Source organism: Streptomyces sp. NPDC005004, from assembly GCF_053600675.1.
Genome location: NZ_JBSGAH010000019.1, coordinates 55,618 through 111,992 on the forward strand (window position 1 = coordinate 55,618; position 56,375 = coordinate 111,992).

The 56,375-nt window shown below is 71.5% G+C and carries 51 protein-coding genes and 5 tRNA genes (2 of these 56 only partly in view); 21 read left to right on the forward strand and 35 right to left on the reverse strand.

The window, feature by feature from the left end:
- From smc to ACWEEU_RS24665, 3 genes are all read right to left on the reverse strand, one after another.
- A protein-coding gene (smc, locus tag ACWEEU_RS24655) for a chromosome segregation protein SMC (protein ID WP_451734989.1) crosses the window boundary here: on the reverse strand, positions 1-2,337 show its 5' portion. The gene continues 1,221 nt to the left of window position 1, outside the view; the window shows 2,337 of its 3,558 coding nt (coding positions 1-2,337); it begins with the start codon at positions 2,335-2,337; its stop codon lies off the left edge, out of view.
- 249 nt (positions 2,338-2,586) lie between these two features.
- Positions 2,587-2,790, reverse strand: coding sequence for a hypothetical protein (locus tag ACWEEU_RS24660; protein ID WP_018544743.1), 204 nt, complete (start codon positions 2,788-2,790; stop codon positions 2,587-2,589).
- A gap of 377 nt (positions 2,791-3,167) precedes the next feature.
- Complete coding sequence (locus ACWEEU_RS24665; protein WP_385749709.1) at positions 3,168-3,449, reverse strand: acylphosphatase; 282 nt, start codon at positions 3,447-3,449, stop codon at positions 3,168-3,170.
- Between the two features lie 205 nt (positions 3,450-3,654).
- On the opposite strand from ACWEEU_RS24665, the gene ACWEEU_RS24670 reads away from it, so the two are divergent.
- The 3 genes from ACWEEU_RS24670 (at position 3,655) to ACWEEU_RS24680 (ending at position 5,791) form a co-directional block, all read left to right on the forward strand.
- Positions 3,655-4,674 carry a CAP domain-containing protein gene (locus ACWEEU_RS24670; RefSeq protein WP_451734991.1) on the forward strand — a complete coding sequence of 340 codons (1,020 nt, stop codon included), beginning with the start codon at positions 3,655-3,657 and terminating at the stop codon, positions 4,672-4,674.
- Between the two features lie 195 nt (positions 4,675-4,869).
- Entirely contained in the window at positions 4,870-5,265 is a 396-nt protein-coding gene (locus ACWEEU_RS24675) for a hypothetical protein (protein ID WP_451734993.1), read from the forward strand.
- Positions 5,266-5,383: 118 nt separating this feature from the next.
- Positions 5,384-5,791 carry a winged helix-turn-helix transcriptional regulator gene (locus ACWEEU_RS24680; protein ID WP_451734995.1) on the forward strand — a complete coding sequence of 136 codons (408 nt, stop codon included), beginning with the start codon at positions 5,384-5,386 and terminating at the stop codon, positions 5,789-5,791.
- Here the strand turns inward: ACWEEU_RS24680 and mutM are convergent.
- The 8 genes from mutM to recG form a co-directional block, all read right to left on the reverse strand.
- A complete protein-coding gene (gene mutM, locus ACWEEU_RS24685; protein ID WP_385749353.1) occupies positions 5,764-6,624 on the reverse strand; it encodes a bifunctional DNA-formamidopyrimidine glycosylase/DNA-(apurinic or apyrimidinic site) lyase in 861 nt (286 codons plus the stop codon). The genes ACWEEU_RS24680 and mutM overlap by 28 nt on opposite strands.
- A gap of 100 nt (positions 6,625-6,724) precedes the next feature.
- Positions 6,725-7,609: a ribonuclease III gene (rnc, locus tag ACWEEU_RS24690; RefSeq protein ID WP_356095355.1), complete on the reverse strand. Its 885-nt coding sequence runs from the start codon at positions 7,607-7,609 to the stop codon at positions 6,725-6,727.
- Between the two features lie 7 nt (positions 7,610-7,616).
- A complete protein-coding gene (gene rpmF / locus ACWEEU_RS24695; protein ID WP_003951102.1) occupies positions 7,617-7,790 on the reverse strand; it encodes a 50S ribosomal protein L32 in 174 nt (57 codons plus the stop codon).
- Positions 7,791-7,792: 2 nt separating this feature from the next.
- Positions 7,793-8,437 carry a YceD family protein gene (locus ACWEEU_RS24700; RefSeq protein ID WP_385749356.1) on the reverse strand — a complete coding sequence of 215 codons (645 nt, stop codon included), beginning with the start codon at positions 8,435-8,437 and terminating at the stop codon, positions 7,793-7,795.
- 144 nt (positions 8,438-8,581) lie between these two features.
- On the reverse strand, positions 8,582-9,691 hold the full coding sequence (locus tag ACWEEU_RS24705) for a cell division initiation protein (protein WP_451734997.1): 1,110 nt from the start codon (positions 9,689-9,691) through the stop codon (positions 8,582-8,584).
- Positions 9,692-9,843: 152 nt separating this feature from the next.
- Positions 9,844-10,323, reverse strand: coding sequence for a pantetheine-phosphate adenylyltransferase (gene coaD, locus ACWEEU_RS24710; protein WP_307814938.1), 480 nt, complete (start codon positions 10,321-10,323; stop codon positions 9,844-9,846).
- 26 nt (positions 10,324-10,349) lie between these two features.
- Positions 10,350-10,937, reverse strand: a complete 588-nt coding sequence (rsmD, locus tag ACWEEU_RS24715; protein WP_385749362.1) for a 16S rRNA (guanine(966)-N(2))-methyltransferase RsmD — start codon at positions 10,935-10,937, stop codon at positions 10,350-10,352.
- Between the two features lie 155 nt (positions 10,938-11,092).
- Positions 11,093-13,291, reverse strand: a complete 2,199-nt coding sequence (gene recG / locus ACWEEU_RS24720) for an ATP-dependent DNA helicase RecG (protein ID WP_451735000.1) — start codon at positions 13,289-13,291, stop codon at positions 11,093-11,095.
- 235 nt (positions 13,292-13,526) lie between these two features.
- Here recG and ACWEEU_RS24725 point away from each other — a divergent pair, with 235 nt between their 5' ends.
- Positions 13,527-15,356 carry an HSP90 family protein gene (locus ACWEEU_RS24725; RefSeq protein WP_451735035.1) on the forward strand — a complete coding sequence of 610 codons (1,830 nt, stop codon included), beginning with the start codon at positions 13,527-13,529 and terminating at the stop codon, positions 15,354-15,356.
- Positions 15,357-15,394: 38 nt separating this feature from the next.
- Entirely contained in the window at positions 15,395-18,322 is a 2,928-nt protein-coding gene (locus ACWEEU_RS24730; RefSeq protein WP_451735037.1) for a tetratricopeptide repeat protein, read from the forward strand.
- 30 nt (positions 18,323-18,352) lie between these two features.
- Here ACWEEU_RS24730 and ACWEEU_RS24735 read toward each other — a convergent pair whose 3' ends face one another.
- Positions 18,353-20,041: a DAK2 domain-containing protein gene (locus ACWEEU_RS24735; protein ID WP_451735002.1), complete on the reverse strand. Its 1,689-nt coding sequence runs from the start codon at positions 20,039-20,041 to the stop codon at positions 18,353-18,355.
- A 260-nt stretch (positions 20,042-20,301) separates the two neighbouring features.
- On the opposite strand from ACWEEU_RS24735, the gene rpmB reads away from it, so the two are divergent.
- Entirely contained in the window at positions 20,302-20,487 is a 186-nt protein-coding gene (gene rpmB, locus ACWEEU_RS24740; protein ID WP_004924906.1) for a 50S ribosomal protein L28, read from the forward strand.
- A 146-nt stretch (positions 20,488-20,633) separates the two neighbouring features.
- Here the strand turns inward: rpmB and thiD are convergent, their stop codons facing one another.
- Complete coding sequence (thiD, locus tag ACWEEU_RS24745) at positions 20,634-21,419, reverse strand: bifunctional hydroxymethylpyrimidine kinase/phosphomethylpyrimidine kinase (RefSeq protein WP_385749377.1); 786 nt, start codon at positions 21,417-21,419, stop codon at positions 20,634-20,636.
- Positions 21,420-21,430: 11 nt separating this feature from the next.
- Positions 21,431-22,396 carry a thiamine-phosphate kinase gene (locus ACWEEU_RS24750; protein ID WP_385749370.1) on the reverse strand — a complete coding sequence of 322 codons (966 nt, stop codon included), beginning with the start codon at positions 22,394-22,396 and terminating at the stop codon, positions 21,431-21,433.
- A 221-nt stretch (positions 22,397-22,617) separates the two neighbouring features.
- On the opposite strand from ACWEEU_RS24750, the gene ACWEEU_RS24755 reads away from it, so the two are divergent.
- Together ACWEEU_RS24755 and ACWEEU_RS24760 are read left to right on the forward strand one after the other, a co-directional pair.
- Positions 22,618-22,851 carry an Lrp/AsnC ligand binding domain-containing protein gene (locus ACWEEU_RS24755; protein ID WP_161181519.1) on the forward strand — a complete coding sequence of 78 codons (234 nt, stop codon included), beginning with the start codon at positions 22,618-22,620 and terminating at the stop codon, positions 22,849-22,851.
- Positions 22,852-22,871: 20 nt separating this feature from the next.
- On the forward strand, positions 22,872-23,390 hold the full coding sequence (locus ACWEEU_RS24760; RefSeq protein ID WP_451735004.1) for a DUF3515 domain-containing protein: 519 nt from the start codon (positions 22,872-22,874) through the stop codon (positions 23,388-23,390).
- 67 nt (positions 23,391-23,457) lie between these two features.
- Here ACWEEU_RS24760 and ACWEEU_RS24765 read toward each other — a convergent pair whose 3' ends face one another.
- The 3 genes from ACWEEU_RS24765 to ACWEEU_RS24775 form a co-directional block, all read right to left on the reverse strand.
- On the reverse strand, positions 23,458-24,618 hold the full coding sequence (locus ACWEEU_RS24765) for a D-alanine--D-alanine ligase family protein (RefSeq protein WP_385750937.1): 1,161 nt from the start codon (positions 24,616-24,618) through the stop codon (positions 23,458-23,460).
- A 72-nt stretch (positions 24,619-24,690) separates the two neighbouring features.
- Positions 24,691-25,701, reverse strand: coding sequence for an NAD(P)H-dependent glycerol-3-phosphate dehydrogenase (locus tag ACWEEU_RS24770; RefSeq protein WP_451735006.1), 1,011 nt, complete (start codon positions 25,699-25,701; stop codon positions 24,691-24,693).
- Entirely contained in the window at positions 25,698-26,510 is an 813-nt protein-coding gene (locus ACWEEU_RS24775; RefSeq protein ID WP_385750932.1) for a lysophospholipid acyltransferase family protein, read from the reverse strand. The genes ACWEEU_RS24770 and ACWEEU_RS24775 overlap by 4 nt, the downstream gene beginning before the upstream one ends.
- Before the next feature lie 220 nt (positions 26,511-26,730).
- Between ACWEEU_RS24775 and cofC the strand changes: the two genes are divergently transcribed.
- On the forward strand, positions 26,731-27,381 hold the full coding sequence (gene cofC, locus ACWEEU_RS24780; protein WP_451735008.1) for a 2-phospho-L-lactate guanylyltransferase: 651 nt from the start codon (positions 26,731-26,733) through the stop codon (positions 27,379-27,381).
- A 9-nt stretch (positions 27,382-27,390) separates the two neighbouring features.
- Positions 27,391-27,609 carry a hypothetical protein gene (locus ACWEEU_RS24785; protein WP_451735010.1) on the forward strand — a complete coding sequence of 73 codons (219 nt, stop codon included), beginning with the start codon at positions 27,391-27,393 and terminating at the stop codon, positions 27,607-27,609.
- 117 nt (positions 27,610-27,726) lie between these two features.
- Here ACWEEU_RS24785 and ACWEEU_RS24790 read toward each other — a convergent pair whose 3' ends face one another.
- From ACWEEU_RS24790 to leuC, 4 genes are all read right to left on the reverse strand, one after another.
- The gene (locus ACWEEU_RS24790) at positions 27,727-28,350 is read right to left on the reverse strand and encodes an HU family DNA-binding protein (RefSeq protein WP_451735012.1); all 624 of its coding nucleotides are present in this window, start codon (positions 28,348-28,350) and stop codon (positions 27,727-27,729) included.
- A 139-nt stretch (positions 28,351-28,489) separates the two neighbouring features.
- Complete coding sequence (locus tag ACWEEU_RS24795) at positions 28,490-28,720, reverse strand: SCO5555 family protein (RefSeq protein ID WP_199585371.1); 231 nt, start codon at positions 28,718-28,720, stop codon at positions 28,490-28,492.
- 264 nt (positions 28,721-28,984) lie between these two features.
- Positions 28,985-29,578, reverse strand: a complete 594-nt coding sequence (gene leuD / locus ACWEEU_RS24800; protein ID WP_451735014.1) for a 3-isopropylmalate dehydratase small subunit — start codon at positions 29,576-29,578, stop codon at positions 28,985-28,987.
- A 19-nt stretch (positions 29,579-29,597) separates the two neighbouring features.
- Complete coding sequence (leuC, locus tag ACWEEU_RS24805; RefSeq protein ID WP_385750921.1) at positions 29,598-31,028, reverse strand: 3-isopropylmalate dehydratase large subunit; 1,431 nt, start codon at positions 31,026-31,028, stop codon at positions 29,598-29,600.
- 197 nt (positions 31,029-31,225) lie between these two features.
- Here leuC and ndgR point away from each other — a divergent pair, with 197 nt between their 5' ends.
- Complete coding sequence (gene ndgR, locus ACWEEU_RS24810; RefSeq protein ID WP_161181508.1) at positions 31,226-31,942, forward strand: IclR family transcriptional regulator NdgR; 717 nt, start codon at positions 31,226-31,228, stop codon at positions 31,940-31,942.
- A gap of 178 nt (positions 31,943-32,120) precedes the next feature.
- Here the strand turns inward: ndgR and ACWEEU_RS24815 are convergent.
- The 9 genes from ACWEEU_RS24815 to ACWEEU_RS24855 all read right to left on the reverse strand — a co-directional run bounded on the left by ACWEEU_RS24815 (position 32,121) and on the right by ACWEEU_RS24855 (position 36,382).
- Positions 32,121-32,193 (reverse strand) — tRNA-Glu (locus ACWEEU_RS24815).
- Positions 32,194-32,221: 28 nt separating this feature from the next.
- Positions 32,222-32,293, reverse strand: a tRNA-Gln gene (locus ACWEEU_RS24820).
- 20 nt (positions 32,294-32,313) lie between these two features.
- Positions 32,314-32,386: transfer RNA gene (locus tag ACWEEU_RS24825), tRNA-Glu, on the reverse strand.
- A gap of 28 nt (positions 32,387-32,414) precedes the next feature.
- A tRNA-Glu gene (locus tag ACWEEU_RS24830) sits at positions 32,415-32,487 on the reverse strand.
- Between the two features lie 39 nt (positions 32,488-32,526).
- Positions 32,527-32,598 (reverse strand) — tRNA-Gln (locus ACWEEU_RS24835).
- A gap of 145 nt (positions 32,599-32,743) precedes the next feature.
- Complete coding sequence (locus ACWEEU_RS24840; protein ID WP_451735017.1) at positions 32,744-33,415, reverse strand: DUF4241 domain-containing protein; 672 nt, start codon at positions 33,413-33,415, stop codon at positions 32,744-32,746.
- A gap of 107 nt (positions 33,416-33,522) precedes the next feature.
- Complete coding sequence (gene gltX, locus ACWEEU_RS24845; RefSeq protein ID WP_385751457.1) at positions 33,523-35,007, reverse strand: glutamate--tRNA ligase; 1,485 nt, start codon at positions 35,005-35,007, stop codon at positions 33,523-33,525.
- Entirely contained in the window at positions 34,991-35,776 is a 786-nt protein-coding gene (locus tag ACWEEU_RS24850; RefSeq protein ID WP_385751455.1) for a fumarylacetoacetate hydrolase family protein, read from the reverse strand. Before ACWEEU_RS24850 ends, gltX begins: the two co-directional genes overlap by 17 nt.
- A gap of 423 nt (positions 35,777-36,199) precedes the next feature.
- Complete coding sequence (locus tag ACWEEU_RS24855) at positions 36,200-36,382, reverse strand: hypothetical protein (RefSeq protein ID WP_385746832.1); 183 nt, start codon at positions 36,380-36,382, stop codon at positions 36,200-36,202.
- Positions 36,383-36,967: 585 nt separating this feature from the next.
- On the opposite strand from ACWEEU_RS24855, the gene ACWEEU_RS24860 reads away from it, so the two are divergent.
- From ACWEEU_RS24860 to ACWEEU_RS24895, 8 genes are all read left to right on the forward strand, one after another.
- Positions 36,968-40,834 carry a nitrate- and nitrite sensing domain-containing protein gene (locus tag ACWEEU_RS24860; protein WP_451735020.1) on the forward strand — a complete coding sequence of 1,289 codons (3,867 nt, stop codon included), beginning with the start codon at positions 36,968-36,970 and terminating at the stop codon, positions 40,832-40,834.
- 9 nt (positions 40,835-40,843) lie between these two features.
- Complete coding sequence (locus ACWEEU_RS24865; RefSeq protein WP_018544706.1) at positions 40,844-41,257, forward strand: roadblock/LC7 domain-containing protein; 414 nt, start codon at positions 40,844-40,846, stop codon at positions 41,255-41,257.
- Positions 41,258-41,368: 111 nt separating this feature from the next.
- Positions 41,369-41,767 carry a DUF742 domain-containing protein gene (locus ACWEEU_RS24870; RefSeq protein WP_161183362.1) on the forward strand — a complete coding sequence of 133 codons (399 nt, stop codon included), beginning with the start codon at positions 41,369-41,371 and terminating at the stop codon, positions 41,765-41,767.
- Positions 41,748-42,323 carry a GTP-binding protein gene (locus ACWEEU_RS24875; protein ID WP_199585381.1) on the forward strand — a complete coding sequence of 192 codons (576 nt, stop codon included), beginning with the start codon at positions 41,748-41,750 and terminating at the stop codon, positions 42,321-42,323. Before ACWEEU_RS24870 ends, ACWEEU_RS24875 begins: the two co-directional genes overlap by 20 nt.
- 401 nt (positions 42,324-42,724) lie before the next feature.
- Positions 42,725-46,021: a nitrate- and nitrite sensing domain-containing protein gene (locus ACWEEU_RS24880; RefSeq protein ID WP_451735022.1), complete on the forward strand. Its 3,297-nt coding sequence runs from the start codon at positions 42,725-42,727 to the stop codon at positions 46,019-46,021.
- A gap of 10 nt (positions 46,022-46,031) precedes the next feature.
- Positions 46,032-46,445 (forward strand): roadblock/LC7 domain-containing protein, encoded by a 414-nt coding sequence (locus tag ACWEEU_RS24885; protein WP_004983065.1) that lies wholly within the window; start codon positions 46,032-46,034, stop codon positions 46,443-46,445.
- Between the two features lie 96 nt (positions 46,446-46,541).
- Positions 46,542-47,108, forward strand: coding sequence for a DUF742 domain-containing protein (locus tag ACWEEU_RS24890; protein WP_385746839.1), 567 nt, complete (start codon positions 46,542-46,544; stop codon positions 47,106-47,108).
- Positions 47,089-47,670, forward strand: coding sequence for a GTP-binding protein (locus tag ACWEEU_RS24895; protein WP_026248371.1), 582 nt, complete (start codon positions 47,089-47,091; stop codon positions 47,668-47,670). Before ACWEEU_RS24890 ends, ACWEEU_RS24895 begins: the two co-directional genes overlap by 20 nt.
- 181 nt (positions 47,671-47,851) lie before the next feature.
- On the opposite strand, the gene ACWEEU_RS24900 is transcribed toward ACWEEU_RS24895, so the two are convergent.
- The 3 genes from ACWEEU_RS24900 to ACWEEU_RS24910 all read right to left on the reverse strand — a co-directional run bounded on the left by ACWEEU_RS24900 (position 47,852) and on the right by ACWEEU_RS24910 (position 50,454).
- Positions 47,852-48,040 carry an acyl-CoA carboxylase subunit epsilon gene (locus ACWEEU_RS24900; RefSeq protein ID WP_385746841.1) on the reverse strand — a complete coding sequence of 63 codons (189 nt, stop codon included), beginning with the start codon at positions 48,038-48,040 and terminating at the stop codon, positions 47,852-47,854.
- A gap of 23 nt (positions 48,041-48,063) precedes the next feature.
- Positions 48,064-49,647, reverse strand: a complete 1,584-nt coding sequence (locus tag ACWEEU_RS24905; RefSeq protein WP_451735025.1) for an acyl-CoA carboxylase subunit beta — start codon at positions 49,645-49,647, stop codon at positions 48,064-48,066.
- Between the two features lie 309 nt (positions 49,648-49,956).
- Positions 49,957-50,454: a hypothetical protein gene (locus tag ACWEEU_RS24910; RefSeq protein WP_385746845.1), complete on the reverse strand. Its 498-nt coding sequence runs from the start codon at positions 50,452-50,454 to the stop codon at positions 49,957-49,959.
- A gap of 227 nt (positions 50,455-50,681) precedes the next feature.
- Between ACWEEU_RS24910 and ACWEEU_RS24915 the strand changes: the two genes are divergently transcribed.
- Positions 50,682-51,287: a YceI family protein gene (locus ACWEEU_RS24915; protein WP_385746847.1), complete on the forward strand. Its 606-nt coding sequence runs from the start codon at positions 50,682-50,684 to the stop codon at positions 51,285-51,287.
- A gap of 82 nt (positions 51,288-51,369) precedes the next feature.
- Here the strand turns inward: ACWEEU_RS24915 and ACWEEU_RS24920 are convergent, their stop codons facing one another.
- Positions 51,370-52,737, reverse strand: coding sequence for a hypothetical protein (locus tag ACWEEU_RS24920; protein ID WP_451735027.1), 1,368 nt, complete (start codon positions 52,735-52,737; stop codon positions 51,370-51,372).
- A gap of 63 nt (positions 52,738-52,800) precedes the next feature.
- Positions 52,801-55,821 carry a glycoside hydrolase family 3 protein gene (locus tag ACWEEU_RS24925; RefSeq protein ID WP_451735029.1) on the reverse strand — a complete coding sequence of 1,007 codons (3,021 nt, stop codon included), beginning with the start codon at positions 55,819-55,821 and terminating at the stop codon, positions 52,801-52,803.
- Between the two features lie 246 nt (positions 55,822-56,067).
- Between ACWEEU_RS24925 and ACWEEU_RS24930 the strand changes: the two genes are divergently transcribed.
- Positions 56,068-56,375 carry the 5' portion of a ricin-type beta-trefoil lectin domain protein gene (locus tag ACWEEU_RS24930; RefSeq protein WP_385746873.1) on the forward strand. It continues 1,558 nt past the right edge of the window, so only the first 308 of its 1,866 coding nucleotides appear in the window; the start codon lies at positions 56,068-56,070; its stop codon lies beyond the right edge, outside the window.

Genomic DNA, 56,375 nt, shown 5'->3' on the forward strand with positions numbered 1-56,375 from the left:
CCGGTCCCGCACGGAGGTGTCCGGCTCCTCCTCCCCGGGCATCTCCTCGGCCACCGCGAGCCGCTCGGCCAGTTCCTCGGCCTCCCGCACGGCCCGCTCCAGCGCCTCCTGGGCGCGGGCGGCCGCCGCGGCGGAGCGTTCCGCCTCGCCCACGGCCCCGCGCGCCTGTCCGGCGAGCCGGCCGAGCTGCTGGGCCACGGCCGACTTCTCCCGGTCGGCGGCCCGGCGCCGCTCCCCCAGCTCCTCCACGAGCGCGGCGCTGGCGGTCCGTTCCCCGGCGGCCGTCCGCCGGGCCCGCTCCAGTTCCTCGCAGCGCACGGCCAGCTCCGCCAGCTCGGCGGCGGCCTCGTCCACGGACGCCTGGACCTCGAGCAGGCTGGGCGCCCCGGCCGAACCACCCTGCGCGAAGTAAGCCCCGAGCAGATCGCCCTCCGCGGTGACGGCGGTGAGCGCGGGGCGCGCCCGCACCACCTCCTCCGCCTCCTCCAGCGTCCCGACGACGACGATGTCGCGCAGCAGCCGCCTCACGGCGGGCATCAGCTCGACGGGGCCGCGCACGAGGTCGGCGGCGAACGGGTGGCGGGTACGGGCGTTGCCGGACTCGTTCTCCTCCTCGGGCGTCCCCGCCAACAACAAGGCCGCGCGGCCGCTCTCCTGTTTGCGGAGGAGTTCGATCGCCTCGACGGCCGCGGTGGGGCCGGTGACGGCGATGGCGTCGGCGGCGGCACCGAAGGCGGTGGCCAGGGCGGTCTCGTGGCCGGGGGTGACGGTGAGGAGTCCGGCCGCCGGGCCGAGGACGCCGGTGATCCGGTCGCCGGCCGAGAGGAGGGCGCCGGTGCCGTCCTTCCGGCGCAGGCCCAGCGCCAGGGTCTCGTGGCGGGCGCGGGTCGCGGCGCGACGGCGCTCGGCGTCGGCGACGTCCTCGCGGGCCGCGCTCAGCGCGTCCTCCGCCGCCGCGAGCCGGACTCGGGCCTCCTCGTGCCGTACGGCGAGGTCGGCGTCGTTGGCGTCGAGTCCGTCCACCTCGGCCCGGAGGGTCTCGTACTCCTCCTGGGCGCGGGCGGCGCGCGCCGCCGCCTCGTCGCGGGCGGCGGCCAGACGGTCGATCTCGGCCTGGGCGGAGGCGGCGCGGGAGCGGGCGGCGCTCACCTGTCCGGAGAGCCGGGCCAGTCCCTCGCGGCGGTCGGCGATGGCGCGGGCGACGTCCTTGAGGCGGCGTTCCTCGACGGCGAGCGCGCGTTCCAGCTCGGCGCGGTGGGCGACCGTGTCGTCCAGGGCGTGCCGGGCGGCGTCGAGCGCGGCCTCCAGCTCGGCCTCCTGTTCGCGGACGCGGGTGGCCTCGCGCTCCAGGTCCTCGGGGTCGCGGCCGCGCCGTTCCTCGGGGGGTGCGGAGGTGGCGCTAATGACGCGGGCCTCGGCGAGGGAGACGGTGCCGCGGACACGCTCGGCGAGCTGGGAGAGTTCGTACCAGGTCTGCTGGGCGCGGGTCAGACGCGGGGCGAGCCGTCGTACCTCGTCCTCCAGGCGGGCCTCGCGCTGGAGGGCGTCGCGCAGTTCGCGCTCCGCGTTCTCCTTGCGTTCCTTGAGGGCCGCCTCGTCGGCGATCTCGGCGCCGAGGGCTTCGCGCAGGGTCACGAGGTCGTCGGCGAGCAGGCGCAGACGGGCGTCGCGGAGGTCGGCCTGGATGACGGCGGCGCGGCGGGCGACGGCGGCCTGGCGGCCGAGCGGCTTGAGCTGGCGGCGCAGTTCGTCGGTGAGGTCCTGCACACGGGCGAGGTTGGCCTTCATCGACTCCAGCTTGCGCAGCGCCTTCTCCTTGCGCTTGCGGTGCTTGAGGACTCCGGCCGCCTCCTCGATGAAGGCGCGGCGGCCCATGGGGTCGGCGTGCAGGACGGAGTCGAGCTGGCCCTGGCCGACGATGACGTGCATCTCGCGGCCGATGCCGGAGTCGGAGAGGAGTTCCTGGAAGTCGAGCAGACGGCAGGTCTCGCCGTTGATCTGGTACTCGCTGCCGCCGTTGCGGAACATGATGCGCGTGAGGGTGACCTCGGCGTACTCGATCGGCAGCGCGCCGTCGGAGTTGTCGATGGTCAGGGACACCTCGGCGCGGCCCAGCGGCGGGCGGCCCGTGGTGCCGGCGAAGATGACGTCCTCCATCTTGCCGCCGCGCAGCGACTTGGCGCCCTGCTCGCCCATGACCCAGGTCAGCGCGTCCACGACGTTGGACTTGCCGGAGCCGTTCGGGCCGACGACGCACGTGATCCCGGGTTCGAACCGGAGCGTGGTCGCCGAGGCGAACGACTTGAAGCCGCGCAGGGTCAATGCCTTGAGATGCACGCAATCGGACTTTACCGGCAGCGGCTATCTCACTCCACGGACACTCGCAACCCCACGGTTTCGCACATGAACGAGAAGGGCACACCAGATGGTGAAACGGTTGAAAGGATGCGGGGGAAAGTACGAAGGGACGCCGAAGCGTCCCTTGCGGCTCGGACAGCCGGGCCTTGGCCTGTGCCCGAACCTTCCTGAGCGGTTGTCACGGGCGGCCCGACCGCTGCGATTGCTTTCGTGGAGCTGATGCAGCGATCAGGTGAGCGCAGGCTCCGCCTGGTGTGCGTCGATGCTCTCCATGATCCTGTCCTGAGAGGCGGCAGCCGCCAGCGCGTCGTTCTCCGCCTGGATCCGTACGAGCTCGGACTCCAGGTCCTGGACGCGCTGCTGAAGCCGTCGCATCTCGGCGAGGAGTCGAGGGTCGGAGCCGCCGACGTAACCGAGAAGCGCCTTTGCCATGATGGATGGTCCTCCACACTGAGTGACCGACCGATGCGGTTTGGGTCGTGAGGGATTCGCACCCGCGGTGCTTGGCACACTCGAGTGTTGCTCTGCGTCGCCATGCCAAACAGCTAAGGTGCGCGGGGCTTTCAGCGTCTCACCAAAAAGTTTGACGGTCAACACGATCACACCCCGTATCGGCGGGCGAACCCGGGGAGCGCGGCCGGTGGCCGGCGGCGCTGCCTCTCTGCGGGGCCCTGGAGGTGTGTCGATCAGCGTTACACCGGGAGCCTTTCACGGAGCGCCCTTCTTGGCAACCACCAGGCCGTTTCCCCCGGGGCAGATGCCCCTGGCACGTACCGGGGGCCCTGCCGGCGAGGTCCGGGGCGGGTCGGTCAGCGGATGGCGAAGCCGTCGTAGCCGCCGCGGGGTGTGTCCCAGATCTCGGTGACTCCGTCCACCCGCCCGGGCGTGTCATCGCCCTGGAGCCAGTCGAGCAGCCCCTCGCAGTGGGTGCGGGCGCCCTCGGCGACGACCTGGACCCGGCCGTCGGCGAGATTGAGAGCAAAGCCACTCAGTCCGCCGATCTCCAGCGCCCGCGCCCGGGTGAACCAGCGGAAACCCACACCCTGGACCTGCCCGCGTACCCAGGCGACCAGCCTTGCATCCTCACTCATGGGTGCAACCTAACCGGACGCATGGGGGCAACCCAACCGGCCAATGTCGCTCGTGGCACACCCGTCCCCCACGCCATGCGGTACCGTCCCGACCCAATGAATCTCATATGAAACTCACTCGATCGAGTGAGTCGGGTTGGCCAGGGGGTGGCATCGGGCCCGTTCCGGCGCCCGGCCGACCGCGAGCACGAGAAGAGGGCAGGGGATGGGACGCCACCGACGCGCCGGGGCGGGGAGCGACACGCCGCACTCGTATGCGGGTGGGCACGAGCCCAGGGGGACCGCGCCGTATCTGAATCCCGAGGCCTACACGGTCGGCCCGCGCGGGCCCGTCTATCTGACCGGTGACGAGCCGATGGACGGCCGGGGCTCCCAGAAGGGCCGCCGCCGGGCCAAGAAGGCCGCGACGCCGGTACGCACGGGTCTGCTCGGCGTCTCCGCCGCGGTGGCCTTCGGCACCGCCGCGGTGGGCGCGGGTGTGGTGCCCGGACTCCAGAACTACCGCCTCGGCAGCGGCGCGAGCGCCGGCGAGGGCGAACAGGTGCAGGCGGCCGACCTGCCCGGCAACGCGGCCAGCGAGCAGGGCGGTGCGGCGGGCAGCGCGGACACGCAGCCCGGTGGCGGCGCGTCCACGGGCGGCCAGTCCACGCGGCCCGCCGCCCCGGCGCCCACCCCGTCCGACTCGGACGCCTCCCCCGCGCCCGCCCCGGCCAAGCCCAAGCCCGAGCCGTCGCGGACGGCCGACCAGCCGGCCCCGGCCAAGCCCAAGCCCTCGACGCCGTCGCAGAGTTCCTCCAAGCCCGCGACGAAGACCCCCTCGTCCTCCGCCTCCGCGGCCGTCTCGGCCCAGGCCGACGCCGAGGCCCAGGTCCTCGCGCTCGTGAACCAGGAGCGCGCGAAGGTCGGCTGCACCCCGGTGACGGCGAACACCGACCTCACCAAGCTCGCCGAGGCGTTCAGCGGCGACATGGCCGCGCGCGACTTCTTCGACCACACCGACCCGGACGGCGCCACCCCCTGGGACCGCGCCTCCAAGGCGGGCATCACCGGCCTCGGCGGCGAGAACATAGCCCGGGGCCAGGCCGACCCGGCCGCCGTCATGGAAGCCTGGATGAACAGCCCCGGCCACCGCGCCAACATCCTCAACTGCGACTTCAAGACCCTCGGCGTCGGCGTCCACTTCGGCGAGGGCGGCCCTTGGTGGACGCAGGACTTCGGCTACTGAGAAAGCCGCAGGTCGGCTGCCCGGGCAGCGTTCCGTGCGGGGACATGGCCAAGCGGTCTGCGGCGCTGACCGATGCAGGCCCAGGCGTCCACGGTGACGTGCGGCCCTGGGGGCGCCGACGGCCCGTGTGACTGTTGCCGATCATGCGCATGACCTGCGATGATCCGGACCACATCATGATCACGGGGGAGTTCCATGCGGTCTTCGCTGGTGGCCGCGCTGGCCGTCACCGCCCTCGCTGTCGCGGGGTGCGGCGGTTCCGACGACGAGGGACTGCCCGTGCGGCTGGTCAATCAGTCGGCCTGGGATGCCCGGGTGGCCGGCTGTCCGCCGTGCGGAGAGCGCGGTGCCGTGGTCACGGGGGATCCGGACCTGAAGCCGGGCGAGGGCGGTACGTACTTCGGGTGGACCGAAACACGCCCGTGGCCCGTGACGTACGAGGTCGTCGTCCGGGGAGTGGAGTCGGTCTGCCCCTTCATCGACCCCGCGGCGACCAGGGCGGAGGGTGAGGTGGGCACCCGGGACGTCGTCTACCTGGTGAACAAGAAGGGGAAATGCGTCGCGGGACCCGCGAGCATGGACGACCTCTGACCCCAGTGCGGCCTCGGCGGCGGAGGTACGCCCCTTTCGCGCCTGCCGTCCCGCGGCGGCGCTAACCAATACACAGCGCTGCCTGGTGGTCAGTGCTCCGTTCGCCTACGCTGGGCGTATGAGTGGGATCACCCAGGAGTCGGCGGAGCCGGAGGCACCGGACGCGTTCGACGTGTTCGCCAAGGCGTGTCCGTCGCGTGGGACGTTGGAGCATGTGACCGGGCGGTGGGGGTCGCTGGTGCTCGGGGCGCTGTACGAGGGGTCGCTGCGGTTCAACGAACTGCGGCGGCGCGTCGACGGGGTGAGCGAGAAGATGCTCTCCCAGACGCTGCACGCGCTGGAGCGCGACGGGCTCGTGCTCCGGGAGGCGCAGCCCGTGAACCCGCCGCGTGTGGACTACGAACTCACCCCGCTCGGCCGTCAGGTCGCCGAGCGGCTGCTCGCGCTCATCCACTGCGTGGAGGGCGCCATGGGCGACGTCCTCGCCGCGCGCGAGCGCTACGACGCGACGCGCGGCGCCCGCTGACACTTCGGGCAGAAGTAGCTGGAGCGGTTCATCCAGGGGCGGCGCAGCATCGGCGTACCGCAGCGGCGGCAGGGCAGGCCCTCGCGGCCGTAGGCGTCCAGGGAGCGGTCGAAGTAGCCGGACTCGCCGTTGACGTTGACGTACAGGCTGTCGAAGCTGGTGCCGCCGACTTCGAGGGCCGCGTTCATCACGTCCCGGACGTGACCGAGGAGTTCCGCCGTCACCGGGCGGGTGAAGCCCGCCGTGGGGCGCTCGTAGTGCAGACGGGAGCGCCAGAGCGCCTCGTCGGCGTAGATGTTGCCGACGCCGCTGATCAGTGACTGGTCGAGCAGGGCCCGCTTGATCGTGGTGCGCTTGCGGCGCAGCGCCTGGTGGAACGCCTCGTCGTCGAAGAGCGGATCGAGCGGGTCGCGGGCGATGTGCCCGATGACGTCGGGCAGACCGTCGGGGGTGTTGTCGTGCAGCGAGAGGCCGCCGAAGGTGCGCTGGTCGACGAAGCGCAGCTCGGTGCCGAGGGCGTCGGCGAAGCGCACACGGACCCGCAGGTGCTTCTCGTCCGGCGTGGTCTGCGGCTGGACCAGCAACTGCCCGCTCATGCCGAGGTGCGCCAGGACCGACTGCCCGGTGTCGGCGAGCGGCAGCCACAGGTACTTGCCCCGCCGGCTCGGCACCCCGAAGGTGTGCCCCTCGAGCCGGTGCGCGAAGTCGTCGGCGCCCGCGAGATGCCGGCGCACCGCGCGCGGATGCAGCACCTCCGCCTCGGCGACGGTCCGCGCGGCCACCCACCGCTCAAGACCCCGCCGAACGACCTCGACCTCGGGCAACTCGGGCATCGACAACCCCCTGTGGGAAACCTGGTGACCTGTGGACCTGGTGAAAGGACCGAGCGCCCGCCCCCGTCGTACGGGTGCGGGCGCTCGGGGAAACGCTCGGTCAGGCGGTGGCGGACGACGTGGCGTCGTCCTCCGCCGTCTCGGCGGGCGGCGGGGTGCCGTCCACGGCGGCCGGGGCCGCCTTCGCCGCGGCGGCTGCCTTGGCGCGCTCGTCCGCGGCGGCCTTGATGGCCCGCCAGGCGGACTCGGCGGCCTGCTGCTCCGCCTCCTTCTTGCTGCGGCCGGTGCCGGTGCCGTACGAGACGCCCCCGACGCGGGCAGCAGCAGTGAAGGTCTTCTCGTGGTCGGGGCCGGTCTCCGTGACCAGGTACTCGGGCACGCCGAGTCCTTCGGTCGCGGTCAGCTCCTGGAGACTGGTCTTCCAGTCCAGGCCGGCGCCGAGGTTCGAGGACTTCTCGATGAGCGGGTCGAACAGGCGGTGCACCAGTTCGGAGGCCGCGTCGAGGCCCTGATCGAGATAGACCGCGCCGATCACCGCTTCCAGGGTGTCGGCGAGAATGGAGGCCTTGTCCCGGCCGCCCGTACCCTCTTCACCACGGCCGAGCCGGATGAAGGAGCCCAGGTCGAGGCCGCGGCCCACCTCCGCAAGCGCACGCGAGTTGACCACCGCGGCCCGCAGCTTGGCCAGTTGGCCTTCAGGCAGGTCGGGGTGGATGCGGTACAGCGTGTCGGTGACGACGAGGCCGAGCACGGAGTCCCCGAGGAACTCCAGCCGCTCGTTCGTCGGCAGACCGCCGTTCTCGTAGGCGTAGGAGCGGTGGGTCAGCGCACGCACCAGAAGGGCGGACTCGACGTGGTAGCCGAGCCGCCCTTCCAGAAGCGTGTGGGACGAGGCCTTGTTGTCCGCCGAGCCGTTCCCGCGTCGGCGGGACGTACCTGCTTCGGCGTCTTCCACCTTCTTGGCAGTGGACACAGTGCCTCTCACCAGCCGCTCAGACCTCGAGGACCTGGCGCTTGTTGTAGGTGCCGCAAGACGGGCACGCGATGTGCTGCTGCTTGGGCTCGTGGCAGCGCTCGCACGCAACCAGGGTGGGGACCGCAGCCTTCCACTGCGACCGGCGGTGGCGCGTGTTGCTGCGCGACATCTTCCGCTTCGGAACAGCCACGGCTACTTCTCCTGCTTCTCGTCGACGCCCGCTTCGGCGCCGCTCATCTCGTCCTTCTCGCCGTCTTCGAGTGAACCGGCGAGTCCCTGCAAAGCCGCCCAACGGATGTCGACGGCGTCATGGTGGTGGTCCGGGTCGTCCGTGAGGCGCGCTCCGCACTCGGAGCACAGGCCCGCACAGTCGTCCTGGCACACCGGCTGCATCGGCAGTGCGAGCACCACCGCGTCCCGCAGCAGGGGTTCGAGGTCGATCAGACCGTCCTCGATGTAGAGCCTGTCCTCGTCGTCCTCGGCGTCGTCGCCCGGTTCCGCGATCACGCGGCCACGGTCGTCGGCGTCAGGGTACGAGAACATCTCCTGGAAGTCCGCTTCGAGCTCCAGCCCGACCGGCTCCAGACACCTTACGCACTCCCCCTTGGCCTGTGCACGGGCGGTGCCTGTGACAAGCACCCCTTCCATGACCGACTCCAGGCGGAGGTCGAGCTCCAGCGGGGCGCCTTCCGGCACTCCGATGACCCCCTCGATACCGAGGTCCCGGGGGGCGTCGACCTCGCGGGTCAGGCGCTGCATCGCACCAGGACGCCGGCCCAGCTCGTGCGTGTCGATCACGAGAGGGTTGCGGTGGTCGAGGCGTGCGTTGGAGGCCATGGCCGCTTTCGGTCTTCGAGCTCGGAGGACGCCGCCCGCAGGTGTTCCGGGCAGCGGTGATCGCGGACATACACGCGACCGAAGAGCCAGGATACTGGACCTTTCGCTCAGGGCCCAATCCGGTCTCCCGGCCCCCGCTACGTCCTACATGCCCCGGCCCTGCTCGTACGCCCGCAGCTGCTCCGCGCTGATCATGCTGGTGTCGAAGAGGCTGGCCTCGTCGAGCGCGTAGTCCTGCTGCCCCTGGTGCTGCGGGGCCTGCCCCTGGTTCGGGTCGTACGCCCCCTGCTGCGGTTCGTAGCCGTGGAAGGCGCCGTCGGTCTGCGGGGCGTAGCCGTTCGGCGCGTACGGGTCCTGCTGGTAGCCGTACGCCTCCTGCGGGGCGTAGCCGGGCTGCTGGGGGTAGCCGGGGTAGGCGTCGGGCTGCTGCTGGTAGCCGTACGCCTCCTGCGGCTCGTACGCCGGTTCCCGGGCGGCCGGGTCGTACGCCGGCTCCTGGGCGACGGGGGCCGCCGGGGTGCGCTGGGCCGGGGTGTCGGCCAGGGCCGCGAGGTCGGCGAGGTAGTCGGCGTCGCTGGAGTGCTGGAAGGTCGTGGTGTCGTCGGCGAGGGCGCCGAGGTCGTCCGTGGCGATCCGGCCGTGCAGCTTCTGGCGGCCGCGGTGGACGGCGTCCAGGGTCTTGGCGAGGACGGCCTCGAAGGCGCCGAGCTTGGCGTCGACGTAGGAGTCGGCGGTGTGGCGCAGGGTCTCGGGGTCCTGGCTGCGCTCGGGGGCGTCCTCGTCCTCGTAGCCGTTCTCGTCGAGGCCGGGTCCGGTGCCGAGCAGCTTCTCGCGGCCGCGGCCGACCGAGCCGAGGGTCTTGGTGAGGACCACCTCGAAGTTCGCGAGCTTGGAGTCCACGTAGTCGTCGGCGTCCGCGCGGACCTGCTCGGCCTCGGCGCGGGCCTCGGACAGGATGCGGTCGGCCTCGGCCTGCGACTGGCGGGCGACCTCGGTGCCCGCGATCAGCGAACCGCGCTCGGCGTGCGCGCTCTCGATGATCCGGTCGGCTTCCAGGCGGGCCTGCTCGACCATCTGCTCACGGTCCCCGATCACCTCCTGCGCCTGCGCGAGGGAGCCGGGCAGCGCCTGGCGGACCTCTTCGAGCAGCGCGAGCAGCTCGGCGCGGTTGACCACGCAGGAGGCCGACATCGGCATGGACCGGGCACTGGAGACCGTGGAGACGATCTCGTCGAGCTTGTTCTGGATGTCCACCTGTGCTCGCCACTCTCTACAGCTGTGTTGGAGACGGACGGCACGACTGTACGGCCCTGGGGCGGCCGTCCGACACGGGGTGACGTGTTGTCACCTGCCAAGGGGGCGCGGGCGCGTGCCGGCGGGGCGCGGACGCGGGCGCACCGGGACGGTCAGTCTCTTTTCAGGCGGTCGCGGAGCGCGGTGAGCACCGCCGGGGGCACCAGGTGGGAGACGTCGCCGCCCCAGGCGGCGACCTCCTTCACCAGCGAGGAGGAGAGGAAGCTGTAGGTGGGGTTGGTGGGCACGAACAGCGTTTCGACGCCGGTGAGGCCGTTGTTCATCTGGGCCATCTGGAGTTCGTAGTCGAAGTCGCTGACGGCGCGCAGACCCTTGACGATGGCGGGGATGTCGCGCTCTTTGCAGAAGTCGACGAGGAGGCCGTGGTGGGCCTCGACGCGGACGTTGGCGTACTCGGCGGTGACCTCGCGGATCAGCGCCATCCGCTCGTCGACGTCGAACAGGCCCTGCTTGGACTTGTTGATCATCACCGCGACGTAGACCTCGTCGTAGAGGCGGGACGCCCGGGCGATGATGTCGAGATGTCCGTTGGTGATCGGGTCGAACGACCCGGGACAGACGGCGCGGCGCACTTGAGATCCCTCGCTCTCCGGTCCGGTCATCGTGCGTCTTCGCACGTAGAGGCGGCGCGACCGTACCAAAACGTTCCCTCGCCGTAGCGACGGGACCGGATCGCCTCGAAGCCCTCCGGCCACCCGAATTCCCCGCCTCTGGTGCTGCGCTCCACGGTGACCAGGGCGTCTTCGGTCAGCCAGCCCCCGGACCGGAGTGTGAGGAGGATCTCGCGGAGGTCGTCGTCGGAGACCGCGTACGGGGGGTCCAGGAAGACCAGGTCGTACGGCTCGGCGGGAGGCGCGGTGCGAACGACTTGCTCGGCTTTGCCCGTTCTGACCTCGGCGCCGGGGAGGCCGATGTTCTTCACGTTCTCGCGGACGGTTTTCGCCGCGCGGGCGTCCGCTTCGACCAGGAGGGTGTGGCTCGCGCCCCGGGAGAGGGCCTCCAGGCCCACAGCTCCGGAGCCCGCGTAGAGGTCCAGGACCCGGGTGCCGTCCAGGGGGGTGGCGAGGAGGGACTGCCAGGTGGAGAAGAGGGCTTCGCGTGCGCGGTCCGATGTGGGGCGGGTTCCAGTGCCGGGCGGCACCGAGAGGCGCCGTCCGCCTGCCGTACCGGCGATCACGCGGGTCATGTGAGCGGTTCCTTCATGTGGTGGGGTGCGCTTTATTTTCGCAGGTGGTGGGGAGGGGATCGATGCGTTGGCGGGTGACGGTCGCGGCCGGCTGGTCGCGCCCACCCGGCGGAGCCGCAAATCGCCACGGTCCCGCGCCCCTTGGGAGCTGCGCCTCAGCCCTTTTCCAGGTACTGCTCTCTCTCCTCGTCCAGCAACGCGTCCAGGGCTGTGCGCAGGGCTGGGTATTTCTCCAGGTCGGGGTCGGACTCGACCACTGCCGTGGCTTCCTTCCTCGCCTCCGCGATGATCTCTTCGTCCTCGATGACCTCCAGGACGCGCAGGCTGGTGCGGGCGCCGGACTGGGCCTGGCCGAGGACGTCGCCCTCGCGGCGTTCCTCCAGGTCCAGGCGGGAGAGTTCGAAGCCGTCGAGGGTGGAGGCGACGGCGGCGAGGCGGCGGCGGGCGGGGCTGGCCTCGGGCATCTCGGAGACCAGGAGGCAGAGTCCGGGGGCGGAGCCCCGGCCCACGCGGCCGCGCAGCTGGTGGAGCTGGGAGACGCCGAAGCGGTCGGCGTCCATGATGACCATGGCGGTGGCGTTGGGGACGTTGACGCCGACCTCGATGACCGTGGTGGCGACCAGGACGTCCGTCTCCCCTGCCGCGAAGCGGCGCATCACCGCGTCCTTGTCGTCGGGGTGCATCCTGCCGTGCAGGACCTCGACGCTCAGTCCCTGGAGGGGGCCCTCGGCGAGCTGGTCGGCGATGTCGAGGACGGCGAGCGGGGGGCGCTTGTCGCCCTCGGTGGCCTTCTTCTCGGCGGCGGTGTCCTGCTCGTCCCCGATGCGGGGGCAGACGACGTACGCCTGATGGCCGCCCGCCACCTCCTCGCGGACGCGTTCCCAGGCGCGGGCCAGGAAGTGGGGCTTGTCGGCGGCCGGGACGACATGGGTGGCGATCGGGGAGCGGCCGGCCGGGAGCTGGTCCAGGACGGAGGTCTCCAGGTCCCCGAAGACGGTCATCGCGACGGTGCGCGGGATCGGGGTGGCCGTCATGACCAGCAGGTGCGGGGGCTGCTTGCCCTTGCCGCGCAGCGCGTCGCGCTGTTCGACGCCGAACCGGTGCTGTTCGTCCACGACCACCAGGCCGAGGTCGTGGAACTGGACCACGTCCTCGATCAGCGCGTGCGTGCCGATGACGATGCCCGCCTCCCCGGTGGCGATGTCGAGCAGCGCCTTGCGCCGGGCGGCCGCGCCCATCGATCCGGTCAGCAGCACCACCTTGGTCGCGTGCTCGGCCCCGCCCAGCATCCCGCCCTCGGCCAGCTCCCCCATCATCTCGGTGACCGACCGGTGGTGCTGCTGCGCGAGCACTTCGGTGGGCGCGAGCATGGCCGCCTGCCCGCCCGCGTCGACGGTGGCGAGCATGGCGCGCAGGGCCACCATGGTCTTTCCCGAACCCACCTCCCCCTGGAGCAGCCGGTGCATCGGGTGGGCCGTCGCGAGGTCGGTGAAGATCTCGGCGCAGACGCGTTGCTGGCCCTCGGTGAGGGTGAAGGGGAGACGGTCGTCGAAGGCGGTGAGCAGGCCGTCGGGCTTGGGTTCGCGGGGGACGGCGGGGAGTTGGGTGTCGGCGTGCCGGCGGCGGGCGAGGGCCACCTGGAGGACGAATGCCTCGTCCCACTTCAGGCGGGCGCGGGCGTCGGCGACGTCGGCTTTGGTCCGGGGGCGGTGGATCTTGAGGAGGGCTTCGGGGAGGGTGACGAGCCCGCGGCCCTCGCGCAGGGCCGGCGGGAGGGGGTCGAGGGCTTCCGCGGCGCTCGGGAGGACCGTCTGGACGGCCTTGCCGATCTTCCAGGACTCCAGTTTGGCGGTGGCCGGGTAGAGCGGGATCAGGGCGCCGGCCCAGTTCTCGGCCGCGTCCTCGCTGTCGTCGTCCTTGTCCAGCAGTTCGTAGGCGGGGTGGGCGAGTTGGAGGCGGCGGTTGAAGACGGAGACCTTGCCGGAGAACATCGCGCGGGTGCCGGGCAGAAGTTCCTTGTGCGGCTTGTGCACGCCGTTGCCGAAGAAGACCAGTTGGAGGCGTCCCATGCCGTCCGTGATGGTGACTTCGAGGCGCTGGCCCTTGCCGCGCGGGGCGCGGGCGGAGGCGAAGGTGTGCAGCCGGGCGTCCGCGACCTGGGCGACCACCGTGACGTGTTCGTCCATGGGGAGGTCGGCGAGGTGGGTGAGCTGGCCGCGCTCCTCGTATCTGCGCGGGTAGTGGTGCAGCAGATCGCCGACGGAGTGCAGGCCGAGGTGCTCGGCCATCACCTTCGCGGTGGCGGGGCCGAGCACTTTCTTCAGTGGTTCTCGCAGTGCGGGCACGAGATCCATTGCACACCACGCCACCGACAATGCCCCAGCCGCCGCCCCGCCCCCGCGAAACGGCCCCGCCGTCCGCCGCCGTATACGGCGGGCGGCGCGCTGGTCAGGGACATCGGGGAAACCCCTGGTCAGGTCATCGGCTCGGGCCTAGGATGACCCGCCCCAGCCATCCCCCGCGGTCACCGCCCCACCCGGACCGCCCGACCCCGCGCCGGACGCGTTTCCCCCCACCGGCGCCGTGACGATGGACTCCCAGACCTCACAGCCGTCCCAGGCTTCCCCGTCGCCCCATACGTTCCAGGTCGACCTGCGTGGTCTGGTGGACCTGCTCTCCCATCACCTCTACTCCAGTCCCAGGGTCTATCTGCGCGAGCTGCTGCAGAACGCCGTGGACGCCGTCACCGCCCGGCGGGAGCGGGACCCCGGCGCACCGGCGACCGTGCGGTTGTACGCCGATGGCGAGGGCGGTCTGCGGATCGAGGACAGCGGCGTCGGGCTCACCGAGCCGGACGTGCACAGTCTGCTCGCGACGATCGGGCGCAGCTCCAAGCGGGCCGAGGGGCTGCAGGAGGCCCGGTCCGGGTTCCTCGGGCAGTTCGGCATCGGGCTGCTGGCCTGCTTCGTGGTGGCCGAGCGGGTCCGCGTGGTCAGCCGCAGCGCCCTCGATCCGCGGGCGGCGCCGGTGGAGTGGACGGCGCGCGACGACGGGTCGTACACCGTGCGCGCGCTGCCCGGTTCCGCGCGGACCGAGCCGGGCACCACCGTGCACCTGGTGGCGCGGGCGGGGGCGGCGGAGTGGCTGTCGCCGGAGCGGGTGCGGGCGCTGGCCCGGGACTTCGGTTCGCTGCTGCCGTACGACGTGCGGGTCGGCGAGGAGGCGGTGACCGACCTCCCGGCGCCCTGGGACCGTGCCTGGCCGAGCCCGGCCGAGCGGCGGGCGGGGCTGGCCCGGCACTGCCACGAGCTGTTCGGTTTCACCCCGCTGGACTCGATCTCGCTGGACGTGCCGCTGGCCGGGGTGCGCGGGGTGGCGTACGTGCTGCCCTCGGCGGTGAGCCCCGCGCAGCGGGCCACGCACCGGGTGCACCTCAAGGGGATGCTGCTGACCGAGCGGGCCGAACAGCTCCTGCCGGACTGGGCGTTCTTCGTGCGCTGTGTGCTGGACACGGACAGTCTGCGGCCGACGGCCTCGCGCGAGGCGCTGTACGAGGACGAGACGCTGGCGGCGGTGCGGGAGGCGCTGGGCGAGCGCATCCGGGGCTGGCTGACCGGGCTCGCGGCGGGCGATCCGGAGCGGCTGAGCGCGTTCCTCGCGGTGCATCACCTGGGTGTGAAGTCGCTGGCGCGGCACGACGGCGAGATGCTCCGGATCATGCTGCCCTGGCTGCCGTTCGAGACGACGGACGGGCGGCTGTCCCTGGAGGAGTTCGCGCAGCGGCACCCGGTGGTGCACTTCACGCGGACGGTCGAGGAGTACCGGCAGGTCGCCGCGATCGCCTCGGCGCAGGGGATCGGGGTGATCAACGGCGGTTACACCTACGACAGCGAGCTGGTGGAGGCGCTGCCGTCGGTGCGGCCCGGGACGGTGGTCGCGGAGCTGGACCCGGACACCGTTACCGCGCATCTGGACACGGTGGACCCGGCGGAGGAGCTGGCGCTGTCGGGGTTCCTGGCGGCGGCGCGGGCGAAGCTGGACCCGCTGGGCTGTGACGTCGTGCTGCGCGCGTTCCATCCGCTGTCGGTGCCCGCGCTGCATCTGGACGACCGGGCGGCACGGCACGAACAGGCCCGCGCGGAGGCGGAGGAGCAGGCGAACGAGCTGTGGGCGGGCATCCTGGGTTCGCTGCGCGGGAGCGCGCCTCGCGCCCGGCTGGTGCTGAACCATCTCAACCCGCTGATCCGGCGCATCGGTTCGCTGGGGGACGCGGAGCTGATCGGCACGGCCACGGAGTCGTTGTACGGGCAGGCGCTGCTGATGGCGCGGCGGCCGCTGAGGCCCGCCGACACGGCGCTGCTGAACCGGGCGTTCATCGGGCTGCTGGAGTGGGCGACCCATGGGGAGGACCGCAAGTGACGGACGCGATCCGGGACTTCGACGCGCTGCGCCGGGCCATGGCGGAGAACGCCGAGCGGCCCGAGGGTCCGGCGCGCAACGCGCGTGCGGAGGAACTGCTCACCGAGGCCGAGAAGCTGGGCATTCCGCTCGCGGTGATCGAGGCGCTGGGGCACCAGTTGAACGTCTACAACTACAGCTCCGAGAAGGACCGCATGTTCGTGCCCTTCGCACGGCTGCTGCGGATGTGGGACGAACGCCCCGAGGACTTCGACGCGTACGAGGCGCACTCGCTGCACTGGGTGTTCAAGTGGATGTCGGCGGGGATGCTGGGCCAGCCGCACATCCCGCTGGCCTCGGTCGAGACGTGGCTGCGCGAGATGGAGGAGCGGTACCGGATCGCGGGTCATTCCGAACGGGCGGTGCGCAGCGCGGAGTTCAGCGTGGCCGCGCATGTCGGGGACCGGGCTCGGGCGGAGCGGGCGTACGCCGCGTGGCTGGCGGCGGACCGGGACTCGATGGCGGACTGCCATGCCTGCGAGCTGCACGGGCAGGGGGTGTGGCAGGCCGAACTGGGCCGGGACGCGGAGGCGTTGGAGCTGTGGGGTCCGGTCCTGGACGGCGAGTTCAGTTGTGCGCACGAGCCGCACCAGGTGCTGGGCTCCTCGCTGCTCCCGCTGCTGCGGCTGGGCCGCCTGGACGAGGCGCGCGCCCACCATCTGCGGGGTTTCCGGCTGGTGCGGCCGATGGAGAGTATGCGGAACGCCTACGCGGACCATGTGGAGTTCTGCGCGCTGACCGGCAACGAGGCGCGCGGTCTGGAGCTGCTCGCGCAGCGGCCCGCGTACTTCACGGACACCGGGCATCCGCGCAGCCTTCTGGACTTCCTGTCGGTGGTGGCGCTGCTGATGGACCGGCTGACCTGGCTCGGTCTCAGCGAGCGTCAGGTGCCGGGGCCGGCCGGGCGGGGCTGGACCGCGCGGGAGCTGGCCGGGTGGGCCCGGGCGGAGGCGCTGGAGCTGGCCGGGCGTTTCGACGCCCGCAACGGCACCTCGTACGTGGGCGACCGGGCGCGGGCGCGGATGGCGCAGGAGCCGCTGGTGGAGCGGCTGCCGCTGGGCGTGCGGACGGTACGGGCCGCCACGGCGCCGGTGGCCGCGCCGCTCGGGGTGTCCGCCGAGCCGGACCGGGCGGGGCTGCCCGCGCTGCTCGCGGAGGCGCGGCGCCTGTCGGACGGGCTGCGTCCGCACGCGACCGAGGCGTGGGCGGCGGTGGCACGGGCCGCCGAGGGCGTGGAGCTGGACGCCCGCGACCGGGCGGAGATCGCGGACCACGAGGCGATGGACCGGGGCCCGGAGGGCGTCGCGCTCTTCGAGCGGGCCGCCGAGCTGTACCTGGAGGCGGGCGACCCCGGCGAGGCACTGGCCGCCCGGGGCCGGGCCGCGTACATCCGTGCCCTCACCGGCGACATGGCGCCGGCCCTGGCCGCGACCGGGGAGCTGTACGACCGGGCGCTGGCGCTGTACGCCGAGGACGCCACCGGGCTCCGGCAGACGGCGGCGGTGCTGATGAGCCGGGCCCGGGTGCTGATGCGCGCGGTGCACGGCGGAGCGGCCGTGCTCGGGGACGTCCCCGGGGACGGGCGGGCGGCGGAGCCCGATCCGGAGGCGGCGGAGGCCGTCGTGCGGCTCGTGCGGGAGATCCTGGCGCTGGTCGACGGGCGCACCGTTGACGACGTGCGGCTGGCGGCGCGGGCCGCCGAGGTGCACGCGATGCTGGCCGAGCTGGCCGAGCTGAGCGGTGATCTGGAGCAGGCGGTGACGCTGTTCCGGCGGGCCACCGAGGAGTTCGTGGCCGCCGGGCTGCCCTGGTTCACGCCGGAGTACGACGTGCGGGTCGCGGCGCTGGCGCACCGGCTCGGGCGGACGGAGGAGACCGAGGAGGCGCTGCGGGGCGCCCTCGCGCACGGCGGGCCGTACCTCGAACCGGTCGCGCGGGCGCAGCTGCATCTCCAGTTGGCGGAGGTGACCGGCGGCCGGGGCGACGCCGAGGAGGCGGCCGCTCAGGCGCTGGACGCCGCGCACTGGGCGGACGAGGCGGGCGAGAGCGGCACGCTCGGCGCCTGGGCCCGGCATCTGCTGGGCGGTGCCCTGCTGCGCCGGGGCCGCTGGGCGGAGGCGGCCGAGGTGCTGGAGTCGGCGCTCGCGGAGCTGTCGGTGGAGCGGCACGGGGACGGCACGGTGGTGCAGACCCGCTGGTGGCTCGGGGACTGTCTGAGCGAGCTGGGCGAGCACCGGGACGCCGCCGAACAGCGGCTGCTCGCCGCCGAGATCGCCCGGCACTGGCCCGAGCAGCAGGACCACGCCACGCTGGCGCACCTGGCGGGCGAGTCCCTGGGTCACGCGGGCCTCCCGGCCGAGGCGGACCGCGCCTATGCGCAAGCCGCCGAGCTGTGGCGGCAGTTGGGCAACGTCCGCTTCCTGGTCCGCTCGCTGCGCGCCCGCGCGTGGCTGGCGGCCGGCCAGGAGGACGGGGCCGAGGACGCGCGGCGGCTGATGGCCCAGGCGGTGCGCGAGTGCGGCGAGGCACGGGAGGACGCGGCCGACCCCATGGCGCACACCGAACTCACCGACGAACTCGGCCACACCCACCGCCAGTTCGGCGACCTGCTGATCCGCCTGGCCGGCGAGGCGTCCGAAGAGGAAGCGATGCGGGCCGCGTTGACCCGGGCACTGGAGCAGATGGAGCGGGCGGCGACGGTCTTCGGCACCCTCGGGTCCGACGGCCTCCACAGCCGCACGAGCGCCGAACTGGCCGCCGGGCGAGTTGAGTTCGACCTGGGCCAACAGGAGGGCGCTCTGGCTCGCGCTCGTACCGTCCTCGCGCTCTACGCCGACGCCGACGACACGGACGAGGTCGCCCACGCCCGCCGCACGGAGGCCGCGCGTCTGCTCGACCACCTGCCCGAGCCGCCCGAGGAAGCCTGAGGCGCGCTCGCTTCCCGGCCGCCCGGCGCCCTACTCCACGCCGATCAGCAGCAGCGCCCCCTGCCTGCCGCCCCGGTACACCACCGTGTCCACGGCCAGGTAGGCGTCGCGCACCCGGGACTCCAGGCGGTCGGCGACCTCCTCGGGGGTCTCGTCGCCCACGACCAGGGTGACCAGCTCGCCGCCCGCCTGGAGCATCCGGTCCAGAACGGTCTCGGCGGTGGCCGTGAGGTCGGGTCCGATGACCGCCACGTCGCCGTCGATCAGGCCGAGCACGTCCCCGGCCTGGCAGATTCCGGCCGTGGTCCAGGACTGGTGCTCGGCGACGACGACCTCGGCGTGCCGGGTGGCGCCGGCCGCCGAGGTCATCTGGACCACGTCCTCGTCGAAGCGGCGCCCGGGCTCGTGCACGGCGAGCGCGGCGATGCCCTGCACCGCCGAGCGGGTCGGGATGAGAGCCACCCGGATACCCTCGGCGCGGGCCTGCTCGGCCGCCGCGGCGGCGGTGTGACGCAGTTCGGCGTCGTTGGGCAGCAGCACCACCTCGCGGGCGTGCGCGCGCCGCAGCGCCTCGGCCAGTTCCCCGCTCGCGGGCGGCTCCCCGGGCCGGGCGAGCACGGTGGTGGCCCCGGCCTCGGCGTACAGCCCCGCGAGCCCCTCCCCCGGCACGACGGCCACGACGGCCCGCTGGACGCGCTCGCGCGCGGGCGGCTCGCCGCCGGTGTGGACGTCCCCGGCCGCGAAGTGGGTGATCCTGATCCGGTACGGCCGCCCGGCCTCCACGCCCGCCTCCACCGCGGCTCCGGCGTCGTCGACGTGCACATGGACGTTCCACAGCCCGTCGCCGCCGACCACCACGAGGGAGTCACCGAGGGCGTCCAGGCGCCCGCGCAGCCGCGCCACGGCCGCGTCACCGGCCTCCAGCAGGTAGACGACCTCGTAGGCGGGGCCGCCGAGCTCCGCGCTCTCGGGGCACGCCTCGACCGGGGCGGGGGCGGGCGCGACGGCGTCCCCCTCGACGGCCACGGCTCTTTCCCCCACGGCGACGGCCGTGTCCTCGACCGTCTCCCCCGTGACCGCCTCCACCAGCGCCCCGAGCACCGCGACCAGGCCCCGTCCGCCCGCGTCCACGACCCCGGCGCGGCCCAGCACCGCGAGCTGTCCGGGGGTCTCGGCCAGGGCGGTCCGCGCGCCCTCGTGGGCGGCCCGCGCGACGGCCCCGCAGTCCTCACCGGCCGTCTCCGCGGCGCGGGCGGCCGCCGAGGCCACCGTCAGCACCGTGCCCTCGACCGGGTGGGCCACCGCCTCCCGGGCCGAGTCGGCGGCGTGCCGCAGGGCCAGCCGCAGCCGGACCCCGTCGGTGTGACGGGCGCCACCGTCGCTCCCCGCGAGCACCTGGGACATCCCGCGCAGGAGCTGCGCCAGGATCGTGCCGGAGTTGCCGCGCGCCCCGATGAGCGCGCCGTGGGCCATCGCGCGCACGGCGTCCGCGAGCGAGGGGCGCCCGGTGCCGGTCTCGTATCCGGCGAAGACCGCCTCCACGGCGGCGGCGGCCGACTCCATGGTCAGGTAGAGGTTGGTGCCCGTGTCCCCGTCGGCGACGGGATAGACGTTGATCGCGTCGATCTCCTCGCGCGCGCGTCCGAGCGCCCGCAGCGCCTCACCGCACCAGGTGCGCACCGCGAGAGCATCGAGGAATGTCAGCGGCACCTGCGCCACCTGCGCCTCCCTGACTGGCCGGCCGTGGCTCGCAGCGTAGACCCCGTGGCCGGGTCCGCCGGAGCAGGGCCGGGAGCGGACCTGCCCCGTGACCGTGGTAGTTTCGTTGTACGGAAGCAGCCGATGTATGCTGCTCCGGTTGCCCGATCCCGGTCGGGCCATTCCCCCTGGCAACGCCACTCAAGATCTCGGACCTCCGGGTCTCGATCCCGGCCTGCCGGGATCAACCGTAAGTGCATCTGAAGTCTTTGGAGTGACCCGTGGCTGCCAACTGCGACGTCTGCGGCAAGGGGCCGGGCTTCGGCAACAACATCTCGCACTCGCACCGCCGTACGCCTCGTCGCTGGAACCCGAACATCCAGCGCGTCCGTACCGTGGTCGGCGGGACGCCGAAGCGCGTGAACGCTTGCACCTCGTGCATCAAGGCCGGCAAGGTCTCGCGCTGACGAATTGCTAAGCGCGCGGCCATAGTCGGTTGCTGCGTCGAGCCGGTCCACCTTCGCGTGGGCCGGCTCTTCGCGTTGCCCTGACGGCGCGCGTAAGACTGTCCCAAGGACGGTCTCAGGCCCGGAGCCCTCGGCCCCGGGCCTTCTCAGTTCCGGAAGCGCCAGCCGTGGTCGACCGGCCCGATGCCCGCGCCCAGCGCGAACCCCGCCTCGATGGCCCCGGTGACGTACGCCTTGGCCTCCGTGGCCGCCTGCGGCACGGAGAGGCCCTTGGCCAGCCCGGAGGCGAGCGCCGAGGCGAGTGTGCAGCCCGTGCCGTGGGTGTGCCGGTTGTCGTGACGCGGAGCACGCAGCCAGTACTCCTCGGAGCCGTCCGTGAGCAGATCAACGGCGTCCCCGGCCAGATGACCGCCCTTGATCAGCACCCAGCGCGGCCCGAACGCCAGGACCGCGCCGGCCGCCCGGCGCAGATCGCCCTCCGACTCGGCTCGAATCCCTGTGAGTTGCGCCACTTCATCCAGGTTCGGGGTGGCCACGGTGGCCACCGGCAGCAGCCTGGTGCGCACGGAGTCCAGGGCGGAGTCGGCCAGCAGCGGGTCGCCGTGCTTGGAGACGCCCACCGGGTCCACCACGGCGGGCGCGTCCGTGCCTGAGATCAACTCCGCCACCGCCTCGACCAGTTCCGCCGAGGCCAGCATCCCGGTCTTCACGGCCTGGACGCCGATGTCGTCGACCACGCTGCGGTACTGCGCCCGCACCGCCTCCACGGGCAGTTCCCAGGCGCCCCGCACACCGAGCGAGTTCTGGGCCGTCACGGCCGTGATCACGCTCATGCCGTGCACGCCGAGGGCCAGCATCGTCTTCAGATCGGCCTGGATACCGGCGCCTCCGCCGGAGTCCGAACCCGCCACGGTCAGGACGCGCGGCGGCACCCGGGACCCGCTCACGACTCCACGTCTCCGAAGTGGTCCCAGCCGCCCTTGTTCGTCCAGGGCGCGCCGTCCACGGTCACCTGGGGCAGCGCCGAGGGGTTGAGGACCTCACCGATGATCTTCCAGCGGGCGGGCAGCTTGGCGTCCGGCGGGAAGGTGGCCACGATCGCGTGGTCCTCTCCCCCGGTCAGCACCCACTGGAGCGGGTCCACGCCGACGGCCTGCCCGATGTCGTTCATCTGGGTGGGGATGTCGATCGCGCCGGAGCGGATGTCGATGCGCACCTTGCTGGCCTCGGCGATGTGCCCGAGGTCCGCGATCAGCCCGTCGCTCACGTCGCACATCGCGGTGGCGCCGAGCGCGGCGGCGGCCGGACCCGCGTGGTACGGCGGCTCGGGGCGGCGGTGGGCCTCCACGAAGGCGCGCGGCGAGCGGAAGCCCCGGGAGAGTACCGCGAACCCGGCGGCGGACCAGCCGAGCCAGCCGGTGACGGCCACCATGTCGCCGGGCTGCGCGCCCGCGCGGGTGACCGGCTCCTGGTTTCGCAGATCGCCGAGCGCGGTGATCGACACCGTGATCGTGTCCCCGCGGACGACGTCCCCGCCGACCACCGAGGCACCGGCGACCCGGCACTCGTCGCGCAGGCCGTCCATCAGCTCGCTGGGCCAGGTGACCGGCAGTTCGGCCGGGACGACCAGGCCGAGCAGCAGCGCGGTCGGCACGGCGCCCATCGCGGCGATGTCCGCCAGGTTCTGCGCGGCGGCCTTGCGGCCCACGTCGTAGGCGGTGGACCAGTCGCGGCGGAAGTGCCGGCCCTCCAGCAGGATGTCGGTGCTCGCCACCACCCGGCGGTCCGGAGCGGCGACCACCGCGGCGTCGTCACCGGGGCCGACCCGGACCGCCGGGGTGGTGGTGAGACGGGAGGTCAGCTCCCGGATGAGCCCGAACTCGCCGAGCTCACCCACTGTGCCCTTCATGGCGTCAAGCCCCTTCTCTGCCTGTCCGTGCCCGGTCGCGTCTTCAGTGTCCCCGATACGGCCGGAGCGGCCTTCCCGGGGACGCCGGCCGTCAACTTTCGTCCCGCTCGCACCCCGGCACGCGGACCCGGTCGCGGAGGTCTCCCCGCGGGGACCGGCGACGCGATACCGTGGCGTTCCTTTCCCCCACATGATCCTCGTGGCCGCACCCTGGAGGTTCCGTGGTACAGGCGTACATCCTGATCCAGACGGAGGTCGGCAAGGCGTCGACCGTCGCCGAGACGATCGGCAAGATTCCCGGAGTGATCCGGGCCGAGGACGTCACCGGGCCCTACGACGTCATCGTGCGCGCGCAGGCCGACACCGTCGACGAGCTGGGTCGGATGGTGGTCGCGAAGGTCCAGCAAGTGGACGGCATCACGCGCACACTGACCTGCCCGGTCGTCCATCTGTAGCCCCCGTCTACCCTTGGCCGGTGAACTTCTTCCGTCACCGGCCCCTCGGCCTGCTCGCGCCCGCGCTGCTGATCGCGGTCGCGGGCTGCTCCCCGGCGCACGACGGCGGTTCGGTCGAGGCTCCCCGCCCCGACGCGCGCACCGCCCCCCTGTGCCGGAAGCTGCACGAGGTGCTGCCCGAGGCGGTGGACGGCAAGCGCCGTAGCGACCCCGGTCCCCGGTCCGTGTACACGGCGGGCTGGGGAGGCTCGGCGATCATACTGCGCTGCGGGGTGGTCCGGCCGCCCAAGATGATCGACCCGAAGGTGGCCACGGGAGACGACCCCGACGCGATCCCGGGCGGGGTCGACGGAGTGGACTGGCTCATGGAGAAGCAGGGCGACGGCGTCTGGCGCTTCACCACCGCCAACCGGCGTGCGTACGTGGAGCTGACCCTGCGGGGTCTCGCGGGCCCGGACGACGCCTCCCCCGCGCTGTCCGCCCTGGCCCCGGCCGTGAAGAAGGCGATCCCCAAGGGGATCGCCTCCATGCGGCACTGAGCCGGTGACCAGGGCCTGTCTGACAATTCCCGTCGTCGCCCGGCAGACGAGAATCGTCAGACAGGCCCTAGCGGAGCCCGGTCGAGCGCCGCAGCGCCGCCTGGATCAGGCGGTCCACCAGCTCCGGGTAGGAGATGCCGGACGCCTCCCACATCTTGGGGTACATCGAGATCGGCGTGAACCCGGGCAGGGTGTTGATCTCGTTGATGACGAACTCGCCGCCGTCGGTGAGGAAGAAGTCCGCGCGCACGAGCCCCTCGCAGGCCGCCGCCTCGAACGCCTCCACCGCGAGCCGCTGGACCTCGGCGGTCTCCTCGGCGGTGAGCGCGGCCGGGACGACACCGGGGGTGGAGTCGATGTACTTGGCGTCGAAGTCGTAGTACGCGTGCGCGCTCGGCGGCGGGATCTCCGCCGGGACGGAGGCGCGCGGGCCGTCCTCGAACTCCAGGACACCGCACTCGATCTCGCGGCCGCTCAGCGCGGCCTCCACGATGATCTTCGGGTCGTGCCGCTGGGCCTCGGCGATCGCCTCGTCCAGACCGGAGAGACCGTCCACCTTGGTGATGCCGATGGAGGAGCCCGCGCGGGCGGGCTTCACGAACAGCGGCCAGCCGTGCTCACCGGCGAAGTCAACGATCTTCTTGCGGGCGGCGGACTCGTCCCGCTCCCACTCGCGGGGCCGGATCACCACGTACGGGCCGACCTTGAGCCCGAAGGAGGTGAACACCCGCTTCATGTACTCCTTGTCCTGGCCGACGGCCGAGGCGAGCACACCGCAGCCGACGTACGGCACACCGGACAGCTCCAGGAGTCCCTGCAGGGTGCCGTCCTCGCCGTAGGGGCCGTGCAGCACCGGGAAGACCACGTCGACCTCGCCGAGCGCCTTGGGCACCGCGCCGGGCTCGCTGTAGACGACCTCGCGGCTGGCCGGGTCGACGGGGAGCACCACGCCGCCCTCGCCCGGCTCGGCCACGTCCGCGACCTCGGGGGTGCGGCGCTCGGCGATGGCCATGCGCTCGGGCTCGTCGGCCGTCAGCACCCAGCGGCCGTCCCGGGTGATGCCGATCGGCAGGACGTCGTACTTGGTCCGGTCGACGGCACCGAGGACGGCGCCGGCGGTGACCGTGGAGATCCCGTGTTCGGAGCTGCGGCCGCCGAAGACGACGGCCACACGCGGCTTGCGCGACGGCTTCTGCTCGGGGCTCTGGGGGAGGTTCTCGGTGCTCATATCGCGATGAGAGTACCCGTTAGTACACCGTGGCGACAGCGCTGACCGGGGCGCTTGCGGGTGCCGTGTCGCTCAGTGTCGTTCGGGCTTCGCGCTGCGCGACATCAGCTCCTTGAGGGCGACCACCGGCGGCTTGCCCTCGTGCACGATGTCCACCACCGTCTCGGTGATGGGCATGTCGACACTGTGCCTGCGGGCCAGATCGAGCACGGACTCGCAGGACTTGACGCCCTCGGCGGTCTGCTTGGTGACCGCGATGGTCTCCGCGAGCGTCATGCCCTTGCCGAGGTTGGTGCCGAAGGTGTGGTTGCGCGAGAGCGGTGAGGAGCAGGTGGCGACGAGGTCACCGAGTCCGGCGAGGCCGGAGAAGGTGAGCGGGTCGGCGCCGAGCGCCATGCCGAGCCGGGTGGTCTCCGCGAGGCCGCGCGTGATGAGCGAACCCTTGGCGTTGTCGCCGAGCCCCATGCCGTCGGCGATGCCGACCGCGAGCCCGATCACGTTCTTGACCGCGCCGCCGAGCTCGCAGCCGGCCACGTCGGTGTTGGTGTACGGCCGGAAGTACGGCGTGTGGCAGGCCGCCTGGAGCCGCCGGGCCACGGACTCGTCGGTGCAGGCGACCACGGCGGCGGCCGGCATCCGCGCGGCCACCTCACGGGCGAGGTTGGGCCCGGTGACCACGGCGACGCGCTCGGCCGGGATCTTCGCGACGTCCTCGACGACCTCGCTCATCCGCATGGCGGAGCCGAGTTCGATGCCCTTCATCAGGGAGACGACGACCGTGTGCGGGGCGAGCAGCGGGGCCCACTCGGCGAGGTTGGCGCGCAGCGTCTGGGAGGGGATCGTCAGGACGGTGAAGTCCGCGTCCCGCAGGGCCTCGGCGGCGTCCGAGGTGGCGCGCAGGTTGTCCGGGAGTTCGACACCGGGCAGGTAGTCGGGGTTTGTGCGCGTGGAGTTGACCACCTCGGCCACCTCCGGGCGGCGGGCCCACAGGGTCACCTCGCAGCCCGCGTCGGCGAGCACCATCGCGAAGGCGGTGCCCCACGATCCGGTGCCCATGACGGCGGCGCGGACGGGTGCGCTCACTTGGCGCTCCCCCCTTCGGTGCCGGCGGTCTCGGCGGGAGCGGGCTCCTTGACGGCCGGGCCCTCCGGGCCGGACTGGGCGCGGGTCCTGCGGCGCTGCTCGATCCGCTCGCGGCGCGGGTCGTAGGGGGTGGCGGGCGCCTTCTCGCCGCGGATCTCCTCGAGCTGCCGGGTGATGGCGGCCATGATGACCTCGGTCGCCTCCTTGAGCACCTCGGCGGTCATCTCGCGGTCGTAGAACCGGGAGAGGTCGACGGGCGGTCCGGCGAGGACGTGGTGGGTCTTGCGCGGGAAGAGATGGGGCTTCTTCGCGTAGGGCGGCAGGAGTTCGTTGCAGCCCCACTGCGCGACGGGGATGACCGGGCACTTGGTCTGGAGGGCCACGCGGGCCGCTCCGGTCTTGGCGGTCATGGGCCAGCCGTCGGGGTCACGGGTGAGGGTGCCCTCGGGGTAGAAGGCGACGCACTCGCCGCGCTCCACGGCGTCGATGGCGGCGCGGAACGCGCTCAGCGCGTCGGTGCTCTCGCGGTAAACCGGGATCTGTCCGGTGCCGCGCATCGCGGCGCCCACGAATCCCTTCTTGAAAAGGCCGCTCTTCGCGAGGAATCGCGGAACCCGGCCGGTGTTGTACTGATAGTGCGCGTACGCGAAGGGGTCGACGTGTGAATTGTGGTTCACCGCGGTGATAAATCCGCCCTCGGCCGGAATGTGCTCCATTCCGCGCCAGTCACGCTTGATCAGAACCGCCAGCGGCGGTTTGCAGATCACCGCGGCGAAGCGGTACCAGAAGCCGATTCTGCGGCGGGACACGCGGACACCTTCCTCCAGGGCCTCTGAGGGCCGTCATCTCGGCCGGTGGTCGCACAAGTTTCACTTGAGGCCGCCGGTCTGTCGAGAACACCGTACGCCCGCACGTCAGTACGCACCGCCCCCGGATGGGGCTTCACAGCATTCCCCCAAAACCGGCCGGACGGAAGACGCCCGGCTCCGCGGGTGACAATGACCGCGACGAGAGAGGGACGGTACGCCGGTGCAGTGGACCTTGGTGATCCCCCTGAAACCCTTGGCACAGGCCAAGAGCAGGCTCGCGGCCGCCGTTCCGGACGGCGTGCGGGCCGGTCTGGTTCTGGCGTTCGCGCAGGACACGGTGGCGGCGGTACTGCGGTGTACGCGAGTGACGGGTGTGGCGGTCGTCACGGATGACGCGGTGGCCGGCCGGGAACTGGCGGCGCTGGGCGCCCGGATCGTCCCCGACGTGCCGGAGGGGGGTCTGAACGCCGCCCTGGCGCACGGCGCCGCCGCCGTGCGCGCCCTGCGGCCCGGTGCGGCCGTCGCCGCCCTCAACGCCGATCTGCCCGCGCTGCGTCCGGCGGAGCTGTCCCGGGTCCTGGAGGCGGCGGCGGTCTTTCCGCGGGCGTTCCTCGCGGACGCGGCCGGGATCGGCACCACGCTGCTCACGGCGGCCCCCGGCCACTGCCTGGAGCCCGGCTTCGGGGGCGCCTCCCGGGACCGGCACCGCGCCTCGGGAGCGGCGGAACTGCTGCTCGCGGACGTGGACTCGGTACGGCAGGACGTGGACACGGGCGCGGATCTGCGGGCGGCGCTGGCGCTCGGGGTGGGTCCGTACACGGCCGCGTCGGCGGCACTGCGGCCCCCGGCGGTGCCCACGCCCGGCCAGTAGGCTGCCGTCATGCAGGCGACCGCTTACACGTACGACCCCGAAACCCGCAGCGGACAGGTGCTGCTGGACGACGGCACCCCGCTGCCCTTCGACGCGGCGGCGTTCGACGCGGGCGGGCTGCGGCTGCTGCGGCCGGGTCAGCGGGTACGGATCGAGACCGAGGCGGAGGGCGCCGAAGGGGCGTCCGGGGGGCGCCGGATCACGCTGGTGACCCTCCAGACGTTCTGAGCCCTCCCCGGACACACCGCTTCCTGCCGACACACCGCGGGCCGGACTCCCGGTGGGAGTCCGGCCCGGCGTGTTGAGCGCCCTCGGGTGTCCTGGCCGACCGCGGGGACCTGACGCCTAGCGGGCGGTGGCCTTCTTGGCGGCGGTCTTGCGCGCCGTCGACTTCTTGGCGGGCGCCTTCTTCGCGGTGACCTTCTTCGCCGGGGCCTTCTTGGCGGTGGTCTTCTTCGCGGCGGCGGTCTTGGCGGTCGCCGTCGACTTCTTGGCGGGCGCCTTCTTCGCCGTGGTCTTCTTGGCGGCGGCCGTCGTCTTGGCCGGGGCGGCCTTCTTGGCGGCGGTCTTCTTCGCGGCGGCGGCCTTGGTGGTCTTCTTGGCCGCGGCCTTCTTCACCGTCGCGGAAGCGCCGCCGGTGAGGCTGCCCTTGGGCGCCTTCTTCACGGAGACCTCGCCACCGCGCGGCAGCTTCTTCGAACCGCTCACCAGATCCTTGAAGCCCTGGCCGGCGCGGAAGCGCGGCACCGAGGTCTTCTTCACCCGGACCCGCTCGCCGGTCTGCGGGTTACGGGCGTAGCGGGCGGGGCGGTCCACCTTCTCGAAGGACCCGAAGCCGGTGACCGAGACCCGGTCGCCCGCGACGACGGCGCGGACGATGGCGTCCAGGACCGCGTCGACAGCATCGGCGGCCTGCTGGCGGCCCCCCATCTTGTCGGCAATCGCTTCTACGAGCTGCGCCTTGTTCACGTCTTCCCCTTCGGAGACATCGCCAGAACGAAACTGTTCAAGCTTTTTCGCACGTTAGGCAGATATATACCGCAAATCAAACACGAAACGGGCTTCTCACCCTTGTGCCGCAACGGAATCGGCGTTTCTCCAGAGAAGTTCAGTTGTCCTCTTCGGGCACTCGGCCCGCGTCGAGGTCTTCGGTGAACCGCTCCAGCCGCCTTGCCGCACCGGCGAGATCGTGTTTGGCCATGGCCGTGATGACCAGCAGCTTCCGGGTCAGCGCCATCCGTACGCCCTCCGGGACTTGCAGTGCGCGCACTGTTGTGTGCGCTTGTTTGAGTTGGTCCGCGACTGCCGCATAGAGCTGGAGTTGGCCGTCGTGTTCCATGCACAGATTGTGCCATCTGGGGCGAGTTGTCGCCTGCGCAGGGGGCAACTGCCGCCTCCGCGCGCCGCGCGAGAGCCCTTCGAGGACCTCTTCCGGGCGGCCGTCCTGACCTGCAACCAAGCCTGCAGAAAGGGGAGTTGGGTAGAGAGAGGGACCGGTCCGAAGCCGTCAGGACCCGGACATGGCTGTACCCCCAATCGTGGTGATCGGGGGTACAGAGGGGACGTTGGGGTGGCCGAAACCCGTCTTGCGGACGGGCCCGGATCAGACCCGCAGCGTCCGGGGCTTGAAGGCGGGACGCCGCGCCTCGTAGGCCGCGATGTCGTCCTCCTCGCGCAGGGTGAGGGAGATGTCGTCGAGGCCGTTCAGCAGCCGCCAGCGGGAGTTCTCGTCCAGTTCGAAGGAGGCGGTGACGCCCTCGGCGCGCACCTCGCGGGCTTCGAGGTCGACGGTGATCTCCGCCTCGGGGTCGCTCTCGGTCAGCTCCCACAGCGCGTCCACGACCTTCTGGTCGAGCACCACCGTGAGCAGCCCGTTCTTCAGCGAGTTGCCGCGGAAGATGTCGGCGAACCGGGCGGAGATCACGGCCTTGAAGCCGTAGTTCTGCAGTGCCCAGACCGCGTGCTCGCGGGAGGAACCGGTGCCGAAGTCGGGACCGGCGACCAGGACCGTGGCGCCCTGCCGCTCGGGGCGGTTGAGGACGAAGGAGGGGTCCTTGCGCCACGCCTCGAAGAGGCCGTCCTCGAAGCCGTCCCGGGTCACCTTCTTGAGCCAGTGCGCGGGGATGATCTGGTCGGTGTCGACGTTGCTCCGGCGCAGCGGTACGGCCCGGCCGGTGTGGGTGGTGAAGGCTTCCATGGTGATCGGGCTCCGGTTCTCAGGCTCCGGCGCCGGCGGGCGCGGTGGCGTCGGACAGGTCGGCGGGCGAGGCCAGATGGCCGAGGACGGCGGTGGCGGCGGCGACCTGCGGGGAGACCAGGTGCGTACGGCCGCCCTTGCCCTGCCGGCCCTCGAAGTTGCGGTTGGAGGTGGATGCGGAGCGCTCCCCCGGCGCGAGCTGGTCGGGGTTCATGCCGAGGCACATCGAGCAGCCCGCGTACCGCCATTCGGCACCGGCCTCCTTGAAGACCACGTCCAGGCCCTCGGAGACGGCCTGGAGACCGACCCGCGCGGAGCCGGGGACGACCAGCATCCGTACGCCGTCGGCGACTTTGCGGTCCCGCAGGATCTCGGCGACGGAGCGCAGGTCCTCGATGCGGCCGTTGGTGCAGGAGCCTACGAAGACGGTGTCGACCCGGATGTCGCGCAGCGGCTGCCCGGCGGTCAACCCCATGTATTCCAGGGCCTTTTCGGCGGCGTACCGCTCCGAAGCGTCTTCGTACGAAGCCGGGTCGGGGACGGACGCCGAAAGCGGTGCGCCCTGGCCGGGGTTGGTGCCCCAGGTGACGAACGGCGAGAGCGCGGAGGCGTCGATGACGACCTCGGCGTCGAAGACCGCGTCGTCGTCGGTGCGCAGGGTCTTCCAGTACTCCACCGCCGCGTCCCAGTCGGCGCCCTCGGGGGCGTGCGGGCGGCCCTGGAGGTAGGCGAACGTGGTCTCGTCGGGGGCGATCATGCCCGCGCGGGCACCGGCCTCGATGGACATGTTGCAGATGGTCATCCGCGCCTCCATCGAGAGCTTCTCGATGGCCGGGCCCCGGTACTCCAGGACGTAGCCCTGGCCGCCGCCGGTGCCGATGCGGGCGATGATCGCGAGGATCAGGTCCTTGGCGGTGACACCGTCGGGCAGTTCGCCCTCGACGGTGATGGCCATGGTCTTCGGGCGGGCCATCGGCAGCGTCTGGGTGGCCAGCACGTGCTCGACCTGGGAGGTGCCGATGCCGAACGCCAGGGCACCGAACGCGCCGTGCGTGGAGGTGTGGGAGTCGCCGCAGACGACCGTGGTGCCGGGCTGGGTCAGGCCGAGCTGCGGTCCCACGACGTGGACGACGCCCTGCTCGACGTCGCCGAGCGGGTGCAGCCGGACGCCGAACTCCGCGCAGTTCTTGCGCAGCGTCTCGAGCTGGGCGCGGGAGACCGGGTCGGCGATGGGCTTGTCGATGTCCAGCGTCGGGGTGTTGTGGTCCTCGGTGGCGATGGTGAGGTCGAGCCGGCGCACCCGGCGGCCGCCCTTGCGCAGCCCGTCGAAGGCCTGCGGGCTGGTCACCTCGTGCAGCAGGTGCAGATCGATGTAGAGGAGGTCGGGCTCGCCCTCGGCGCGCCGGACGACATGATCGTCCCAGACCTTCTCCGCGAGTGTCCTACCCATCGCTTTCCCTCCGGCCGGCCACGGTCGCGCCGACACATCTAGAGAACCTGAGGAAGCGACGCCCGCGCCGTGATCTCGGTGCATACGGGCGTCCGGCACCCGGTCCGCCGTGCGCGGACCGCCGTGTGCTTCAAGGGTGGCGCGTTCCGGAGAAAATTGAACTTGCGTTTCACAGAGTGAGACGGGAGTATCGTTTCATGGACAACAGTAGCGGCGTCGGCGTTCTGGACAAGGCGGCCCTTGTCCTGAGCGCTCTGGAGTCCGGTCCGGCCACCCTCGCGGGTCTGGTCGGGGCCACCGGACTGGCACGACCCACAGCCCACCGGCTGGCCGTGGCTCTGGAACACCACCGGCTGGTGGCGCGGGACATGCAGGGCCGGTTCATCCTCGGTCCGCGCCTTTCGGAACTGGCCGCGGCGGCCGGTGAGGACCGCCTGCTGGCGACGGCGGGCCCGGTGCTCACGCATCTGCGGGACGTGACGGGCGAGAGCGCGCAGCTCTACCGGCGCCAGGGGGACATGCGCATCTGCGTGGCGGCCGCCGAGCGGCTGTCCGGACTGCGGGACACCGTGCCGGTGGGCTCGACACTCACGATGAAGGCCGGCTCCTCGGCGCAGATCCTGATGGCATGGGAGGAGCCGGAGCGGCTGCACCGGGGGCTCCAGGGCGCCCGCTTCACGGCGACGGCCCTGTCGGGCGTACGGCGGCGCGGGTGGGCCCAGTCCATCGGCGAGCGGGAGCCGGGCGTCGCCTCGGTCTCGGCGCCGGTGCGGGGCCCCTCCAACCGCGTGGTGGCCGCCGTCTCGGTCTCCGGACCGATCGAGCGCCTGACCCGCCACCCCGGCCGTATGCACGCGCAGGCGGTCATCGACGCGGCCGCCCGTCTCTCGGAGGCGCTGCGGCGCGCGGGCTGAGCCCTCTTCTCGACCTTCTCGGGCGGTGTCCCGGCCTCAACGCCGCGGCCGGACACCGCCCCCCGTGTTTTCCGGGGCCCCGCCGCGCGAGTCTCCCGGGCAGCGAACGCCCCTCGGGGCGACCGGGCTTGGGACACGACGAAGGCCCCTCGCCTGAGCGAGGGGCCTTCGTCGTCTGTACCCCCGACCGGATTCGAACCGGCGCTACCGCCTTGAGAGGGCGGCGTGCTAGGCCGCTACACAACGGGGGCGTGGACTCTGCGTTTCCGCAGGTCCGAGCTGGTCTACCTGGACTCGAACCAAGACTAACTGAACCAGAATCAGTCGTGCTGCCAATTACACCATAGACCAATGATGGTTTAGACCAGTCGTACCCCCGACCGGATTCGAACCGGCGCTACCGCCTTGAGAGGGCGGCGTGCTAGGCCGCTACACAACGGGGGCCCTAGCGATTCCGAGTGATCGGAACCAGTACCCCCGACCGGATTCGAACCGGCGCTACTGCCTTGAGAGGGCAGCGTGCTAGGCCGCTACACAACGGGGGCTTGCGGATGTGATCCGCGGGTGCAGATAAGCTCTGCGAGCTGGCCTACCTGGACTCGAACCAAGACTAACTGAACCAGAATCAGTCGTGCTGCCAATTACACCATAGGCCACTGGAACGCAAGCCCCGACTGGGGATCTTGTTCTAGTTTGTGCGCTTGGGGCCCGGCCTTTCGGCCTGTTCCCCTCGGCGCAGGAAGAACATTACCCGAAGGTGGACGGGGCTCCAAAACGGGTATCCCCAGGGGCCTGCGCGGCTCAGGTCCCGGTCGGGTCGGGGGCCACGAAGAAGTCCGTGAGGAAGCAGGTGATCTCGCCCGCGGCGTCGCGGCCGATCCAGGTGGGGTAGGCGCCGTCGCCCCAGCCGGAGGAGAAGGCGATCAGGTCGTGCCCGGCGTCGGGGGAGGTGACCCGGTGCGGTCCCGGGGCCCACTTGCTGTCCTCGAAGGCGTCCCAGAGCGGGCCCTCGTCGCCCTCGCAGTCCGGGAAGGCGCCGTCGGCGGACGCGTCGTAGAAGCAGCCGGTGCCGGCGTCGACGCCGTAGCCGTAGAACTCGTCCTCGCCGAGCTCGGCGGGGTCCTGGTCGGGAAGCAGGGCGAGTTCCCAGGTGGCGGCCGGTTCGTCGCGTATGACGAGGCGCGCCGCGGCCACCCGGCGGTGCGGGGTGCCGGAGGGCTCCTCGCCGGGGTGGGTGAGGGTCGCCACGGCGGTCTCGACGCGGTAGCGCCCCGGCTCGACCGTCGCCGTGAACGGCTCGATGTCCCCGGTGCCCAGGTAGACGAACGGGTCGCAGGCGATCACGCGCCCCGTGGGCAGCGACAGCTCCCCGCCGTCCACGACGTGGATCACGCCGGTCGGCCCGGAGTCCTCGTAGGCGAAGGAGCTTTTGGGGGTGAACAGCCAGGTGTAGTCACGGGCGGACATCGGCATGACGGCGCCTTTCCACGGGGTCGTTTCCCGCAGCGTAGTTCCCGCCACCGACAGCGAGGGGCGGCGCCCGGTGACCGGGTGCCGCCCCTCGCCGGATGTGGCGTGCGTTACGCGGCGAGACGCTCCAGCGCCGCGTCGATGCGGGCCAGCGTGGCGTCCTTGCCGAGGACCTCGAGGGACTCGAACAGGGGCAGACCCACCGTGCGGCCGGTGACGGCCACGCGGACCGGGGCCTGGGCCTTGCCGAGCTTGAGGCCATGGGCCTCACCGGCGGCCAGCACGGCCTCCTTCAGCGACTCCGCCGAGGTCCAGTCCGCGGACTGGAGCTTCTCGCGGGCGGTGCGCAGGAGCGCGTCGGAGCCCTCCTTCATCGCCTTGGCCCACGACGCCTCGTCGAAGACCGGCTCGGGCAGGAAGAGGAAGTCGACGTTGTCGGTGATCTCGGAGAGCACCTTCAGCCGTGTCTGCGCGTGCGGGGCGATCGCCTGCCACTTGGCCTCGTCGAAGTCCTCCGGCGCCCAGGGGGCGAACGGTGCCTTCAGCCACGGCTCGCAGCGCTCGGTGAAGTCCTTCACGTCGAGCAGCCGGATGTGGTCGGCGTTGATCGCCTCGCACTTCTTCAGGTCGAAGCGCGCCGGGTTGGGGTTCACGTCGGAGATCTCGAAGGCGGCGACCATCTCCTCGATCGAGAAGATGTCCTGGTCCGCCGAGAGCGACCAGCCCAGGAGGGAAAGGTAGTTGAGCAGACCCTCGGGCAGGAAGCCGCGCTCGCGGTAGAGGTTGAGCGAGGACTGCGGGTCGCGCTTGGAGAGCTTCTTGTTGCCCTCGCCCATCACGTACGGCAGGTGGCCGAAGGCCGGGATCTGCTGGGCGATCCCCAGCTCCATCAGCGCCTTGTACAGAGCGATCTGGCGCGGGGTGGAGGAGAGCAGGTCCTCGCCGCGCAGGACGTGGGTGATGTCCATCAGCGCGTCGTCGACCGGGTTCACCAGGGTGTACAGCGGGGCGCCGTTGGCGCGCACGATGCCGTAGTCCGGGACGTTCTCCGGGAGGTAGGTGATCTCGCCGCGCACCAGGTCGTCGAAGGTGATCGCCTCGTCCGGCATCCGGAAGCGGACGATCGGCTCGCGGCCCTGCGCCCGGTACTCCTCGATCTGCGCGGCGCTCAGCTCGCGGCAGTGGCCGTCGTAGCCGGAGGGCTTGCCGGCGGCGCGGGCGGCCTCGCGGCGGGTGTCCAGCTCGTCCTGGGAGCAGTAGCAGTGGTAGGCGTAGCCGCCGTCCAGGAGCTTGCTCGCGACGTCCTGGTAGATGTCCATCCGCTGCGACTGGCGGTACGGCGCGTGCGGGCCGCCGACCTCGGGGCCCTCGTCCCAGTCGAAGCCGAGCCAGCGCATCGCGTCGAGGAGCTGGTTGTACGACTCCTCGGAGTCGCGGGCCGCGTCGGTGTCCTCGATGCGGAAGACCAGGGTGCCCTTGTGGTGCCGGGCGAAGGCCCAGTTGAACAGGGCGGTGCGCACCAGGCCGACGTGGGGGTTACCGGTGGGCGAGGGACAGAAACGGACGCGTACGGGTGCGCTAGCCACGCTTGACAACCTTGTTGGTGAGAGTGCCGATGCCTTCGATGGTGACGGCGACCTCGTCGCCGACGTTCAGGGGTCCGACGCCCGCGGGGGTGCCGGTGAGGACGACGTCGCCGGGGAGCAGGGTCATCGCCTCGGAGATGTTGACGATCAGGTCCTCGATGGGACGGATCATCTCGCTGGTGCGGCCGAGCTGGCGCTGCTCGCCGTTCACCGTGAGCTGCACGGTGAGGTCGTTCGCGCGGGCGAGGTCCATGTCCGTCTCGATCCACGGGCCGAGCGGGCAGGCGGTGTCGAAGCCCTTGGCGCGGGCCCACTGCTTCTCGCGGCGCTGCACGTCGCGGGCGGTGAGGTCGTTGGCGCACGTGTAGCCGAGGATGACGTCCTTGACCCGCTCACGGGGCACCTCGCGGCACATGCGGCCGATGACGACGGCCAGCTCGGCCTCGTACTGGAGGTCCTCGGTGAAGGAGGGGTACTGGATGTCGTCGCCCGGACCGATCACCGAGGTGGACGGCTTGAGGAAGGCGAAGGGGACGTCGGGCACCTCGTGGCCCAGTTCCTTCGCGTGCTCGGCGTAGTTGCGGCCGAAGGCCACGACCTTGTTGGGGAGCACCGGCGGGAGCAGCCTGACCTTGCTCAGCGGGACCTTGGTCCCGGACAGCTCGTGGTCGGCGAACGGGATGCCCTTGATGATGTCGAGGACCAGCTCGTCCTGCTTGTCGCCCTCGACCGCGCCGAAGGCTACGTTCCCGTCGATGGAGAACCTGGCGATGCGCACGGGATTCCTGCGCCTCTCATTGAGAACCGGCGTACTGTCGTCCCAGGTTAACCGCTCCGGCGGCGCGGTGTTCGCCGCAGCCCGTGGCGGTGGAGTTTATCGGCGTCGAATACCGGGCCGGGATGAATTGCGAATTCGCCGGGTCGGGACCGCTCCGCTGCCTCGTGGGGCGCCCCGGGCCCGCGCTCCGCGCGGCCGGGCTCGGCGGGCGCCCGGCCGGGCATCCGGGGCGCGGGGAAATTCCGTGGCTTTTCCGGTCGGCGGCGGGGAAAATGCGGCGTGGGACGGCGGTTGCGGGATTAGCGGTTTTCGGGCCGTGCCCGCTGTCCCGGGACGGGTCCGGAAATGACTGAGCGCGGCCGGGAAGAACACGGCGGTGCGTGGTCTTCCCGGCCGCGCTCAGTGCGCGGTCCGCAGCTCCGGTCAGGCGCCGACGGAGGCGGGCAGCTCCATCAGGATGGTGCGCCGGGGGTTGGCGGTGCTCGCGGGGAGTTCCTCGGTGTGCGCCGGCGGCTCGGGTGCCCACAGCTCGGTGGCGTCCTCGAGGTGTGCCAGCGTCGTACGGCGCGGGTTGGCGGTCTTCTGGAACATCTGAGTCGTCTTCACCGTTGTCTTCCTGTGGCCTCGGGTGGTGGGGGCGGTCGGGTGGGCAGAGCCGCTCATCCTGTAAAGCGTCAGGCTAAACATGTGATTCGCCGCCACCGGCGCCAAGCACGCCCGAATCGCGTGTGAGTTTGCTCACTTACTCGCGAACAAATCGGTCAATTCCGACCGTCAATTCGGCGTGCCGAAACGGACATTGGCCACCTGAAGCCGTCATTCCGCTCCTGATCATGGCGACTGGGACACCCGCCGACCCTCGGTGGTTCGCCGGGATGTGCCCGCTTTGCGGGAGATCGACTTGCACGCTTCGTGTCCCGTGTGCCACTCCCTGTCACCTAGGTCACAGCTCGGGGTACGTGCCTTGTTGGAGATCCGGCACTGTGCTGGAATGCCACGGACCGCCGCAGGATCGAGCCGGCGCGGGGGGCGCGAAACTGCGCCGCGCGGCGGTGAGAGCCAAGGGGGAAGATCCAGCGCCGGTCACTTCAAGACCAACACGGGGGGCGCATTCAGGGCGCTCTCCGAGACGCCGACACCGTGTCCCGCCGCTCGCGCGGAGGGGCGCCTGGTCCAGAGGTTGCGACGCTAGTGCAGGGACGTTTCAAGAGGGATGGCAGCGCTTCGGCCGAGCCGGAGCCGCACGGCGGGACCGGCCGCGGTGCCTCGCCCCAGCACGCCCAGAACCCGGCTCCGGCCCAGTCCGGTGAGAACGGGGAGCGCTCCGGAGGCCCGGGCGCGTCCCCGCTGTCGGGCACGCCGGGTTCCGTGACCCCGACGCCGACCGTGAAGCCGGCCAAGGACGTCGAGGGCCCCGGTTCGCGGCTCGCGATGCGCAACTGGCGCATCTCGACCCGACTGGTGTCGCTGCTCGCTCTGCCGGTCGTCGCGGCCACCACCCTCGGTGGCCTGCGCATCGGCGACTCGATGGACGACATCAAGCAGCTCGACAACATGAAGCTGCTGACGGAGATGACCCAGCGCGCCACCGAGCTGGCCGCGGCGCTCCAGGACGAGCGTGACCAGTCCGCCGGTCCGATGTCGCACGGCGTCAAGGCGTCGGACTTCACCCTCAGGGGCTTCCGCGACAAGTCGGACCGCGCGAAGGCCAACTTCGAGGACACCGCCGAGGAGATCGACGCGGCGAGCAAGGACGGCAACCTCAAGGGCGTCCGCGACACCGTGGTCGCCCTGGTGGGCCAGCTCAACACCCTCAACAAGGTCCGCAGCGACGCGTACACCACCCCCGGTAACACCAGCCAGACCGTCGAGTCGTACCACCGGCTGATCACCCAGCTCATCGACCTCTCCCAGGACATGGCCGAGGCGACCAGCAACCCGGAGATGATCCAGCGCACCCGTGCCCTGTCCGCGTTCTCCAACGCCAAGGAGTATGCCTCGGTGCAGCGGGCCATCATCGCCGCCGCCCTGCCCGACAACAACACCAGCAAGGGCAAGCTGTCCACGAACGACCGCCTCTACGGCCAGTCGGCCCTCGACAGCGAGCGCGCCGAGCTCAACATCTTCCGCAAAGTCGACGGCTCGAGCGCGGAGGCAACTCTCCAGCCGATCGGGGCGGACTCTCCGCAGATCGTGGCGTCCGACCAGTACGCCAAGCGCGCCCTGGCCCCCAACGGCTTCTCGGCCCTGCCCAACCGCTCCTACAAGGACTGGCTCGACGACAGCACCAACAAGCTCCAGCAGATGAAGAACATCGAGCACGAGCTGCTCGGTGACATGGAGCAGAAGGCCCGTGAGCTCAAGTCGACCTCGGAGCAGGAGGCGCTCCTCTCCGGTGCGCTGATCCTGCTCGTGCTCGGTGTCTCGCTGGTCGGCGCCTTCGTCGTGGCGCGCTCCATGATCCGCTCGCTGCGCCGCCTCCAGGAGACCGCCACCCGCGTCGCCCAGGACCGCCTGCCCGAGCTGGTCAAGCAGCTCTCCGAGTCCGACCCGCAGGACGTCGACACCTCCGTCGAGTCCGTCGGTGTGCACTCCAGCGACGAGATCGGCCAGGTGGCCGCGGCCTTCGACGACGTGCACCGCGAGGCGGTCCGCCTCGCCGCCGAGCAGGCCCTGCTGCGGGGCAACGTCAACGCGATGTTCACCAACCTCTCGCGCCGTTCCCAGGGTCTTATCCAGCGTCAGCTCTCGCTCATCTCCGAACTGGAGTCCCGCGAGGCCGACCCGGACCAGCTCTCCTCCCTCTTCAAGCTCGACCACCTCGCGACGCGTATGCGCCGTAACGGTGAGAACCTCCTCGTCCTCGCCGGTGAGGAGCCGGGCCGGCGCTGGACCCGCCCGGTCCCGCTGGTCGACGTGCTCCGCGCCGCCGCGTCCGAGGTGGAGCAGTACGAGCGCATCGAGCTGGCCTCGGTGCCGAGCACCCAGGTCGCGGGCCGCGTCGTCAACGACCTCGTGCACCTCCTCGCCGAGCTGCTCGAGAACGCCACCTCGTTCTCCTCCCCGCAGACCAAGGTCAAGGTGACCGGTCACGCGCTGCCCGACGGCCGCGTGCTGATCGAGATCCACGACACCGGCATCGGTCTCTCCCCCGAGGACCTGGCCGCGATCAACGAGCGCCTCGCGGCGCCGCCCACGGTGGACGTCTCGGTGTCCCGCCGCATGGGTCTGTTCGTGGTCGGCCGTCTGTCCCAGCGACACGGCATCCGTATCCAGCTCCGTCCGTCCGACTCCGGCGGTACGACCGCACTGGTCATGCTGCCCGTCGACGTCGCCCAGGGCGGCAAGAAGCCCGCTCCGGGCAAGGCCGGCGGCCCCGGCGCCGGTGGCGGTCCCGCCGCCGCCCAGGCGGCCGCGGGTGCCGCGGCGGCCCGGCGCAACAACGGCGGCGGCCAGGGCGGTGCCCTCGGCGGCGCTCCCGCCGGCGGCGGACTCCTCGGCGGCTCCGCCCCGCGCGGTCAGGTCGGCGCGGGCCAGGGTCCGCGTGCGGCGCTGCCCGGCGCCGGACAGGGCGGCCGTCCCGGTGGCGGCCGTGGACAGGGCGCCGGTGCCGCGTTCCAGGGCCGGCAGGCCGCGGGCGCGGCCGGTGGTCCCAACGGTCAGAACGGCCAGGCTCCCGGTGGCCCGCAGGGTCTCCAGGCCGCGCAGCCCGCTGGTCCGCAGCAGGACGCGTTCGGCGGCCGTGGTCCGGCCGCTCCGCGAGGCGGCGCCGACCAGGGCCGTCAGCCCCAGTTGCCGCCGCGTGGCGGCCCGCGCGCCGAGCTGCCCGGCGGCAACCCCCAGCAGCGCGGTCCCGAGTGGGGCGACGCCCCGCAGAACCGTGCGGCGATGGACGCCCCGCGCGGGCACGACGAGCAGGCCCCGCACACCGCGCGGCTGCCGCGCGTGGACGACCGCCAGAGCCCGGGCGCGACCGCCGAGATGCCCCGCATCGACGCGAACGGCCCGTCCGGCACCGGCGAGTTCCCGCGCCAGGACCTCTACGGCAACAACGAGGGCCACCACACCGGCCAGTTCGCCCGGCCCGGTGCGGGCAACCCGCAGCACAACACGGGCCAGTTCGCCCGTCCGGGTGCGGGCGAGCAGCACAACACCGGGCAGTTCCAGCGTCCCGGCGTGAACGACCAGCAGAACACGGGCCAGTTCCAGCGCCCCGGCGCCCAGCAGGGCGGTCGGTTCGCCCAGCAGAACAACGGTCACGACCCGTACGCCCAGGGCGGCGGCTTCGGCGGCCAGGCGAACGGTCAGGACCCGCAGAGCACGGGCCAGTTCGCGGCGCCGCAGGCGTACGACGGCGGTTACGACGCCGGCAACACCGGTCAGCACGCGCTGCCCGGCAGCCACGGCGCGAGCGGCCCGCACACCGGCCAGTTCGAGCGTCCGCAGCAGGGCGGTCCCGCGGACTTCGGCGCGCAGCGCCCGCAGTTCCCGCAGCGCCAGGCGGCTCCGGAGCCCGAGCGCGGCGCCCCGCAGCGGCAGGCGCCGAGCGAGGGCTGGGCGGCACTGCCCCCGGCCGGCGGTCCCGGCGACGGCCGTACCCCGCTGTACGACACGCTGGAGACCAACTGGTTCCACGGCGGCGGCCAGCAGGAGGCCGAGCAGGCCCCCGCTCCGGCGGCCCCGGCCCAGCAGCAGGCGCCCGCCCAGGCTCCCGCTCCGCAGCGTTCCGCGTCCCCTTCCTCCCCCTCGTCCACCACGGGTTCCTGGCGCACCTCGCCGAACGACGAGATCGTCCGGCAGGCCGAGCGCGTACGGAAGCCCGCGGCGGGCGGCATCACCACCTCCGGTCTGCCGCGTCGGGTGCCCAAGGCGAACCTCGTCCCGGGCACCGCCCAGCAACAGCAGCAGCAGAACCAGACCGGTCCGCAGGTTTCGCGCTCCCCCGACGAGGTGCGCGGCCGGCTGACCAATCTCCGCCGGGGCATCGCGCAGGGCCGCCAGGCCGGCAACGGCCAGACCGGCAGCTTTCCCAGCCCCACTCACCAGCAGGAGCGTTAGTTGAGTCCGATGAGCCAGGCGGCACAGAACCTGAACTGGTTGATCACCAACTTCGTGGACAACACCCCAGGGGTGTCCCACACGGTGGTGGTCTCCGCCGACGGCCTTCTGCTGGCGATGTCCGAGGGTTTTCCGCGTGACCGCGCCGACCAGTTGGCGGCGGTCGCCTCCGGGCTGACCTCTCTCACGGCCGGGGCGTCCCGGATCTTCGAGGGCGGCAGCGTGTCGCAGACCGTCGTCGAGATGGAACGCGGCTTCCTCTTCCTCATGTCCGTCTCGGACGGGTCGTCCCTCGCGGTTCTGGCCCACCCCGAGTGCGACATCGGTCTCGTCGGCTACGAGATGGCGCTGCTCGTCGACCGTGCGGGTGCGGTACTCACCCCGGATCTGCGCGCCGAACTACAAGGCAGTCTGCTCCACTGACCCGCCCCGGCACCACCCACCTCACAAAACAACCGTCCGGCCGCCACAATCCCCCCACCGGCCCCGTCAGACGGCACGACTGACCGACTTGCTGTCCCGCCCGGAGGATTCATGACCCCGCCCAACGCCTCTCATGATCCGTACGCGGAGTCGTACGGCGACGAGGGGGACCAGCCGCTGGTACGTCCGTACGCGATGACCGGCGGCCGGACGCGGCCGCGCTATCAGCTCGCCATCGAGGCGCTGATCAGCACGACGGCCGACCCGGCAGCGCTCATGGGACTGCTCCCGGAGCACCAGCGCATCTGCCAGCTGTGCGTCGAGGTGAAGTCGGTCGCGGAGGTGTCCGCGCTACTGGCCATGCCGCTCGGTGTGGCAAGGATTCTGGTCGCCGACCTCGCCGAGGCCGGCCTGGTCGCCATCCACCAGCCGGGTGGCGACGAGAACAACGGCGGCGCTCCCGATGTGACGCTGCTCGAAAGGGTGCTCAGTGGACTTCGCAAGCTCTGACGGAGGGCGGGCCACGACCTCCGCGAAGATCGTGGTGGCGGGTGGCTTCGGCGTGGGCAAGACCACGTTCGTGGGCGCCGTCTCGGAGATCAACCCGCTGCGTACCGAGGCCGTGATGACGTCCGCGTCCGCGGGCATCGACGACCTCACCCACACCGGCGACAAGACCACCACCACGGTGGCCATGGACTTCGGCCGCATCACCCTGGACCAGGACCTGATCCTGTACCTCTTCGGTACGCCCGGTCAGGACCGCTTCTGGTTCATGTGGGACGACCTGGTCCGCGGTGCCATCGGCGCGGTGGTCCTGGTGGACACCCGCCGCCTGGCGGACTGCTTCCCGGCCGTGGACTACTTCGAGAACTCGGGTCTGCCGTTCGTCGTCGCGCTCAACGGCTTCGACGGACAGCAGCCGTACAACCCGGAGGAGGTGCGCGAGGCCCTGCAGATCGGCCCCGACACCCCGATCATCACGACGGACGCCCGGCACCGGTCGGACGCCAAGAGCGCGCTGATCACCCTGGTCGAGCACGCGCTGATGGCCCGCCTCCGGTAGCAGGCGCACCGCAGTACTCAAGTGGGATCTGCCGTAAGGCAGTTGTCCTGAACGGACCGGAGCCGGCTGTGGCCTTGGACACGGCCGGCTCCGGTGTTCATAACAGTTCGGCAGAGGAATATCCGTCGATCGCCACAGGGCGCGTTCGACCGGTACCGCTGCGCGCACGAACCCCCGGCCTTTTGCCGGGGCTCGCTCGGTATTGACCCGTTTTATCTGGGCCTTACAACTGCGCTGCCCCTGTTTGGAACTGCGCTGGTCCACGTGCTGGAATGCCTGAACTGCCCAGGGGTCAAAGACGTACTGAGTGGTCGAAGACGAACCGGGCTCTGCGAAGACAAACCGGGCTCTGAGAGACTGCGGCACGAGACGGTGCCGACCGCCGAGAGGTTGTTGGTCGAGTGAGGCGAAGCAAGAACGGTCCCGAGCCGTCGGCGCGGGGCAACTTCACCCCGCCGCCGCGCGCTGCGGCCCCCGCACCGGTTGCACCGGGACCGGAGCCCGAGGCCGCGGCGCCCGCGGCTTCCGGGGGCCGGTTCTCGCCGCGCAACTGGCGGGTGCCCACCAGGCTGAACGCGATCCTGCTCATACCCGTGATGGTCGGTCTCATCATGGGTGGCTTCCAGGTGAAGAACTCGATCGACACCTGGCAGGACGCCGAGGACGCCGAGAACACCGCCATCCTGGTGCGGGCGTCCCTGTCGTACGCAGACGCCCTGTACAACGAGCGCGACATCAGCGCCGCCCCTCTTCTGAAGGGCAAGGCCGAGACCGCCCAGGACAAGGCGACGGTCACCGCGGCGCGCAAGTCCACCGACAACGCGGCCGACGCCTTCGACAAGGCCGCGCAGAACATGCCGCACAAGCCGGGCCTGGAACGCCGGCTGAAGCTGTTCCGCGACACCGAGCCCAAACTCCAGGCACTCCGCGCCCTCGCCTACACGCCCAAGCTCACCGGCGTGAAGACGGAGGAGGGCTACATCGAGATCGCCCACCCGCTCATGGAGTTCGCCAACGAACTGGGCCTGGGCACCGGAAACATCACCTCCTACGGCCGTACCGTCTACGCCATCTCGCTGACCAAGGCGGCGCTCTCGCTTGAGCGCTCCATCGGTATGCACATGCTGGTGAAGCCCGGTCCGGACGCCCCCAACCTGGCCACCCAGCGCGTCGCGCTCTCCTCCTACGCCTATCTGGAGGGCATCGCGGTCGAGGAGTACCTCGGCGGCGGTACCCAGGAGGACTCGGACCGCCTCGACCAGGAGAAGCGGGACATCCAGACGCAGGGCGCCAAGATGGTGGCCGAGGCCAAGGCCCAGGACCCCTCGTACAAGGCGCCCCCCAGCAATCCGCAGGACATGGTCGTCAAGCTCGCCGGCCTGAAGACCACCGACCCGATCGAGCGGCAGGCGCTGGCCCAGGAGGGCATCACCCCCGCCAACTGGTGGGCGGTCAACACCCTGAAGTTCAAGGCGTACCGCTCCATCGAGTCGGACCTGACCGACAAGGCCGTGAACGAGGCGTCGGGCATCGCCGACGACGCCAAGACCTCCGCGATCATCACCGGTGCGGCCGTCGTCCTCGTGCTGCTGCTCGCCTTCCTCCTCGCCGGTGCGGTGGCCCGTCAGATGAGCCGCTCGATGCGCCAGTTGCGCAACGCGGCCTTCGGCATCGCCGAGCAGCGGCTGCCGATGCTGGTCGACCAGCTCTCCCGCACCGACCCCGGCCGGGTCGACACCCGGGTCGCCCCGATCCCGATCCACACCAAGGACGAGATCGGCGAGGTCGCCCGCGCCTTCGACCAGGTCCACCGCGAGGCGGTCCGGCTCGCCTCCGAGCAGGCTCTGCTGCGGGGCAACATCAACGCGATCTTCACCAACCTGTCGCGCCGCAACCAGTCGCTGATCGAGGGCCAGTTGACCCTGATCACCGACCTGGAGAACAACGAGGCCGACCCGGACCAGCTCGAGAACCTGTTCAAGCTGGACCACCTCGCGACCCGTATGCGCCGCAACGGCGAGAACCTCCTGGTCCTCGCGGGCGAGGAGCCCGGCCGCCGCTGGGACCAGCCCGTCCCGCTGGTCGACGTGCTGCGCGCCGCCTCCTCCGAGGTGGAGCAGTACGAGCGCATCGAGCTGTCCGGCGTACCGGACGCCGAGATCCACGGCCGCGCGGTCACCGACCTCGTGCACCTGCTGGCCGAGCTGCTGGAGAACGCGACGACGTTCTCCTCCCCGCAGACCAAGGTCAAGGTCACCGCGACCCGTCTCCCCGACGGCCGCGTGATGATCGAGATCCACGACAAGGGCATCGGCCTGACGGCCGAGGACTTCGCGGACATCAACCACAAGCTGGCCAACCCGCCGACCGTGGACGCCGCGATCTCCCAGCGCATGGGCCTCTTCGTGGTCGGCCGGCTGTCCGACCGGCACGGCATCCGCGTCCAGCTCCGCCCCTCGGGCGAGCAGGCCGGCACCACCTCGCTGGTCATGCTCCCGGACGCGATCACGCACGGTGGCGGCGGCGAAACCCCGCTGGAGCGCGAGGAGTTCACCGTCTCGCAGATCATCCCGGAGCAGCAGTTCCGGGGCGAGAACTTCGGTCAGCAACAGCAGCAGCCGCAGCAGCCGCCGATGCGCACCGCCGCCGAACTCGGCTTCGACGACAGCCGCTACGAGGTCCCGGACGACATCCGGGGTCTGGACCCGGTCGGCCGCTCGCTGATGCGCGAGGAGCGCCGGGCCGCGCTGGAGTCCCACGGCCATCAGCCGCAGGAGGACACCGGGCAGCAACCCGCGTTCCCCGACGCCTTCGAGCAGCCGCGACAGGGCTTCGAGGACACCTCCGGCTTCCCGGTCCAGCAGCACCCGCAGGCCGCCGCCCCCGAGGCGCAGCAGCCGTACCAGGAGCTGCCGCAGGCACCGTACGACGAGCAGCAGTACTACGCGCAGGACGCCGGGCTGCCGCAGAGCGACGGCTTCGGCCAGAACGACGGCTTCGCGCAGAACGGCGGCTACCCCGACGCGTACCGGGAGCAGGGCCACAACGGCCATGCGCCGGCGCACGCCTCGGCGCCCGACGCGTTCGGTCCGTACGACGGCGGCAACCGCCAGGACGACTGGTCCGGCCAGAACGGTTTCCAGAACGACTATCCGGCCCAGTACGCTGCGGAAACGGAGTCTTCGCAGGCCGGTGACGTGAGTGAGCGGAACCGCGTAGGCTTCGAGCGTCCCGGACCGGCCGCCCCCGCCGCCCACGACATGACGAACGCCGGGCTTCCCCGCCGCGGTGGCGTCACGAGCGGTGCGAACGGCGTGAACGGCACGGCCCACGGGCAGCAGGAGGCACCGGCTTCCTCGGCGGGCCCGCTCGCCCAGACCAACGGCGACAGCGGCTGGCGTTCGGCGAACGACGAGCGCTGGCAGCAGGCCTCGCAGTTGCGCAAACCCAAGGCGGGCGGAGTCACGTCCTCCGGTCTGCCCCGGCGGGTACCCAAGGCCAATCTGGTCGAGGGCACCGCCGAGAGCACCCCTCAGGGGGGCCCACAGGTCTCCCGCGCCCCGGAAGACGTCCGGGGCAGGCTGAGCAACCTGCGCCGAGGCGTCCAACGCGGACGCAGCGCAGGCAGTGAAACGAACGGCCAGGCCACTAACAATCAGCACAGTGGTCCTGACAGCACCTACAACCAGGAGCGTTAGTGTGAGCCCGATGAGCCAGGCGGCACAGAACCTGAACTGGTTGATCACCAACTTCGTGGACAACACCCCGGGGGTGTCCCACACGGTGGTGGTCTCCGCCGACGGACTCCTTCTGGCGATGTCCGAAGGCTTTCCGCGCGACCGCGCCGACCAGCTCGCGGCCGTCGCCTCCGGTCTGACGTCTCTGACGGCAGGCGCCTCCCGGATTTTCGAGGGAGGCAGTGTGAACCAGACCGTTGTGGAGATGGAGCGAGGATTCCTCTTCATCATGTCCATCTCCGATGGATCTTCGCTCGCGGTGCTGGCCCACCCGGAAGCGGACATCGGCCTCATCGGGTACGAGATGGCCCTTCTGGTGGACCGCGCGGGCACGGTCCTCACCCCGGATCTCCGTGCGGAACTCCAGGGCAGCCTTCTCAACTAGCAAGCGGACGGTGCGCGTTCGCGTCCCGGGGCCGTAAGGTTTCGGGACGCGGCTCCACGCATATGGGTGCCCGGCACAGTCGGAGGAGGAGAGAAAGTGGCAACACCCCCAGGCGGTTCGCATACGGGCAACTGGCCGTACGGTCCCTCGCAGGGACAGGACGGCGGTTCCGCGAACCCGTACATCCCCTCCGCCCCCGGCCAGCGGCAGCCCTACGCACCGCAGGGTCCCGGTCCGTCTCCCTACGAGCAGCCCCAGGCCCCGCGCATCCAGCCGGTTCCGCCGCGCCGCCCCGAGCCGGCGTCGGCCCCGGCCGCGTCCAACAACCCCTTGGTGCGTCCGTACGCCATGACCGGCGGCCGGACGCGCCCGCGCTACCAGCTCGCCATCGAGGCACTGGTGCACACCACCGCCGCTCCGCACCAGATGCAGGGTCAGCTTCCCGAGCATCAGCGGATCTGCAACCTGTGCCGGGAGATCAAGTCGGTGGCCGAGATCTCGGCCCTGCTGACGATCCCCCTCGGCGTGGCCAGGATTCTCGTCGCCGACTTGGCGGAGGCGGGCCTGGTCGCCATCCATCAGCCCGGCGGCGACGAGAACGCCGGTGGCCAGCCAGACGTGACACTGCTCGAAAGGGTGCTCAGTGGACTTCGCAAGCTCTAGCGGCGGTCCTTCCCGCTCCACCACCTCCGCGAAGATCGTGGTGGCGGGCGGCTTCGGCGTGGGCAAGACCACGTTCGTGGGTGCCGTCTCGGAGATCAACCCGCTGCGTACCGAGGCCGTCATGACGTCCGCGTCCGCGGGCATCGACGACCTGACCCACACCGGAGACAAGACGACGACGACCGTCGCCATGGACTTCGGCCGCATCACCCTGGACCAGGACCTGATCCTGTACCTCTTCGGTACGCCCGGTCAGGACCGCTTCTGGTTCATGTGGGACGACCTCGTGCGCGGTGCCATCGGCGCCATCGTGCTGGTCGACACCCGGCGCCTGGCCGACTGCTTCCCGGCCGTGGACTACTTCGAGAACTCGGGCCTGCCGTTCGTCATCGCCCTCAACGGCTTCGACGGCAACCAGCCCTACAACCCCGACGAGGTCCGCGAAGCCCTGCAGATCGGCCCGGACACCCCGATCATCACCACGGACGCCCGCCACCGCGCGGACGCCAAGAGCGCCCTGATCACCCTGGTCGAGCACGCGCTCATGGCGCGTCTGCGCTGACGGCTCCGCCGGTCCGGCACCCTGGTCCACGTCCGAAGGCCCCGTCCCGCCACGCTGCGGGCCGGGGCCTTCGCCGTACCCCTACCCGGTACGGCCCGAGGAAGGCCATGACAGGCCGACGACGAAGGCCCCGCCTCTCCCGGAAGGGAGGAGGCGGGGCCTGCGCCGTGCTCGTCGGGGCTCAGTGCCAGCTGTGCGGGGCGCGGAAGCCGGGCTCGCGCTCCAGACGGCGCCAGGCGGCCCGGGGGCGGCCGGCGGAGGGGCGGGTGGTGTGGCGGGCCGCGGCGCGGGCGAGGAGGACGGCCGTGATGGCGGCGACTTCCTCGGGCTCGGCGTGGCCCTTCTCGACGCGGATGTCGGGAGTGTCCATGGTTTCGGTCTCCGAGGGCTCGATCACTGCGGCGGGTTGCCGTGCTTGCGGGAGGGCAGGTCGGCGTGCTTCGACTGAAGCATCGCCAGCGACTTGACCAGGACCTCGCGGGTCTCCGCGGGGTCGATCACGTCGTCCACCAGACCGCGCTCCGCCGCGTAGTACGGGTGCATGAGCTCGGCCTTGTATTCCTTGACCATCTTCTGGCGCATCGCCTCGGGGTCCTCGGCCTCGGCGATCTGGCGACGGAAGATGACGTTGGCGGCGCCCTCGGCGCCCATCACGGCGATCTCGTTCGTGGGCCACGCGTAGGTGAGGTCCGCACCGATGGACTGGCTGTCCATGACGATGTAGGCGCCGCCGTACGCCTTGCGCAGGATGAGCGAAATCCGCGGCACGGTCGCGTTGCAGTAGGCGTAGAGGAGCTTCGCGCCGTGCCGGATGATTCCGCCGTGCTCCTGGTCGACACCGGGCAGGAAGCCCGGCACGTCCAGCAGCGTGATGATCGGGATATTGAAAGCGTCACACATCTGGACAAAGCGCGCAGCTTTTTCACTCGCCTCGATGTCCAGCACGCCCGCGAGGACCTGCGGCTGGTTGGCGATGATGCCGACGACCTGGCCGTCGAGGCGGACCATCGCGCAGATGATGTTCCGCGCCCAGCGCTCGTGGACCTCCAGGTACTCGCCGTCGTCCACCAGCTCCTCGATGACCTTGGTCATGTCGTAGGGCCGGTTGCCGTCGGCGGGGACGAGGTCGAGCAGGACGTCGCCGCGACGGTCGGCGGGGTCGGAGGACTCCACCCGGGGCGGGTTCTCGCGGTTGTTCTGCGGGAGCAGCGACAGGAGGTAGCGCACCTCCGCGATGCAGGTCTCCTCGTCGTCGTACGCGAAGTGGCAGACGCCCGAGGTCTCGGCGTGCACGTCGGCGCCGCCCAGGCCGTTCTGGGAGATTTCCTCGCCGGTGACCGCCTTGACGACGTCCGGGCCGGTGATGAACATCTGCGAGGTCTCACGGACCATGAAGACGAAGTCGGTCAGGGCGGGGCTGTAGGCCGCGCCGCCCGCGCAGGGGCCGAGCATGACGGAGATCTGCGGGATGACGCCGGACGCCTTGGTGTTGCGCTGGAAGATGCCGCCGTAGCCGGCGAGCGCCGAGACACCCTCCTGGATGCGGGCACCCGCGCCGTCGTTGAGGGAGACCAGCGGCGCACCGGCCGCGATGGCCATGTCCATGATCTTGTGGATCTTCGTGGCGTGGGCCTCGCCCAGCGCGCCGCCGAAGATGCGGAAGTCGTGCGCGTAGACGAAGACCGTGCGGCCCTCGACCGTGCCCCAGCCGGTGATGACACCGTCGCTGTACGGCTTCTTGGCCTCCAGGCCGAAGCCGGTCGCGCGGTGCCGGCGCAGCTGCTCGACCTCCTGGAAGGAGTCCGGGTCGAGGAGCAGCTCGATGCGCTCGCGGGCGGTCAGCTTGCCCTTGGCGTGCTGTGCCTCGGTCGCCTTCTCGCTGGGGCCCGCCAGGGCCTGCGCCCGGATCACGTGCAGTTCGGCGACCCGCCCGCGCGCGTCCGCCGGCTCACCCGTCGTCTCTTCCAAAACGGTCATGTAGCGACCTTACGAAGGACATCGAGGAAAGCGAGCCGTCCACTCCGTACAGTCTCCGAAGCGTTTTCCTGGTACCACCGAACAGAACCACGCCGAGGTGCAGCTGTTCTTACTGCCCGGAGGGCGTCGGCGTTGTAGGGGTGCCACAAACGCCGGTATCGGAACGCGACGCGGATCCGCCGCCGCGACACGCCAACCGTGGGGTGAAACGGGGCCTCCGGACGGCCGACTGCGCCTACCGTACCCCGAACGGCGGCGAGGGCCGCCCCGGAGTGTCGCGCCCGGGTACGACCCCCGCCCGCGGCCCGCTCAGCAGCCGCCGCAGTTGTAGTAGAGGACGTCCCAGTGGTTGCCCTCGTCGGCGTAGATGTTGCCCGAGCCCGACTGGTACTGCGGCGCGCCGTCGCCGCGCAGCCCGATGTAAGTGAAGGTGTTCTTGATGTACGAGGTCACGCAGGTGTTCTTGCCGTAGTCCAGCTTGTAGCCGTTCCAGTGCGAGTAGGTCCCCGAGGCATGGCCGGTCTCGGTGCCGCCGGTGATGTTCAGCGCGCAGCCGGTGGCCCGTTTGAGGGTCTGGGCGCCCTGGGCGGTGGGGAGGTTGAGCTGCTCGAACGACGTACAGGTGGAGTTGTTGCGGTCCGAGCAGCCTCCGGAGGAGGACCAGGTGATGCCGACGTCGCGGAACATCTGGGTGGCGGTCGCGTGACTGATCTTGGTGACGGCGAAGGCGTCGGAGGCGGTGCCGACGACGGCGACACCCGGCGCGACGACGAGCGCGAGCGCGGTCAGAACGGAACGGATCTTCACGTGGGGAACCCTTCCTGCGGTGGGCCGAGCTTCCTGTGGGGCGGCTGTGCAGGTGGTGCACCGCAGATGGTGCCCGAGTTCTACGCGCGTCCGCCAGAGGGCGTACGTGGTGACTGTGTGTTGACGTGAAAACACGCACCGGATGATGTTGAAAATCAAACAGAATGGCGTTACGGTCGTAACAGCAGGGTTCGTTGAACCTTAAACAAACTTCCGAGGAGCACACGATGGGCATCTTCAGCCGCAAGGACAGCACCCCCCAGACGACCACCGCCGCCCCGGCCGGCGCCGCGCTGGCGGGCCTGACGGGTGACTACACGATCGACCCCGCGCACACCTCGATCGGCTTCACCGCGCGGCACGCCATGGTCACCAACGTCAAGGGCAGCTTCACCGAGTTCACCGGCACGCTGCACCTGGACGGCGAGAACCCCGCGAACTCCACCGCGAGCCTCGACGTGAAGATGGACAGCATCGACACCGGCAACGCGGACCGGGACACCCACCTGAAGTCCGCCGACTTCTTCAAGACGGACGAGTTCCCGACGATGACCTTCCGCTCCACCAAGGCGGAGTCCCTGGGCGGCGACGACTACCGCATCACCGGTGACCTGTCGATCCTCGGCACGACCAAGCCGATCACCATCGACCTGGAGTTCAACGGCTCCGCCAAGGACCCGTTCGGCAACGACCGCGTGGGCTTCGAGGGCAAGGCCGAGCTGCTCCGCTCGGAGTGGGGCCTGACCTGGAACGCTGCCCTGGAGACGGGTGGCGTGCTGATCTCCGACAAGATCAAGCTCAGCTTCGACGTGTCGGCCATCAAGAACGCGTGAGCCTCCGGCGGTCCGGCCGCGGTACCGACGAGCGCCCCGTTCCCGAAGAGGGAACGGGGCGCTCGGGTACGTGCGGGAGGGCTCAGAAGCCTCCGCCGAAATCGCCTCCACCGCCGAAGTCCCCGCCGCCCCCGAAGTCGCCGCCTCCGTCGCCGAAGCCGCCGCCGAAGTCGCCGGGGTCGAAGTTGCCGCCCGAGACGTCGCCGCCCTCGAAGCCGCCGAAACCACCGCCGAAGCCGTCGCCGTACCCGCCGCCGTAGTCGGCCGCGTAGGCGGGGGTGGACATCATGCCGCCGAGCGCGGTGCCCACCAGCAGGCCGGGCAGCAGACCGCCGCCGAAGTAGCCGCCCGCCCAGGGGCCGTAGGCGGGGCCCGCGTCCCAGTAGGGACGGCGGCCGTACTCGGTCTCGACCTCACGCACCGCCGGGTCGTGGCCGTCGGCCAGCCGGGCGGCGTCGGCCGCGCAGACCGGGACCTCGCGCGGGCTGCCGCCGGGCGGCGTCCACAGGGCGTCGGTCACCGACGGGCCGTGGCGCGGGTCGAAGAAGCAGGGCGCGCGCCGCTCGGGCAGCGGACGCCCCTCGCGGCGGGCGGCCAGCGCGGCGAGCGAGAAGCGGCCGTCCTCCAGGGTCTCGGTGACCGCGCGCACGTCCTCGGGTCTGCGCGCCCGCTCCATGAGCTGCTTGGCTCGGTCGTAGGCATTCAGGGCGCGCTCGTAGTCGGCGCGCATCGCGTCGTCGGCGCCGGGCTCGCCGGGAGAGAAGTCGAGCCGGTCCAGCTCCTCGCCGAAGGCGGTGATGTCCTCGTCCACCACCACGCGCAGCCGGTCGAGGGCGGCGCGCTGCTCCTCGTCGCGGCGGCGGCGGTTGCGGCGGACCAGGGTGTAGGCGCCCGCCCCCGCCGCCACCAGGACACCGGCGGCCACGATCAGCCCGGTGCCGGACACTCCCCCGCCGGAGGAGTCCCAGCCGGACGGCGCGTGTCCCCGGACGGTGTCGAGGGCGCGGTCGGTGAAGTCGGTGAGCTGTGCCTTGGCGTCCTCGCCCTGGACGCTCGCCACCAGGTTCTTGCGGGCCGTGTCCGACAGGACCACGGAATCGGCCCGGGCATCGAAGCGGTCGCCCAGCCTGATCCCGTAGAGACCGGTGATCCCGGTGGCGGTGCGCAGGTCGGAGAACAGGTTCTTGGTGCGGTACCCGTCTGGCAGGACCACCACGAACACCGGTTTTCCGGCGTCCTTGATCCGCTTGGACAGCGCGTCGGCGTCGGCGCGGGAGAGCTGTCCGGAGGCGGCCGGGTCGACGTAGACCGGATTCTCGCGCAGCGCCCGGCCGATGGTGGAGACGCTGGTGTCCGCGCTCGCGGCGGGGGCGAACACGGTCGTGAAAGCCAGGGCCAGCGCGGCAAGGAGCAGCGCGGGGAGGCTTCGGGTCGGCAGGACGGCCTTCATCCTTCGACGCTACCCGAAGCCTCCCCTTTTCGGTCAGGTGTGCGGATCGCTGGTTCGGGTGAATCAGGCTGCCCGATAAGCCTCCGCCAACTTGCGCAGCGCCAGCGCGTAGTTCCCGGTCAGCAGGGCGTGGTCGGCCTCGGCGAAGGGCTTCGCCACCGCCGCCGTGATCCGCTGTCCCACCTTGTCCTGGACGATCAGCCGGGCCTTGGTGACCAGCGCCCGTCCGGTCGTGCCGTCGTGCGCCCGTCCGGCCCGTTCCGCCGCCGCGCCGAGCGCCTTCAGCTCCGCCGCGCCGCCCTTGGACACCGTGGTGCGGGTGGTCAGACCCCAGCCGAAGGGGTACTGCGGGTCGTACGACGTGTCGCCGACGTTGATCGGCAATTGCGCCTCGGACCTCGGCCAGGTGACCGGGAGCCGGCCGGTGAAGGCCCGCTTGCCGTAGAGCACGTCGGCCACGCCGTCTCCCTCGGTGCCGGGCAGCCAGGAGGCGACCAGGGCACTGATCTCGCCCAGCCGGTCTCCGACGAGCTGCGGGCGTCCGGAGACGATCAGCACCGCGCACTTCATGGCCGCGCACACCTTGTCGACGGCGGCCCGGTCGGCGGCGGACAACTGGAGGCTGTGTCCGTTGCCCACGTCACCCACGCCCTCGGCGTAGGGGGTCTCCCCGACGACGACCACGCCCACGTCGTAGCCCTTGGTCGGAGCGGAGGCGTCCTTGGACCAGGTGACGTCGCCGCCCGCCTTCCGCATCCCCTGGAGGATGGTGGTGCCGGGGACGATGTCGCCGGAGGAGCCCTGCCAGGTGACGGTCCAGCCGCCGGTCTGGTTGCCGATGTCGTCGGCGTTGGACCCGGCGACGTACACCTTCTGGCTCTTCTTCAGCGGCAGCAGTCCGCCACTGTTCTTCAGCAGCACCTGGGACTCGGCGGCGGCCTGGCGGGCGACGGCGCGGTGCGCCGGGGAGCCGATGGCGGACGCGCCCGAGGTGTTCGCGTAGGGGTGCTCGAAGAGGCCGAGGCGGAACTTCTGGGTGAGGATGCGGGAGACCGCGTCGTCGATACGCCGCTCGGTGACGCGTCCGGCCTTCACCTCGGCGGTCAGGGCCGCGGTGAAGTCCTTGTAGGTGTAGGGGACCATCATCATGTCGACGCCCGCGTTCACCGAGGCGCGCACGTGCGCGGCGTAGTCGCCGGGCAGCTGGTCGATGGCGTTCCAGTCACTGATCACGAAGCCGTCGAAGCCCATGCGGCCCTTGAGCACGCCGTTGATCATGTCCGCGCGGGCGTGCATCTTCACCGGGCCGCGTCCGTCGCCGATGACGTCGAGCGAGGAGTACGACGGCATGACGGTGCCGATCCCCCGGTCCACGGCGTCCTGGTACGGCGCGAGGTGGACGGCCTCCAACTGCCGGCGGGTGACCTTGGTGACGCCCTGGTCGATCGTGTAGGTGCCGGTGGTGGAGGAGCCGTAGGCGGTGCCGCCGTCGCCGACGAAGTGCTTGGCGGTGGCGAGGACCTTGTCGGGGCGGGCGAGGTCGCGGCCGTCGGCGCGGCCCTGGAGGCCCTGGATCACCGTCTCCAGGGACTCGACCAGCGCCGGGTCCTCACCGAAGGACTCGTAGGAGCGGCCCCAGCGTTCGTCGCGGGTCACGCACAGGCAGGGCGCGAAGTCCCAGGGGATGCCGGTGGCGCGGACCTCGGCGGCGGTCACCGCCCCTGTCCGCTGGGCGAGTCGGGGGTCCCGGGTGGCACCGATGCCGATGTTGTGCGGCATGATCGTGGCGCCGACGAGGTTGTTGTGGCCGTGCACCGCGTCCACGCCGTAGATCAGCGGGATCTGGAACCGCGTCGCCCGGGCGCGCAGCTGGAAGCCGTCGATCATCTTCGCCCACGCCGCGGGGGTGTTGGGGGTGGGCGTGGAGCCGCCGCCGGAGAGCAGCGAGCCGAGGTCGTAGGACGCGATGTCGGCCGGGTCGCTGACGGCGCCGCGCTCGGCCTGGGTCATCTGGCCGGTCTTCTCCGCGAGCGACATCCGCCCCAGCAGGTCGGCCACCCGCTTGCGCACGGGCAGCTTCTTGTCCAGGTACGGCAGTCCGTGGGCGTCGATGACGATCTGCGGGTTCTCGGCGGGGGCCTTGGCACCGGTCACCGTGAGCTTGAGCGGGATCGTCTCGGCGGGCTCGGCGCCGCGGTCCTTCAGGGTGGTCACCTCGACGGTCCGCGAACTGCCGGAGGGGGTGCCGGCCGGGAAGGTGAGGGAGCCGTCGACCGGCTTGTAGTCCGTGCCGGGGCGGGCGGTGCCGCCCGCGGTGGTGTAGGCGACGGTCACCGGATCGGTGAGCGGCTTCTCGCCCGTGGTGGAGACGGTGACGCGGACGGAGGCGGTGCCGCCCTCGCGGACCGGGTGGACGGCCGCGTCCGTGGTGACCGAGGCGTGCAGCGCGGGGTCGGCGGCACCGTAGAGCTCGACGCCGTCCATGGCGAAGCGGCCCTTGACGCCGGTGGGGAGCGTGACGGCGTAGCCCCACATCTCGGTGAGGCCGAGGACGTGGTCGATGCCGCCGACGGGCTGGTAGTCGGTGCGATAGGTGAACGCGCCGAAGGGCAGCTCGACCTGCTTCCAGCCGGAGAAGTCGTCGGTGAAGGAGGTCGTCCACAGCTCGGACGCCTCGCCGTTCGCGCCTCCGTCCTTGATCTCGAAGGCGATCTTCTTGCCGTTGTCCTGGCCGTCCCACCAGAAGCGGATGCCCCGGTGCGCCGACCAGTCGTGGGCGGGGCCCGCGGCGGCGTAGTCGTGGGTGAAGCCGCCGTAGCCGCTGATGTCGTAGCCGCCGGAGAGGACCTTGGCGCCTTCGGGGGCGTCGGCGCGCGCGGCCAGTTCCAGGGCGGGCGGGTCGTCGCTGTCGCCGCCCCAGGTGAAGATGCCCTCGGCGGGCTGGGCGGCGAAGGGGACCTCGCCCTCGAAGCGGTCGACGGAGAGAGGTGGCGGGTCGGCGGCACCGGAGGCGGTGGCTGCCGCGGTCAGCGGAAGTGCCGCGGTCAGCAGGGCGGCGGAGACGAGCAGGGCGGTTCTGCGCATGGACCTTCCCTTGGCTCACGGTTCACTCATGACTTAACTCACGGCGTGAGTCAACTGGCGCCCCAGGGAGTCGTCAAGGCTTCACGCCGGAAGTGGTACACCGTCGACTCATGTGTGGAGCAGGGGTGTTGTGCGTTCGCCTTCTGAATACGCGACCCCTTGACGGACGATGCAAGCCGTCATTTACTCACGCCTCGCACGCCGCTGTTCCCCACCTCCCCCCACCTCTTCGAAGGGCGGCGCACCATGAGACCACCCCTGCGCCCGGTCCGGCTGCTGCTGGCCGCGCTGCTGACCGCCGGGCTCGGCACCCTCGCCGTCCCCGCCGCGCACGCGGCGGGCGAGCCGGTGACGGCCTGGCTCACCACCACCGACGACTCCGGCGGGCGCCATGTCACCCGCGGGCTCCAGCAACAGGCGCCGTTCGCCTTCTCGTCGGGCACCGGCGGCTCGGGCGAGAACATCACCGTCGACGAGGGCACCCGCTACCAGACCTTCACCGGCGGCGGCGCGTCCTTCACCGACACCGCCGCCTGGCTGATGAACAGCAGCGG

Excerpts from the sequence above, each read along its gene's own strand:
- ACWEEU_RS24905 (WP_451735025.1), bottom strand. The coding sequence starts at position 49,647 with ATGACCGTTTTGGAAGAGACGACGGGTGAGCCGGCGGACGCGCGCGGG.
- ACWEEU_RS24670 (WP_451734991.1), top strand. The coding sequence starts at position 3,655 with ATGGGACGCCACCGACGCGCCGGGGCGGGGAGCGACACGCCGCACTCG.
- ACWEEU_RS24660 (WP_018544743.1), bottom strand. The coding sequence starts at position 2,790 with ATGGCAAAGGCGCTTCTCGGTTACGTCGGCGGCTCCGACCCTCGACTC.
- ndgR (WP_161181508.1), top strand. The coding sequence starts at position 31,226 with ATGGACAACAGTAGCGGCGTCGGCGTTCTGGACAAGGCGGCCCTTGTC.
- ACWEEU_RS24730 (WP_451735037.1), top strand. The coding sequence starts at position 15,395 with ATGGCGGAGAACGCCGAGCGGCCCGAGGGTCCGGCGCGCAACGCGCGT.
- ACWEEU_RS24680 (WP_451734995.1), top strand. The coding sequence starts at position 5,384 with ATGAGTGGGATCACCCAGGAGTCGGCGGAGCCGGAGGCACCGGACGCG.
- ACWEEU_RS24870 (WP_161183362.1), top strand. The coding sequence starts at position 41,369 with ATGACCCCGCCCAACGCCTCTCATGATCCGTACGCGGAGTCGTACGGC.
- ACWEEU_RS24675 (WP_451734993.1), top strand. The coding sequence starts at position 4,870 with ATGCGGTCTTCGCTGGTGGCCGCGCTGGCCGTCACCGCCCTCGCTGTC.
- ACWEEU_RS24665 (WP_385749709.1), bottom strand. The coding sequence starts at position 3,449 with ATGAGTGAGGATGCAAGGCTGGTCGCCTGGGTACGCGGGCAGGTCCAG.
- ACWEEU_RS24765 (WP_385750937.1), bottom strand. The coding sequence starts at position 24,618 with ATGAGCACCGAGAACCTCCCCCAGAGCCCCGAGCAGAAGCCGTCGCGC.
- ACWEEU_RS24785 (WP_451735010.1), top strand. The coding sequence starts at position 27,391 with ATGCAGGCGACCGCTTACACGTACGACCCCGAAACCCGCAGCGGACAG.
- ACWEEU_RS24865 (WP_018544706.1), top strand. The coding sequence starts at position 40,844 with ATGAGCCAGGCGGCACAGAACCTGAACTGGTTGATCACCAACTTCGTG.
- ACWEEU_RS24900 (WP_385746841.1), bottom strand. The coding sequence starts at position 48,040 with ATGGACACTCCCGACATCCGCGTCGAGAAGGGCCACGCCGAGCCCGAG.
- ACWEEU_RS24915 (WP_385746847.1), top strand. The coding sequence starts at position 50,682 with ATGGGCATCTTCAGCCGCAAGGACAGCACCCCCCAGACGACCACCGCC.
- ACWEEU_RS24725 (WP_451735035.1), top strand. The coding sequence starts at position 13,527 with ATGGACTCCCAGACCTCACAGCCGTCCCAGGCTTCCCCGTCGCCCCAT.
- ACWEEU_RS24920 (WP_451735027.1), bottom strand. The coding sequence starts at position 52,737 with ATGAAGGCCGTCCTGCCGACCCGAAGCCTCCCCGCGCTGCTCCTTGCC.
- ACWEEU_RS24795 (WP_199585371.1), bottom strand. The coding sequence starts at position 28,720 with ATGGAACACGACGGCCAACTCCAGCTCTATGCGGCAGTCGCGGACCAA.
- mutM (WP_385749353.1), bottom strand. The coding sequence starts at position 6,624 with ATGCCCGAGTTGCCCGAGGTCGAGGTCGTTCGGCGGGGTCTTGAGCGG.
- recG (WP_451735000.1), bottom strand. The coding sequence starts at position 13,291 with ATGGATCTCGTGCCCGCACTGCGAGAACCACTGAAGAAAGTGCTCGGC.
- leuC (WP_385750921.1), bottom strand. The coding sequence starts at position 31,028 with ATGGGTAGGACACTCGCGGAGAAGGTCTGGGACGATCATGTCGTCCGG.
- ACWEEU_RS24840 (WP_451735017.1), bottom strand. The coding sequence starts at position 33,415 with ATGCCGATGTCCGCCCGTGACTACACCTGGCTGTTCACCCCCAAAAGC.
- ACWEEU_RS24750 (WP_385749370.1), bottom strand. The coding sequence starts at position 22,396 with ATGAAGGGCACAGTGGGTGAGCTCGGCGAGTTCGGGCTCATCCGGGAG.
- ACWEEU_RS24925 (WP_451735029.1), bottom strand. The coding sequence starts at position 55,821 with ATGCGCAGAACCGCCCTGCTCGTCTCCGCCGCCCTGCTGACCGCGGCA.
- ACWEEU_RS24885 (WP_004983065.1), top strand. The coding sequence starts at position 46,032 with ATGAGCCAGGCGGCACAGAACCTGAACTGGTTGATCACCAACTTCGTG.
- leuD (WP_451735014.1), bottom strand. The coding sequence starts at position 29,578 with ATGGAAGCCTTCACCACCCACACCGGCCGGGCCGTACCGCTGCGCCGG.
- rsmD (WP_385749362.1), bottom strand. The coding sequence starts at position 10,937 with ATGACCCGCGTGATCGCCGGTACGGCAGGCGGACGGCGCCTCTCGGTG.
- ACWEEU_RS24700 (WP_385749356.1), bottom strand. The coding sequence starts at position 8,437 with ATGGCCTCCAACGCACGCCTCGACCACCGCAACCCTCTCGTGATCGAC.